This window comes from Streptomyces sp. NPDC051452 (assembly GCF_044454765.1).
Lineage (GTDB): Bacteria > Actinomycetota > Actinomycetes > Streptomycetales > Streptomycetaceae > Streptomyces.
In genome coordinates, this window is the sequence record NZ_JBITEB010000003.1 from 1 (window position 1) to 56,195 (window position 56,195).

49 protein-coding genes and 1 rRNA gene (1 of these 50 running past the window's edge) are annotated in these 56,195 nt (G+C 71.4%); 18 read left to right on the plus strand and 32 right to left on the minus strand.

Features of this window, described 5'->3' with window-relative positions; all coding sequences use genetic code 11:
• Positions 1-161 precede the first annotated feature (161 nt).
• Positions 162-278 (plus strand): 5S ribosomal RNA (gene rrf / locus ACIBA9_RS09390).
• A gap of 106 nt (positions 279-384) precedes the next feature.
• Here rrf and ACIBA9_RS09395 read toward each other — a convergent pair.
• The 5 genes from ACIBA9_RS09395 to ACIBA9_RS09415 are packed head-to-tail and all read right to left on the minus strand — an operon-like array spanning position 385 to position 6,019.
• A complete protein-coding gene (locus ACIBA9_RS09395; RefSeq protein ID WP_399361277.1) occupies positions 385-1,695 on the minus strand; it encodes a DUF58 domain-containing protein in 1,311 nt (436 codons plus the stop codon).
• Entirely contained in the window at positions 1,695-2,684 is a 990-nt protein-coding gene (locus ACIBA9_RS09400; protein ID WP_362154765.1) for a MoxR family ATPase, read from the minus strand. Before ACIBA9_RS09400 ends, ACIBA9_RS09395 begins: the two co-directional genes overlap by 1 nt.
• Positions 2,684-3,880, minus strand: coding sequence for a DUF4350 domain-containing protein (locus ACIBA9_RS09405; protein WP_399361279.1), 1,197 nt, complete (start codon positions 3,878-3,880; stop codon positions 2,684-2,686). Before ACIBA9_RS09405 ends, ACIBA9_RS09400 begins: the two co-directional genes overlap by 1 nt.
• The gene (locus tag ACIBA9_RS09410) at positions 3,877-4,653 is read right to left on the minus strand and encodes a DUF4129 domain-containing protein (protein ID WP_399361281.1); all 777 of its coding nucleotides are present in this window, start codon (positions 4,651-4,653) and stop codon (positions 3,877-3,879) included. The genes ACIBA9_RS09405 and ACIBA9_RS09410 overlap by 4 nt, the downstream gene beginning before the upstream one ends.
• A gap of 4 nt (positions 4,654-4,657) precedes the next feature.
• Entirely contained in the window at positions 4,658-6,019 is a 1,362-nt protein-coding gene (locus ACIBA9_RS09415) for a glycerophosphoryl diester phosphodiesterase membrane domain-containing protein (protein WP_399361283.1), read from the minus strand.
• 140 nt (positions 6,020-6,159) lie between these two features.
• On the opposite strand from ACIBA9_RS09415, the gene mtnA reads away from it, so the two are divergent.
• A complete protein-coding gene (gene mtnA, locus ACIBA9_RS09420; RefSeq protein WP_399361285.1) occupies positions 6,160-7,302 on the plus strand; it encodes an S-methyl-5-thioribose-1-phosphate isomerase in 1,143 nt (380 codons plus the stop codon).
• Positions 7,303-7,550: 248 nt separating this feature from the next.
• Here mtnA and ACIBA9_RS09425 read toward each other — a convergent pair whose 3' ends face one another.
• From ACIBA9_RS09425 to ACIBA9_RS09490, 14 genes are all read right to left on the minus strand, one after another.
• Positions 7,551-8,756, minus strand: coding sequence for a tyrosine-type recombinase/integrase (locus tag ACIBA9_RS09425; RefSeq protein WP_399361286.1), 1,206 nt, complete (start codon positions 8,754-8,756; stop codon positions 7,551-7,553).
• Positions 8,756-8,944 carry a helix-turn-helix domain-containing protein gene (locus ACIBA9_RS09430; protein WP_399361288.1) on the minus strand — a complete coding sequence of 63 codons (189 nt, stop codon included), beginning with the start codon at positions 8,942-8,944 and terminating at the stop codon, positions 8,756-8,758. The genes ACIBA9_RS09425 and ACIBA9_RS09430 overlap by 1 nt, the downstream gene beginning before the upstream one ends.
• Positions 8,941-10,332: a replication initiator protein RepSA gene (repSA, locus tag ACIBA9_RS09435; protein ID WP_399361290.1), complete on the minus strand. Its 1,392-nt coding sequence runs from the start codon at positions 10,330-10,332 to the stop codon at positions 8,941-8,943. The genes ACIBA9_RS09430 and repSA overlap by 4 nt, the downstream gene beginning before the upstream one ends.
• A complete protein-coding gene (locus tag ACIBA9_RS09440) occupies positions 10,329-10,970 on the minus strand; it encodes a DNA methylase (RefSeq protein WP_399362073.1) in 642 nt (213 codons plus the stop codon). The genes repSA and ACIBA9_RS09440 overlap by 4 nt, the downstream gene beginning before the upstream one ends.
• A gap of 50 nt (positions 10,971-11,020) precedes the next feature.
• Positions 11,021-11,191 carry a hypothetical protein gene (locus ACIBA9_RS09445; RefSeq protein ID WP_399361292.1) on the minus strand — a complete coding sequence of 57 codons (171 nt, stop codon included), beginning with the start codon at positions 11,189-11,191 and terminating at the stop codon, positions 11,021-11,023.
• A 5-nt stretch (positions 11,192-11,196) separates the two neighbouring features.
• Positions 11,197-11,379, minus strand: coding sequence for a hypothetical protein (locus ACIBA9_RS09450; protein WP_399362074.1), 183 nt, complete (start codon positions 11,377-11,379; stop codon positions 11,197-11,199).
• 93 nt (positions 11,380-11,472) lie between these two features.
• Positions 11,473-11,712, minus strand: a complete 240-nt coding sequence (locus ACIBA9_RS09455; RefSeq protein WP_399361294.1) for a hypothetical protein — start codon at positions 11,710-11,712, stop codon at positions 11,473-11,475.
• Position 11,713: 1 nt separating this feature from the next.
• A complete protein-coding gene (locus tag ACIBA9_RS09460; RefSeq protein ID WP_399361296.1) occupies positions 11,714-12,013 on the minus strand; it encodes a SpdD protein in 300 nt (99 codons plus the stop codon).
• A gap of 23 nt (positions 12,014-12,036) precedes the next feature.
• Positions 12,037-12,195, minus strand: coding sequence for a hypothetical protein (locus tag ACIBA9_RS09465; RefSeq protein ID WP_399361298.1), 159 nt, complete (start codon positions 12,193-12,195; stop codon positions 12,037-12,039).
• A 16-nt stretch (positions 12,196-12,211) separates the two neighbouring features.
• Positions 12,212-12,400: a mobile element transfer protein gene (locus ACIBA9_RS09470; RefSeq protein ID WP_399361300.1), complete on the minus strand. Its 189-nt coding sequence runs from the start codon at positions 12,398-12,400 to the stop codon at positions 12,212-12,214.
• An 18-nt stretch (positions 12,401-12,418) separates the two neighbouring features.
• The gene (locus ACIBA9_RS09475) at positions 12,419-13,084 is read right to left on the minus strand and encodes a DUF2637 domain-containing protein (protein WP_399361302.1); all 666 of its coding nucleotides are present in this window, start codon (positions 13,082-13,084) and stop codon (positions 12,419-12,421) included.
• Between the two features lie 277 nt (positions 13,085-13,361).
• Positions 13,362-14,702, minus strand: coding sequence for an FtsK/SpoIIIE domain-containing protein (locus ACIBA9_RS09480; protein ID WP_399361303.1), 1,341 nt, complete (start codon positions 14,700-14,702; stop codon positions 13,362-13,364).
• A gap of 2 nt (positions 14,703-14,704) precedes the next feature.
• Complete coding sequence (locus ACIBA9_RS09485) at positions 14,705-15,034, minus strand: hypothetical protein (protein ID WP_360087756.1); 330 nt, start codon at positions 15,032-15,034, stop codon at positions 14,705-14,707.
• A gap of 177 nt (positions 15,035-15,211) precedes the next feature.
• The gene (locus tag ACIBA9_RS09490) at positions 15,212-15,949 is read right to left on the minus strand and encodes a GntR family transcriptional regulator (protein WP_399361305.1); all 738 of its coding nucleotides are present in this window, start codon (positions 15,947-15,949) and stop codon (positions 15,212-15,214) included.
• 589 nt (positions 15,950-16,538) lie between these two features.
• Here ACIBA9_RS09490 and ACIBA9_RS09495 point away from each other — a divergent pair.
• Both ACIBA9_RS09495 and ACIBA9_RS09500 read left to right on the plus strand, forming a co-directional pair.
• A complete protein-coding gene (locus ACIBA9_RS09495) occupies positions 16,539-17,090 on the plus strand; it encodes a hypothetical protein (RefSeq protein ID WP_399361307.1) in 552 nt (183 codons plus the stop codon).
• Positions 17,091-17,691: 601 nt separating this feature from the next.
• Positions 17,692-18,054, plus strand: a complete 363-nt coding sequence (locus ACIBA9_RS09500; RefSeq protein WP_399361309.1) for a cupin domain-containing protein — start codon at positions 17,692-17,694, stop codon at positions 18,052-18,054.
• A gap of 244 nt (positions 18,055-18,298) precedes the next feature.
• On the opposite strand, the gene ACIBA9_RS09505 is transcribed toward ACIBA9_RS09500, so the two are convergent.
• Positions 18,299-18,733, minus strand: a complete 435-nt coding sequence (locus ACIBA9_RS09505; protein WP_399361311.1) for a hypothetical protein — start codon at positions 18,731-18,733, stop codon at positions 18,299-18,301.
• A 157-nt stretch (positions 18,734-18,890) separates the two neighbouring features.
• Here ACIBA9_RS09505 and mtrA point away from each other — a divergent pair, with 157 nt between their 5' ends.
• The 6 genes from mtrA to ACIBA9_RS09535 all read left to right on the plus strand — a co-directional run bounded on the left by mtrA (position 18,891) and on the right by ACIBA9_RS09535 (position 26,678).
• Positions 18,891-19,580 carry a two-component system response regulator MtrA gene (gene mtrA / locus ACIBA9_RS09510; RefSeq protein WP_199210776.1) on the plus strand — a complete coding sequence of 230 codons (690 nt, stop codon included), beginning with the start codon at positions 18,891-18,893 and terminating at the stop codon, positions 19,578-19,580.
• A gap of 1 nt (position 19,581) precedes the next feature.
• Positions 19,582-21,681, plus strand: coding sequence for an MtrAB system histidine kinase MtrB (gene mtrB, locus ACIBA9_RS09515; protein WP_399361313.1), 2,100 nt, complete (start codon positions 19,582-19,584; stop codon positions 21,679-21,681).
• Entirely contained in the window at positions 21,671-23,509 is a 1,839-nt protein-coding gene (locus ACIBA9_RS09520) for an LpqB family beta-propeller domain-containing protein (RefSeq protein ID WP_399361315.1), read from the plus strand. Before mtrB ends, ACIBA9_RS09520 begins: the two co-directional genes overlap by 11 nt.
• Before the next feature lie 343 nt (positions 23,510-23,852).
• Positions 23,853-24,710 (plus strand): ComF family protein, encoded by an 858-nt coding sequence (locus ACIBA9_RS09525; RefSeq protein ID WP_399361317.1) that lies wholly within the window; start codon positions 23,853-23,855, stop codon positions 24,708-24,710.
• Positions 24,711-25,033: 323 nt separating this feature from the next.
• Positions 25,034-25,726: a ribosome hibernation-promoting factor, HPF/YfiA family gene (gene hpf, locus ACIBA9_RS09530; protein ID WP_399361319.1), complete on the plus strand. Its 693-nt coding sequence runs from the start codon at positions 25,034-25,036 to the stop codon at positions 25,724-25,726.
• A 205-nt stretch (positions 25,727-25,931) separates the two neighbouring features.
• Entirely contained in the window at positions 25,932-26,678 is a 747-nt protein-coding gene (locus tag ACIBA9_RS09535; protein ID WP_399361321.1) for a response regulator, read from the plus strand.
• 62 nt (positions 26,679-26,740) lie between these two features.
• Here ACIBA9_RS09535 and ACIBA9_RS09540 read toward each other — a convergent pair whose 3' ends face one another.
• Together ACIBA9_RS09540 and ACIBA9_RS09545 are read right to left on the minus strand one after the other, a co-directional pair.
• On the minus strand, positions 26,741-27,916 hold the full coding sequence (locus ACIBA9_RS09540) for a winged helix-turn-helix domain-containing protein (RefSeq protein ID WP_399361323.1): 1,176 nt from the start codon (positions 27,914-27,916) through the stop codon (positions 26,741-26,743).
• Positions 27,917-27,974: 58 nt separating this feature from the next.
• Entirely contained in the window at positions 27,975-28,562 is a 588-nt protein-coding gene (locus tag ACIBA9_RS09545; RefSeq protein ID WP_399361325.1) for a GNAT family N-acetyltransferase, read from the minus strand.
• Positions 28,563-28,816: 254 nt separating this feature from the next.
• Between ACIBA9_RS09545 and secA the strand changes: the two genes are divergently transcribed.
• Positions 28,817-31,627 carry a preprotein translocase subunit SecA gene (secA, locus tag ACIBA9_RS09550; RefSeq protein ID WP_399361327.1) on the plus strand — a complete coding sequence of 937 codons (2,811 nt, stop codon included), beginning with the start codon at positions 28,817-28,819 and terminating at the stop codon, positions 31,625-31,627.
• Between the two features lie 86 nt (positions 31,628-31,713).
• On the opposite strand, the gene ACIBA9_RS09555 is transcribed toward secA, so the two are convergent.
• A complete protein-coding gene (locus ACIBA9_RS09555; RefSeq protein WP_399361329.1) occupies positions 31,714-32,334 on the minus strand; it encodes an Rv3235 family protein in 621 nt (206 codons plus the stop codon).
• Positions 32,335-32,667: 333 nt separating this feature from the next.
• Between ACIBA9_RS09555 and ACIBA9_RS09560 the strand changes: the two genes are divergently transcribed.
• Together ACIBA9_RS09560 and ACIBA9_RS09565 are read left to right on the plus strand one after the other, a co-directional pair.
• Entirely contained in the window at positions 32,668-33,180 is a 513-nt protein-coding gene (locus ACIBA9_RS09560; RefSeq protein ID WP_399361331.1) for a DUF6912 family protein, read from the plus strand.
• A gap of 49 nt (positions 33,181-33,229) precedes the next feature.
• Positions 33,230-33,898 carry an HAD family hydrolase gene (locus ACIBA9_RS09565; RefSeq protein ID WP_399361333.1) on the plus strand — a complete coding sequence of 223 codons (669 nt, stop codon included), beginning with the start codon at positions 33,230-33,232 and terminating at the stop codon, positions 33,896-33,898.
• Between the two features lie 199 nt (positions 33,899-34,097).
• On the opposite strand, the gene ACIBA9_RS09570 is transcribed toward ACIBA9_RS09565, so the two are convergent.
• Positions 34,098-34,664, minus strand: a complete 567-nt coding sequence (locus ACIBA9_RS09570) for a DJ-1/PfpI family protein (protein WP_362154692.1) — start codon at positions 34,662-34,664, stop codon at positions 34,098-34,100.
• Between the two features lie 624 nt (positions 34,665-35,288).
• Here ACIBA9_RS09570 and ACIBA9_RS09575 point away from each other — a divergent pair.
• Positions 35,289-40,232, plus strand: coding sequence for an NAD-glutamate dehydrogenase (locus ACIBA9_RS09575; protein WP_399361335.1), 4,944 nt, complete (start codon positions 35,289-35,291; stop codon positions 40,230-40,232).
• 151 nt (positions 40,233-40,383) lie between these two features.
• Positions 40,384-41,898 (plus strand): hypothetical protein, encoded by a 1,515-nt coding sequence (locus ACIBA9_RS09580; RefSeq protein ID WP_399361337.1) that lies wholly within the window; start codon positions 40,384-40,386, stop codon positions 41,896-41,898.
• A 65-nt stretch (positions 41,899-41,963) separates the two neighbouring features.
• On the opposite strand, the gene ACIBA9_RS09585 is transcribed toward ACIBA9_RS09580, so the two are convergent.
• The 4 genes from ACIBA9_RS09585 to ACIBA9_RS09600 all read right to left on the minus strand — a co-directional run bounded on the left by ACIBA9_RS09585 (position 41,964) and on the right by ACIBA9_RS09600 (position 47,987).
• The gene (locus ACIBA9_RS09585) at positions 41,964-43,628 is read right to left on the minus strand and encodes a glycosyltransferase family 2 protein (protein ID WP_399361339.1); all 1,665 of its coding nucleotides are present in this window, start codon (positions 43,626-43,628) and stop codon (positions 41,964-41,966) included.
• The gene (locus tag ACIBA9_RS09590) at positions 43,625-46,081 is read right to left on the minus strand and encodes a CDP-glycerol glycerophosphotransferase family protein (RefSeq protein WP_399361341.1); all 2,457 of its coding nucleotides are present in this window, start codon (positions 46,079-46,081) and stop codon (positions 43,625-43,627) included. The genes ACIBA9_RS09585 and ACIBA9_RS09590 overlap by 4 nt, the downstream gene beginning before the upstream one ends.
• Positions 46,082-46,180: 99 nt before the next feature.
• Complete coding sequence (locus ACIBA9_RS09595) at positions 46,181-47,002, minus strand: ABC transporter ATP-binding protein (protein WP_399362076.1); 822 nt, start codon at positions 47,000-47,002, stop codon at positions 46,181-46,183.
• Positions 47,003-47,072: 70 nt separating this feature from the next.
• Positions 47,073-47,987 (minus strand): ABC transporter permease, encoded by a 915-nt coding sequence (locus ACIBA9_RS09600; protein ID WP_399361343.1) that lies wholly within the window; start codon positions 47,985-47,987, stop codon positions 47,073-47,075.
• A gap of 202 nt (positions 47,988-48,189) precedes the next feature.
• Between ACIBA9_RS09600 and ACIBA9_RS09605 the strand changes: the two genes are divergently transcribed.
• Positions 48,190-48,828, plus strand: coding sequence for a TetR/AcrR family transcriptional regulator (locus tag ACIBA9_RS09605; RefSeq protein ID WP_393901783.1), 639 nt, complete (start codon positions 48,190-48,192; stop codon positions 48,826-48,828).
• A 129-nt stretch (positions 48,829-48,957) separates the two neighbouring features.
• Here ACIBA9_RS09605 and ACIBA9_RS09610 read toward each other — a convergent pair whose 3' ends face one another.
• Together ACIBA9_RS09610 and ACIBA9_RS09615 are read right to left on the minus strand one after the other, a co-directional pair.
• Complete coding sequence (locus ACIBA9_RS09610; protein WP_399362078.1) at positions 48,958-50,553, minus strand: glycosyltransferase family 2 protein; 1,596 nt, start codon at positions 50,551-50,553, stop codon at positions 48,958-48,960.
• Between the two features lie 119 nt (positions 50,554-50,672).
• Positions 50,673-51,941, minus strand: coding sequence for a glycosyltransferase 87 family protein (locus ACIBA9_RS09615; protein WP_399361345.1), 1,269 nt, complete (start codon positions 51,939-51,941; stop codon positions 50,673-50,675).
• A gap of 250 nt (positions 51,942-52,191) precedes the next feature.
• Between ACIBA9_RS09615 and ACIBA9_RS09620 the strand changes: the two genes are divergently transcribed.
• Positions 52,192-53,832 (plus strand): glycosyltransferase family 39 protein, encoded by a 1,641-nt coding sequence (locus tag ACIBA9_RS09620; protein ID WP_399361347.1) that lies wholly within the window; start codon positions 52,192-52,194, stop codon positions 53,830-53,832.
• Here the strand turns inward: ACIBA9_RS09620 and ACIBA9_RS09625 are convergent.
• Positions 53,780-54,274, minus strand: coding sequence for a MarR family winged helix-turn-helix transcriptional regulator (locus ACIBA9_RS09625; protein WP_399361349.1), 495 nt, complete (start codon positions 54,272-54,274; stop codon positions 53,780-53,782). The two genes, ACIBA9_RS09620 and ACIBA9_RS09625, sit on opposite strands and share 53 nt — an antisense overlap.
• Before the next feature lie 125 nt (positions 54,275-54,399).
• Here ACIBA9_RS09625 and ACIBA9_RS09630 point away from each other — a divergent pair, with 125 nt between their 5' ends.
• Complete coding sequence (locus ACIBA9_RS09630; protein WP_362154659.1) at positions 54,400-54,813, plus strand: organic hydroperoxide resistance protein; 414 nt, start codon at positions 54,400-54,402, stop codon at positions 54,811-54,813.
• Between the two features lie 52 nt (positions 54,814-54,865).
• Here ACIBA9_RS09630 and ACIBA9_RS09635 read toward each other — a convergent pair whose 3' ends face one another.
• Positions 54,866-56,195 carry the 3' portion of a CDP-glycerol glycerophosphotransferase family protein gene (locus ACIBA9_RS09635; RefSeq protein WP_399361351.1) on the minus strand. The gene runs 875 nt beyond the window's last position, so the window shows 1,330 of its 2,205 coding nt (coding positions 876-2,205); its start codon lies off the right edge, out of view; its stop codon occupies positions 54,866-54,868.

Sequence of the window (56,195 nt, forward strand, 5' to 3'; positions counted from 1 at the left end):
GTTGATAGGCCAGATATGGAAGCCGGGTAACCGGTGGAGTTGACTGGTACTAATAGGCCGAGGGCTTGTCCATTGATGCTCGCGTTCACTGTGTTGGTTCTGAAACCACGACCACGTCACCCACTTCGTGTTGGGTGTTTCGGTTGATTGTTTCATAGTGTTTCGGTGGTCATAGCGTGAGGGAAACGCCCGGTTACATACCGAACCCGGAAGCTAAGCCTCACAGCGCCGATGGTACTGCAGGGGGGACCCTGTGGGAGAGTAGGACGCCGCCGAACAAATATTGGGAAAACCCCCGCATCTGTTGATGCGGGGGTTTTCTGCGTTCAGGGCTTATCCAGGTGAATACCGGTCCGCCCGAGCGAGCCGATAGAGGCAGCCGGTTCAGAGCCGTCCCGCCGCTTTGAGGGACAGATACGCGTCCGCCAACGCCGACGCCAGATCTTCCGGGGCCGCGTCCACCACGGTCACGCCATGACGACGCAGTTGTTCCGCGGTACGCCGGCGTTCGCTCTGTGCCTGGGCGGCGGCCGCGGCCTCGTAGACCGCCTCCGCGTCGCCCCGGGCGTGCGCCATGGCCGCGATCTGCGGGTCCGCCACCGAGGCGACCAGTACGGTGTGCCGCCTGGTGAGCTGAGGAAGAACGGGAAGCAGGCCCTGCTCCACCGGCGCCGCGTCGAGAGCCGTGAGAAGGACGACCAGGGATCTCCGCGACGCCGTACGCGTGGCCGTGGCGACGAGACCGCGGGCGTCGGTCTCGATGAGCTCCGGTTCGAGCGCGGCCATGGCATCGACCATGGAAGGCAGCAGATCACCTGCCGAGCGGCCCTGGACCAGGGCGCGTACCCGACGGTCGTAGGCGAGCAGATCGACGCGGTCGCCGGCGCGGGCCGCGAGCGCGGCCAGAAGCAGCGCGGCGTCCATGGAGGCGTCCAGGCGCGGGGCGTCGCCCACGCGTCCGGCCGAGGTACGGCCGGTGTCCAGGACGAGCAGGATGCGGCGATCGCGCTCCGGGCGCCAGGTCCGGACGGCGACGGCGGACTGCCGGGCGGTGGCTCGCCAGTCGATCGATCGGGTGTCGTCGCCGGGCACGTACTCGCGCAGGCTGTCGAACTCCGTCCCCTCGCCGCGGGTCAGCACGCTGGTGCGGCCGTCGAGTTCACGCAATCGGGCGAGTTTCGACGGGAGGTGCTTTCGGCTGGTGAACGGGGGGAGGACTCGTACTGTCCAGGGCACCCGGTGGGAGCCCTGGCGGGAGAAGAGTCCTAGCGGACCGTAGGAGCGGATCGTCACCCGGTCGGCCTCGCGGTCGCCACGGCGGGTGGGGCGCAGCCTCGTCGTCACCCGTCGGCGTTCGCCCGGGGGGACGGTCAGCCGGTGGCGGGACGACTCGATCTCGGTTCCGGGCTGCCAGCTGCTCGGTGGCCAGGCGTCCCGCAGGTGTGCCCGCAGGGCCCGACGGGAGGGGTTGCCGATGGTGAGGGTGACGTCGGCGCTCTCGCCGAGACGCGCGGAGGTGTCTCCGGAGCGGGTCAGGAGGAGTCGTCGTACGGGTGCGGCGAGCGCGTAGTCGCAGGCGCAGGCCAGGGCCAGCGGGCCGTTGACCGCGAGGAGGCCCGTCCAGCCCGGTTCCAGGATGCCGACGGGGATCGAACCGAGGGCCGCGAGGAGGGCGGCGCGGCCGGTGAGCGCCATCAGCGCGGTACCGGGACGTGGGCCAGGATCGAGTTGATGACCGCGTCGGCGGTCACGCCCTCCATCTCGGCCTCCGGCCGCAGCTGCACACGGTGGCGCAGGGTGGGCAGGGCGAGGGCCTTCACGTCGTCGGGGATGACGTAGTCACGGCCCGTCAGCCATGCCCAGGCGCGCGAGGTGGCGAGGAGGGCGGTGGCGCCGCGCGGGGACACGCCGAGGGTGAGGGAGGGCGACTCGCGGGTGGCGCGGCAGATGTCCACGACATAGGCGGTGATCTCGGGGGACACGGTCGTCTGGGCGACCGCGGTGCGGGCGGCCTCCAGCTCGGCGGGTCCGGCGACGGGGCGTACGCCGGCGGCGTGCAGATCGCGTGGGTCGAAGCCCGAGGCGTGGCGGGTGAGGACGGCGATCTCGTCGTCCCGGGTGGGCAGCGGGATCGTCAGTTTGACGAGGAATCGGTCCAGTTGAGCTTCGGGGAGGGGGTAGGTGCCCTCGTACTCGACGGGGTTCTGGGTCGCGGCGACCAGGAACGGCTCGGGGAGCGGGCGCGGGGTGCCGTCGACCGTGACCTGGCGTTCCTCCATGGCCTCCAGTAGGGAGGACTGGGTCTTGGGAGGGGTGCGGTTGATCTCGTCCGCGAGGAGGAGGTTGGTGAAGACCGGGCCCGGCTGGAAGGAGAACTCGGCGGTGCGGGTGTCGTAGACGAGGGAGCCGGTGATGTCACTCGGCATCAGGTCGGGGGTGAACTGGACCCGCTTGGTGTCGAGTTCGAGAGCGGACGCGAGGGCCCGGACGAGCAGCGTTTTCGCGACCCCGGGGACTCCTTCGAGCAGTACGTGTCCGCGGCACAGGAGGGCGACGACGAGCCCGGTGACGGCGGGGTCCTGGCCGACCACGGCTTTGGCGATCTCGGCGCGCAGGGCTTCCAGGGAGGCACGGGTGTCGCCCGTGTTCCCGGTCCACCCCGCGTTGTCAGTGGTCGGGTCCATCATGAATGGCGTACCTCTCTTTCGAGGGCGTCGAGTTGGTCGGTCAGTGCGACGAGGGCCGCGTCGTCGCCGGGTGGCGGCCCGAAGAGCAGGGAGTGCGGGGACTGTCCGTCGCCGGGGAGGTGGGCGGACAGAGCGGGGAGCAGGGCCTCGGGCGAGTGCGCCTGGGAGGCGGGGACACCGACGAGGGGGGCCAGGCGGATGCGGGTGGCGGAGCGAAGAGCGGCGGCCGCGCGGTCCCGGGCGTTGGCCTTGCGGTAGAGGCGGGCGCGGCCTTCGGCGGACTCGGAGGCGCGGATCGCGACGGGGAGTTTCTCCGGCACGAGGGGGCCGAAGCGGCGTGCCCGCCAGAAGGCGGCGAGGACGACCGCGACGAAGAGCTGAAGGGTGCCCCAGAGCCATCCCCGGGGGAGCAGGTCGAGGAAGTCCTTGCGCTCACCGCCGTCAGTGGCGGAGGAGTCGGACACCGAGGGGAGGTACCAGACGAGATGAGGGCGGGAGCCGAGGAGTTGCAGGGCGAGCGAGGCGTTGCCCTGCTCGTCGAGGCGGTCGTTGTAGAGGATGTCGGGCGCGCCGAGGACGATGGTGTCGCCGTTGCCGGATGCCGCGGGGACGCGCAGCAGGGTGGCGAGGCGTTCGCCGGGGTAGCAGGAGTCGGCGTCGAGGTGGGTGGTGGTGTAGCGGATGCCACCGGTGTCGGCGGTGCCCGCGCGCCGGGCCTCGGGCAGGGCGCAGTGGGGGGCCAGCGTGGAGTGGGCGCTGCTGGCGGGGTCGGCGGTGACGCCGGGAGCGAGTCGCTCGACGGACGAGCCGCCGGGCGCGACGAGGACGGTGCGCCCTGCGGAGTCCGCGGTCGCCCGGTGCAGCGTGGTCTGTTGCGGGCCGGTCAGCAGGTCGGGGACGGCGACCAGGACGGTGGTGTCGGGGCCGGCCGCGGAGCGGGCTTCGTCGAGTGTGGTGACCACGCGCGTGGACACGCCCCGGGCGGCCAGGAGTTGGGCGACCGCTCGGCTGCCGTAGGGGTCGGCGGAGCGCGGGTCCAGGGCGCCGTGCCGGTCGGCGGAGCGGACGGCCGCCATGCCGACGGCCGCGGCCAAAATCAGGACGGCGGCGAGTGCGATGCCGCGCGCGCGGGACCACACCTGGCGGGCGGTGGGCGCGGTGGAGGTGTCCAGCGGGGGCGCCTCGGTGGTCACTCGGCGGCCCCCTCGCGGGTGCCATGGCTCGTGCCGGCGCTGCTGTCGGCGTGGGCAGGCCTGGTGCGCTCCAGGTCGTGGTCGAGTTCGGTGAGGCGGTGGTACGCCTCCCTGGTCGCCGTGCGTCCACCGTATGTGACGTCGTCGAACTCCCGGGCGGACGCGCGCAGTCGGTCCGTGTGCGCGGGCAGGGCGCGGCCCGCCTCCGCGGCGGCCTCGTCGGCGGTGCGGCCGGGGCGCGCGTCGAGCAGGGTGCGTTCCTCCAGCGAGCGGACGACGGCCCGCATGCGTTCCTGGACGGCCTGGTTCCAGTGGCCCTGGGCCGCGTGGGCCTCGGCGGTCGCACGGTGTTCGGCCGCGCTGCGGGGGCGGTCGTCGAACAGTGCGGTGGCGGACGCGGCTTGGCGGCGCGGTGTGCCGAGGCGCCACCACAGGGCGGTCAGTACGAGGATGGCGAACAGGATCACGGCGAACAGGCCGACCGCGCCGCCGGGGGTGGCGGCGGCGGCCGTGCCGAACAGCTTGTCGAGCAGGTCCCAGAAGGCGTTCAGGGCGCGCTGGATCAGACCGGGGTCGTTCTCGTGGTACATCCGCTTGGACAGTTCGCGCCGGGCAGCCTCCCGCGCGGGGTCGCGCGAGATGGTCACGGGCGGTTCGTCTCCAGAACCGCCGGCCGCCCGGACGGCCGTGTCCGTCGCGCGCAGCAGGCACCGTACGACGCTGCTGCCGGCGCCGGACGCGGCCGCCGTCAGAACTCCCCCCGTCGGGCTCACCGCATCAGCTCCCCGGGACGGGTCCGGGGGTGCCGGCGCCGTTGCCCTGGACACCTGCGGCGCGGGCCAGTTCGAGGTCGAGGGCCTCGCGGCGGATGCGCTGGTCGATGTAGAGGAGCACGGTGACGCCGGCGCTGATCGGAAGGGTGAGCGCGGTGCCGACGAGCGAGCCGATTCCGCGGATGATCAGGAACGTCCAGCCGACGTGTCCGCCGGCGGTGCCGAACAGGTTGCCCATGGCGTCGCCGCCCGCCGCGGCCCCGACGAGAGCGAACGGGATGGAGACGAGGGAGGCGACGATGTTGGTGATGAGCCCGGTGAGCAGGACGATACCGAAGACGCGCCACCAGGAGCCGCGCACCAGCTTCGTAGAGCGGCTCATGGACTTCACGATGCCCTGGCGCTCCAGCATCAGGGCGGGCGTGGCCAGGTAGAGCCGGATCATCAGCCATCCCCCGACGACGATCGCCGCGAGGATGCCGAGGGCCAGCAGGGCCGCACCGGCGCCGTCGCCGCCGCCGAGGGTCAGGACGAGGATTCCGGGCAGTGTCCCGGCGACGCCCAGGCCGACGACGATCAGACCGATCAGGAGGAGCAGGCCGAACAGCCTGGGGATCTGCGGACGGGCTTCGCGCCAGGCCTCGCCGATGCCGACCGGCTTGCCGAGGACGGCGCGGCTGGTGATGGTCGTCAGCAGGGCGGTGGAGATCAGTACGGCGATCGTGGAGATCACGGTGATGAGGCCGGTGCCGATCAGGCTGTCCCGCAGTGCCCGGAGGATGTCGTCCGTGGACGCGTCGCGGCTGTCGAACGACGCCTGGGTGATGTCGTTCATGAGGAGGCCCTGCACGAGCACCAGGGTCGTCTCGACGAGCAGGGAGACCGCGAGCGAGATGCCGAGCACCGTGCGCCAGTGGGTGCGCATCGTGGAGACGGCGCCGTCGAGGATCTCCCCGACGCCGAGCGGACGCAGCGGGATGACACCGGGCTTGGCGGCGGGCGGAGGGCCGCCCCAGCCGCCGTAGCCCCAGGCGCCGTAGCCACCGGGGCCGGGGGGAGGGCCGCCGTAGCCGCCGGGGCCCGGGCCGCCGGGCCGGCCGCCGCCCCAGCCGGCGGCCGGTGGCGGGGGCGGTGGTGGCGGTGCCTGGTCCGGACCCTGGGCGCCGGTGGGCGCGGACCACTGGCCGGGTGGCGGCTGCTCGTTGGACCACTTCGCGCCCGGGGTCTGCGCGTCCGTGCCCGGCTGGGACGCGGGCTTCGCGAGGCCGGGGCGGTCGGCGGGTTCGGCAGGGCCGGACGCACCGGGTTCCCGCCCCTCGGGCGACGGGGCGGATCCGGGCGAGGCCCAGCCCGGAGTGTCTGTCATCGAAGCTCCTTCTCGGTGCCCGTCCGCGGTCGCGGCGGCAGGTTGGCAGCCATCGTGCCATGGGGTGGTCACGGGGTGACCGGCCGCGGTAGGCGCTGGACACCTTCAATTGTCCGCCGGATCCGGGGCAGACTGACGGCATGGCTGATCAGCAGGCGCGAAGCGGCGAGGACAGGCGGCCAGGCGAGATACCGGTGATCCGATGGGAGGAACCACCCGAAGGTCCCGTAGTGATCCTTCTCGACCAGACGAGGCTCCCGGTCGAGGAGGTCGAGTTGGTGTGCACCGATGCCTCGGCCCTGGTGGAGGCGATCCGTTCACTGGCCGTGCGTGGGGCGCCGGTGCTGGGGATAGCGGGGGCGTACGGCGTCGCGCTCGCCGCCGCCCGTGGCTTCGACGTGGCCGAGGCGGCGGGGGTGTTGGCGGGAGCCCGGCCCACCGCGGTCAATCTGTCCGTCGGCGTGCGCAGGGCCCGGGCCGCGCACCAGGCGGAGTTGGCCAGAACCGGCGACCCCACCGCGGCCGCCGCCGCGGCGTTGGCCGCGGCGCGGGCGCTGCACCGGGAGGACGCCGAGGCCAGTACGCGCATGGCGGCGCACGGGCTGGCCCTGCTGGACGAGTTGCTGCCCGCCGGCGGGCACCGGGTCCTCACGCACTGCAACACCGGTTCGCTGGTGTCGGGCGGCGAGGGCACGGCCTTCGCGGTGGCTCTCGCGGCGCACCGGCAGGGGCGGCTGCGGCGCCTGTGGGTGGACGAGACGCGGCCGCTGCTGCAGGGGGCCCGCCTGACGGCGTACGAGGCGGCTCGCAGTGGCATGCCGTACACCCTGCTGACCGACAGTGCTGCGGGCTCCCTGTTCGCGGCGGGGGAGGTGGACGCGGTGCTGGTCGGGGCGGACCGGATCGCGGCCGACGGGTCGGTGGCGAACAAGGTGGGCAGTTATCCGCTCGCCGTGCTCGCGCGCTATCACCATGTGCCGTTCATCGTGGTGGCGCCGCTGACGACGGTCGACCCGGGGACCCCCGACGGGGCGTCCATCGAGGTCGAGCAGCGTCCCGGCTTCGAGGTCACCGAGATCTCGGCTCATCAGGGCCCGGTGACGGGACCGGGTACCGGAATGCCGGTGGCCCCGCTGGGGACCCAGGCGTACAACCCGGCGTTCGACGTGACGCCGCCCGAGTTGGTGACGGCCATCGTCACCGAGGCGGGAGCCGTCTCACCGGTGACCACCGAGGCTCTGGCGGAGCTGTGCGCCCGCGCACGGCGGGTGTCTGTCGGCTGACCGGCACGCTGTCCCCGAGCGCCGGCGACCGGCCCGTGAGCGGTACGTGGCTCCGCGGGACGTCGTCTCCGGCGGCCGGGGGCAGACAGTAGCGGCTCGGTACGACTATCGTCACGGGCCAGTGAGGTGCCTCACCTGGGCCTCTGTCGTCGTTACGAGAATGGGATGCTCCCAGCCTCATCAACGGCAACGACCCCTCTACCTGCGGCGATGCGCGGGGAGAGGGGCCGTGACATCAGCGGCCTACATCAAGCGGCGGTTTCCAGGTCCGACGCGGCTTCCAGTTCCCGGAGGCGGGCCGGCTGCCGAAGCAGGCGATCGAGCTGCCCGACAGCCTCAACGACGTCCGGGTCCAGAGCCTCAGCGTAGATGTCCATGGTCGTCGCGATCCGGCTGTGCCGAAGGATCGTCTTGACGATGCGCGGGTGTACCCGGAGGTGGACCAGCAGCGTGCCGCAGGACTTCCGGAGCCCCTTCGGATTCATCTTGCTCAGCCCCTCTGCCTTGGTGATCCGTTGCAGCACCAGGTAGAGGTGATCGGGTGTGAGCGGCCGGCCGGTGCGTGTCACGAACACGTGGCCGTCAGGGTCCTCGAACCAGGGGCGCCCACGACTGATTGCCCGCTCCCGCAGCATGGCCGTCCGCATCCGTGTCCAGCGCAGGGGAGCGATGCACTGGGCAGGCAGCGGTAGGGGCGCCTTGGACGTGTCGGTCTTGAGATCCGTGTCGATCGTGCCGGCGCTCGCTCGCTGCCGCTGCTGTTCCACCCAGATGGTTCGGTTGTCCAGGTCGACGTTCTCCCAGCGAAGCCCACACACCTCGGCCCGGCGCAATCCCAGGAGGCAGAGCAGAAGGAACGTCGGGTAGTACGGGGTGGAGCGCCGCGCAGCGGCCAGGAAGCGCAGCACGGTCACGGCATCCCAGCTCTTGCCGCTGTCCGTGGGCGCTCGCACGTGGACGAGCTTCGTCACGTTCCGGGTCAGTCCGATGTCCTCGACCATCGCGGCCGTGAGAGCCGCCGAGAGGACCCGGAGCGCGCGCCTGGTGGTCTTGGCCCCTTCATCCTCCGAGAGAGCCTGCATGGCCCCGCGCAGCTCCTTGACGCCGAGCTTCACCATGACCTTGGAGCCCAAGCGCGGACGGAGGTGGTGACGTACGGCAGTCTCGTATGCCCGGTAGCTGTTCACGGCGAGGTTCGGCTTCACGACGATCTCTAGCCAGTAGTCGAACCACTGCCCCAGGGTCATATCCCGTGTGGGGGTCGGAATGCCTCCGTGCGACCGGTCGATCAACTCACGGCGCTTAGCGTCGCATTCGTCGAAGGTCTTGCCGTACGCGTACTTCCGCTTCGTGGTGCCATCCGGCTGGGGAACGTACACCGCTGCCTGGTACCGACCGTCAGCGCGCTTCGTGACGGTGCCCGATCCGTTGGGGTTGCGCTTGCGAGGAGGCACTAAAAGTCCCCCTCAAGCTGGGCGCGGATGTAGTCCCGAAGAGCACTCTCGGGGATGCGCCGGCACCGCCCCTCGGTGAAGGACGCGAGCCGCTTCGAGCGGATCAGGTCGTACACCTTCGAGCGGCTGAACCGAAGCCGTGACATGACCTCCGGCACCGTCAGCAGCTCGGGCGTGGCGGTGGTCATGCAGGGGCTCCTTCCAGGTCAAGCATTGCGGGTAGTTCCTCGCGGGCGATCTCGCGGTTGTGTTGGATGTCGCGGCGGATGTTGGCGGCGAGCCACGATTCGCCGGGGGTGTGGCCGTGGCCGGCGTAGGCCCAGTGGGCGAGGGTGAGGGTGGTGGCTTCCTCGTCGTCGGGGTCGGGCAGGCCGAGGGCGGCGCGTTGCTGTGCGGCGCGGTAGTCGGCGCGGACCTGGCGGAGGGCCCCCAGGGTGGTGGAGTAGCGGCGGGACTTGGTGGAGAAGTGGCCCCGGAAGCCGAGCATGTGGGCCCAGTCCCGGAGCTTGCGGTCGGGGTAGAGGGGGTGGAGGTCGAGGCATGCGGCGATGAGCCGGGCCGGATGGTTCGGGACGCCGAGCAGGGCCAGGGCTTCCTTGTTGCCGATGCGGCGGTCGACGGTGCCGGTGGTCTCGGCGGCTTTGGTGGCGTACTTGGCGACGTAGGAGGCGACAGCCTGTTCAGTGATCTCCTCGCCGTGGCCGAAGGCGCCGATGGGCTGTACGTCGAGCTGCGTGCCCCAGCGCAGCGTGCGGGCGGGCTCGTCTCCCGCGGGCGGTACGTCGACAGCGACGCGGGCGGCAGCGGCACGAATGGCGTCGCTGAGAACGTCGAGGGTGGCCCAGGCCGGTGGGGGACTGTCGGGTCCGTCGGGGCCGTCTAAGCGGATCACGGCGTGGAAGTGGACGGACCCGCGCTTTTGGTACTCGGCGACCTTGCCGAAGGAGATCCGGGACTGTTCCCGCGCCTCTTTCTGTGTGAGGCCGGCTCGCTTGGCGATCTCACGGCGCAGGTAGATCGTGAAGTAGCGCCACAGGTCGGAGGCGTGATTGTTCCACAGCACGGCGCCCGCGTAGTCGTACGTGTCCGGGTCGAGCGGGGTACCCAGCTCGGGCGCGTCCTCTTGGTGGTGGATGCCGCAGCGGCAGGGCCGGGTGCCGGGCCGGTTGTGAACCGGGCCGAACGACGGGGCGGTGAGGGTGGCGAAGACGCGCGGGTGGTCGCGGATCGTTTCGGGAGTGCCTTTGGCGGGGTCGCCGACGAGGCCGGCGCGGATGAGGTGGTAGGTGTCGCCGGCGTAGGTCCAAGCGCAGGCCGGACAGCGCGAGGCACGCCGGTTACCGCAGGCGATGCGGAGGACACCGCCGGGTTCGGTGTCGGTGGAGTACGAGTGCAGCACCTGGCCGGTGGCCGCGTCGCGGGTGACGGTGGCGCCGGTGAGCCGGATGGGGTCGGTGCAGCCGCCAGTGCGGCGGATCTGGTCCTGGAGAAGGTCGAAGCCGTATGACCCGGCCAGCCTCAGCACGTCGTTGAGGGTGGCCGGGTCCAGGCCCGCCATGGTGGCGGTGTCGGTCACGCGAACACCTCCTGGCGTGCGGTCAGGAATGCGCGGCCGATGAAGAGGGTGTAGGCGGGCGGGATCGCCTCGGTCAGTTCCTCGCGAACGTCGGTCCAGGTGATGCCCATGGCCCGCTGCATCTCCGGAACAGTGGCCTTGCCGCCACCGTTGCCGTACGCGGCGACGTAGGGGCCTTCGCGATGGACGCCGTGGCGGTGACCACGCACGTAGCCGCGATGGCGGGGGTGAGCCGGTTGTGCGGTCGCCCAACGGCCGAGTTCGAAGTTGCGGTGACGCAATACGGCGAGATGGAACATCTCCCCGCACAGGGACAGGTCTTTGCGGATCTCCGCCCGTCCGTTGGGCTGTTCGATCACGTAGGGCAGGCCCGTCGCGTCAAGGAGTTCGCGGGTGGGTGCCACCAGGTCGGTGTGAATGCCACCCCATCCCCGAGAGGCGTTGGTGCCCACGGTCAACGTGTTCTTCGCCTGACAGGGTGGGGAGGCATGCACGAGGGTGTAACGGCCGATCTCACCCGTGGCGATTAGGCGGGCGAGGTAGTCGAGCGCGTCACCCCGGTGATAGGCGAAGGGGTATCGGGGGCGGTCGGCGATGTCACAGCCGTCGACCTCGAACCCGGCCCGGTGGTAACCCATAGCGGCCCCGCCGGCGCAGGAGAACAGGTCGAGGACCCGAGACACGGCGGTCACCGGTCGCCCTCCTTGACCGGGTGGGCGTCGATCCAGGCCTCGGCACACACCTTGTGGACGGGCTTGCCGTTGTCGGAACGCAGCGGGGTGGGCTTGGTGCAGATCGTGCAGGGCTTGTCGCCGCCGTGGTCGAAGTGCTCGGGCGAGCGCCAGTCGAGGAGCGCCACGGCCCTCACCTCCCCGTGCGAGCGAGGCGGGCGGCGGGCATGGTGAGACCGTTGCCCTTGCAGACCGGGCAGGTGACGGTGAGCACAGTTCGGGTGCCGTCCGGATTGCGGGTGCCGGTGGTGATGGCGGCGGTGGCCTGTCCGTCGCAGTCACGGCAGACGCGCGAGGCATGGGTGTGCTGGGGCATCATGGAGCTTCCCTTTCGGGTCCTTTGGATCAGGAATGGGTCCAGGCGCCCGGGGCGGCGGAAGTTTGGCGACCGAGGCCGCCCCGGGGGCCGTTACTTGCTACGGCGGTTGCGGCCGCGCGGGATGGGCGGGATGGAGTCGTAGGACTCCTGGCCGGCGCGGAAGTCGCTGAGGTCGGTGACGTCCGTGTCGTTGCCGACCTGGCGCAGGATCCGGTTCATGGCCTTGGTGTCGCGGTGGCGGCGGGCGATGGCGTAGTCGCGGCCCAGCTCGACCATCTCGTCGTTGCGGGCGGGCTCCGGGGCGTTGCTCTTGCGGTTCAAGATGCCCATCTCAGTGGCCCTTCTGGTTGTTGACGAGGGAACGCAGGACGACCGCGGTCACGGCGACGGAGACACCGGTGATGGCGACCGCGAGGAGCAGAGAGACCAGGACCGCGCCGACGACCAGGACCACGGCGGTGCCGCCACCGACCAGGGCGAGGGCGGTGCCCGGCGTGAGGTGGATCGTGGGCCGGTTCGAGACCGGAGCCGGAGCAGGGGCGGGGCTGTCAGCCAGGACCGGGGCCGGTTGTGACGGGATTCCGGCCGGGGGTGGTGCGGTGTGCTGGCGCGGGTACTTCGGGGTGAGCACGGTGGGTGTCCCTTCGGGTGGGGTCAGTGGTTGATGAGGGAGCCGACGACGGGGCCGAGGAAGCTGTGCGCGATGAGGTAGCCGCCGAGGAGGAGCAGGGCCACGAGCCACCACGAGGGGCGGGCGAGCTTGATGCCGAGGTAGGCGACGACGGCCACGGCGAGCCAGAGCGGAACGTCCATGACGGGGGTCTCCTTGTCAGGCCTTGCAGCGGTGGGTGCGGGCGGCGAGTTCGGCGCCGGCGCGGGTGGAGTAGTCGGCGTCGAAGCCGCAGCCGGGGGCGGTGCAGGCGGCGGTGTGCGTCTCGCGGCCACGGCCGTCGTAGGACGTGGCGACCTGGACGGGGCCTATCCGGATCATGTTGCGGAAGCGTCGGTGGACGGTCACGGGTGTCCTCCCTTCGTGTCAGGTGAGCTGGAGTTGGGTGGTGATGGCGCGGGTCATGTCGGCGGGCAGACCGAGGCGGGTCGAGAGAGTGTCGGCGGGCATCGGGGATCCGGTGGTGGCCCGGTGCGCTTCGGCGAGCTTGCGGGCGTGATCGAGCAGGGCCGCTGGGACGATCGGGGCAGGAGCCGCGGGCTTGACCGATGCCGGTTCTGGCGCGGGAGCCAGTTCCGGAGCCGACGCGGGCGCGGGTTCGTCGTCACGCTCGACTGCGACGTCCGGCACGGTCGGTTGTTCAACTTCCGGTGCGGCTGGAGCCGGGGTGGTGGGCGAGTGCACGAGGAGGGTGCCGCCGAGGAAGGCGAGGGCGGGCCAGCCGGCCACGAGGATGCGCAGCCAGGCGGGTACCTGGCGCAGGTCGAGGAGTCCGGCGGTGGCGATGTTGGCGCCGAGCGAGGCGCCCAGGGCGATGACGAACCAGGTCCAGGCCGAGCGGTCACGCCGGGCGGTGCGCAGTCGGCGCCAGGCGGCGACCAAGAGCAGGTCGACGGAGACCGGATAGGCCCAGGCCTTCCACCCGGACTGGCCGGCCGCATCGGCAAGATCGTGGAGGTGGGCGAAGGACAGCGCACCGGCGATCACGGCTTGAATGAGCACGGCGTCCGGGTGGGCGAGGGATCGAGGCATCTCTAGTGCCTCCCTTCGAGGTCAGTCGGGGGCGTGGCCGGTGCCGAGGCAGGTCAGGCACAACGCCTGCTGCCGGTCGTCACTCACGCGCTTGTGGCGCCCGCCGACCTGGAATGACTCCGAGGTCTGCCCGCCCTGGCAGTCAGGGCACGGCGTTTTCGCGGGCTTCGGTGCGGTGGCCTTACGTCGTGGGGCCATGGCGTTCCTCCCGGTTTTTGGCATGACGGGGGTAGGGACCTGGCGCGGGGCGGTCGCGCCGACCGTGGAACAGGGTGTGTTACTCGGTGACCGGTCGCGGCTTGACCAGCGACGGGCCGCCCGTCGGCGCCTCAACGGGCACGTAGGGCCGGAAGGTTTCGAGGAACGGCAGGTCCGGGACGAGGTGGGCGAAGGTGCGGCACGCGGCGATCACCTCGTCACGGGAGACGGCCGGGGTGCGAATCTTCGACCAGCCACCGGACGTGTCCGCCGCAACGGCAGTTCCGGGGCGTTCCATCGGGATCAGGCTCGCGGCCGGTACGGCGTCCGGGGCGACGTCGGCGAGGCCCATTTCGGCGGTCTGCTTGTCGTTGACGCGGTGCACGACCCGTCCGGTGAGCTGGGCGCGGAGCATGGTGGCGCCCTTGCCCAGGTCGGAGCCGAAGCGTTGCCCGCAGATCTCCAGGTAGATGCCGGCGGCGCGGGCCATCTGCGCGAGCCGGATCAGCGCGGTCACGATCCGTTCCCGGCGTTCCTCGTCCTTCTTGGAGGAGATCAGGAAGAGTTCAGCGATCTCGTCGACCAGGACGACCACGGGCACCGGCCGCAGGTGGTCTGGCAGTTCCCAGATGTCGGAGACACCGTGATCGCTCAGCAGGTCGAAGCGGTCTTCCATCTCCGCCACCAGCACCCCGAACAGCGAGGCGGCATCATCCGGAGTGGTGACCAGGGCCGACAGCCGAGGCGCATAGCGCGCCTGCTCCACGCCCCGCTTGCAGTCCACGCCCACGAGGGCGACCGGCAGTTGGGCCAAGCCCTTGATCAGGTTCCGTTGATACATGGACTTGCCGGACTGGTTCGCGCCCAGAGTGAGCGCCATCGGAGCCTTGCGGTAGTCCCGCTCGAACGCGGTCCCGTCCTCCCGCAGCGCCACCGGCACGATCATGTCGCGCGGCACCGCCTTACGGGGCATCCGCACCCGACGCAGCACGTCATACCCCGTCATCCGCAGCTCAATGAAGCCCGGCCTGGTTTCCACCACGGTCACCGAGTGCACGCCCCAGGCGTGACGCAGCCGTTCCGAGGCGGCGGCCACGTCCGCAGGCTCCAGGCCGGCCGGAAGCCGCAGCGTCACCCGGAGGCCCGTCGACGTGCCCCGCACCCGGCGGATCTTCGGGGGCACCGGCTGCACCTCACGACGCGCCACGTTACGGGTCACGAACGCCCGCAGACCCGACGGCCGTACCGTCAGCCCGCACACGTCCATCGTGGCCCGGTAGGAGAACCCGAACCGCGTCACCGCCACCGGCAGCCCGACCAGTGCCCAGTACGCACGCGGCGCCCGCACCTTCGCGTAGCCGACACCGCCTACAGCGGATAAGCCGGCCGTGGCCTCCAGCCACATCGTCGCGTCGGCCATGGTCAGGCCATTGCGGTGATCGCGACCGCGCGGAACGAGATGCCGTGGCGCTTCTGACCGTTGAACTCGTTCTCCCAGTCACGGGCCTTGAGGCCGACGACTCGCACCGGCATACCCGGCGCCAGCCCCTCCGGGTAACCCGTCTCCGGGATGGTGACCTGGTAGAGGTTTCCCTCCCCGTCATCGGAGACCAGGAGGCCCACCGTCGACAGAGCCGCGCCGGTCTCCCGGTCCAGGGCCCGCTCACCGGTCTTCGCGTTGGCCAGCTTCGGTGTCGGCGCGGTCGCCACGAACACCACGGCGGTCTGAAGGTCGATCTTGAACGACGGCATGGATGTACTCCTCGCTGAAGTGGCAGGGAGTGGAGTAAACCTCCCTAGGGAGATTGAAGCAAAGCTCCCTAGGGAGGTCAAGCATGTTTGATGAAGCGGTCTGCCCCGTCGGGGCGCCGAGGCAGCAAAAAGGCCCACCGAGGTGGGCCTTTGCGTGTGAACGTTTTTCGCGACTCGTCAGCTACCGAAGCTGTACCGCAGCGCATAAGCGCCGGCATCCAGCAGCATCCTGTTGATCTCAACGGCCTTGCCTTCTGCGGTGTACGCGGTCCGGCAGATCTCCATCACGGGCGTACCGGGAAGGACGGCCAAGGCTGAGGATTCGTCGGAGCTGGGCATCCGGGCTCGCAGGTCCTCAGTGAAGTGCACCGGTTCCGCCCCTAGCTCGGCAAGACGGGCATAGGTCCCACCCGGCCCCGAGTCTGGTTCGGCGATGAGTGAGTCGCGCACCAGCTCGGCCGGCAGGTACGAGACCGCCATTTGCACCGGCTCGCCGTCCACCAGGAACCGACGGCTACGCACAATGATCCGGCCTTCGTCTCCGAGGTCGAGAGCGCGCGCCACCCATCGAGGGGCATCGTCCTCGTAGACCTCCAGGTCGGCGACGGTCATGGGTCGCTCGCCAACATCGGCAGCCCAGATCGACCTACCTGCCGCCCACTGCTTCCGCGAGAGGCGTTTCGTAGCATCCCGCAAGATCGGCTTGAACTCTCGGACGTACGTTCCAGAGCCGGCGCGCGAGACCGCAACACCCTCTGCCACCAGCAGTTTTAGCGCACCGCTCGCTGTCATCTTGGCTACGCCGTAGTCCCTGACGAGCGCGGGTTCCCCAGGCAGTCGAGCACCAGGCCCGAACTCGCCGTCATCGATCCGTGCCCGCAGGTCGTCGGCGATCTGCCGCGCCGTTTCGGGCATCGATCAGCCTCCAGTTCCCTAGGGTGGTTTCACGGTAGCGTGCGCAGCTCCCGTCCGCTAACTCTGTGTCTCCCGCGAGGCGATCATCAGGCCCGGATGTATCGAACTGTTACAGGTTTCTCTACCTCATCAAGCCCCGGCTGCGCTCCGCTCCGCCGGGCGCGCTCCCGGCTCCGCTGCGGGCGCCGCTCCTGCCTCCGGCCCGCTCCGCCCGCGCTGCGCCGACGCGCGCCCACTGGTGGATAGGGCCGGTGGCCATGAGTCGAGCGCCGCGTAGGCGACGGTCAGAACAGTGCCTCCGGCGGGGGATCGGCCGGCACCGGGATGGAGGGGGCGCCGTCGCCGACCGCGGGTCCGTCGTGGCAAATGCTGGGGGCTCTCATCCCGCACACCGTCGACCCAGGCAGAGCCGAGCAGACGCGGCCCCTGGCGTCCAGGTCGTTCGTACAGTGGCGCGCTCCACCTGGACGCCAGGAACCACGCCTGCTCCACGGTGTGTGGGTCGACGGCGTACGGGATGAGAGCTGGGGTGGTGCCGGAGTGATGAAAAGCTGAGCGCGGGCAGTCCACTCAAGCTCAAAATGCGAGGATGACGAGCAACGAGCGGGATCACTACGTCCGCACGATGTACGAGTTGTTGGGCCGAATGGTCTCTGCAGCCGCCGACCTGGAACTACGCCTGCAGGCGCTCGCCAGGTGGCTAGTGGAGACGCCGTACGCAGCCCACTGGATCAACGGCCAAAACAGCAGCACCCTCATCAAACTGATCGGAGACGTCGCCAAGGAGCATCCTGGCGTTTCTCCGGATCGGCTGGAGGACCTTCGCCAGATCCTTGCCGACTGCACCCGTCTTCTCAACCGGAGACACGGTTACGTCCACGGTGCCTGGTCGGTCGATGGCTCCGCCCCTGATGGACCGGAAGCGTGGCAGACCATGCGCTTCACTCGGGGCAAGCACACCCCCACCTTTGCCCCGCTGTCGTGGGACGACCTTGCCGACTTGATCCGTGGTCTGGATGACGTTTCCTCAAGGGCGACCTTGTGGCAGATGGAGCACCTCAACCCTGACTCCGCCATCGTGCGTGAGCTAAAGGAAGCCAAGTCAGGGGACGGCCCCGAGGGAGCTGAGGCCGGGTCGTGAGTAGGCGAGACTTCTCTAGGTCCAAGGCTCTGACACCTCATGATCACATCGCTGATCGTGAGGCCCTGTGCGCCTTCCTAGCGACCCTCCGAGCCGAGTACGAGGAAGAGGGAGCCGAGTGGGAGAACCGGACGCTGGACGCCTTCCTGGAAGCTCTGGAGGCCTGGATCTCGTCAGCTCCGGGCTGGTACGCCAACCATGATCAGGTACTACCGACCGACGGCGATTGGACGTTCTTCGCCCGTGCACTCAGCGCCGCGCGACACTACGAGTGATCACGTGCCTCCTGCATGCCCGATCAGGAGGCAAGCAGCGGGGAACAACGGGGAACGTCGACGAGCACCCCGAAAACACGCAGGTCAATCCCTCGCCAGGTCAGCGCCCATCCGCGTACGCGATCTGCCAAACTGGCTACGCAGGCTCGATTCTCGTCGCCGCTCTGCATGGCTGGGCCCCAGGTCAGCGACGTCATCGCTGGCTCGGGGCCTCGATCGTTTCGTGGTGCTGACTGGCGCGCCGCCTCCGTGCCGGCGGTGCGGCCGTCCGGGAACCGTGTGACGATGAAGTCGGACACAAGATCGTCGCTACGGGAGAGGGTGCCATGGCTGGTCTGACGCGGAAGAGCTTCGACTCTCCCGATGAGGTTCGGCCTTTCGAGGAGGGCAAGGGCAAGCTTCAGCTCGTCACCTCCCCGCACGGGCCGGTGGGACGCGGGATCTTCGAGCCCGGATGGCGGTGGTCGAAGCACGTCAAGCCGATCGCCAAGACCGAGAGCTGCCAGGCCGCTCACGTCGGGTACGTCGTCTCCGGGCGCATAAGGATCGTCATGGACGACGGCGAGGAGATGGAGTTCGGCACCAGTGACCTCATGACGGCCGATCCCGGGCACGACGCCTGGGTTGTGGGGGACGAGCCGTGCGTCGTGATCGACTGGCAGGGCTACGGGGACTACGCCAAGCCCTGAGCCGATCGGGCCGCGCGTCACGTGCCGGTCGTGGGCTCCGCGGCCGGCGAAGCGAAGGTCTGCGGACCAGAGGTGCCCGATCATGATCGCGGCATCCTGCTGTACAGCAGCGAAGTACAGCAACTGCGTCAGCCGTGGGTCACCGTCCTCGGTCGCTAACGCACTCATGACCAGGGCAGCGGACCCCAGCGATGTTCCCGCCCATAGTTCGCATTGAGGGGCGCCCACGTCGAGGGATGGCGGCTCAAGGCGTGATGCGGCGATCATTGCCCCAGTACGCGAGGAGGGTTCGCCGGCGGGCTCGCTTCAGTTGGTCCAGCAGGCGGGCGTACTCCTCGTCAGGCGTCTGCCAGCGGGAGTCATCCCAGTCCAGGTCCAAGTACGGTTCCACCGCTGCTAGCGCTGCCCGCATCTCCTGGGTTGCTTCGTAGTACCGCTCGAAGCCCCTGAGTGGTAGGTCCAGTTGGTAGCGCAGCGCCTCATCGCTGACGCCGATTTCGCTCTGGTGCACTTGCCTTGGGTAGGTCGCCGCCAGCTCGGCTCGGCGCACACATGCGATCGTGCGATCGATGGCCTCCCGACGTGACGTCTGCCAGCCGAAACGCGTGGTCGCCAGCGGAGCGAACACTGCCCCCACCAAGACGCCCGCCAGCGCGAGCACCGGGCCAAGCCAAGTCATCCCTCTGATCCCCCTCTGATCTGTGGTCGACCAGGCTGACATCCACCGCTGACATCAACGTCGGCGGACAGGGGCAGACAGTAGCGGCTCGGTACGACTATCGTCACGGGCCAGTGAGGTGCCTCACCTGGGCCTCTGTCGTCGTTACGAGAATGGGATGATGTCGTTTATGAAGGGACGAGTCCTTGTCGTCGACGACGACACCGCACTGGCCGAGATGCTCGGCATCGTGTTGCGTGGTGAAGGTTTTGAGCCGTCTTTCGTAGCTGACGGCGACAAGGCGCTGGCCGCTTTCCGGGAGAGCAAGCCCGATCTGGTGCTGCTGGACCTCATGCTGCCCGGACGGGACGGCATCGAGGTCTGCCGGCTGATCCGGGCGGAGTCCGGTGTGCCGATCGTGATGCTCACGGCCAAGAGCGACACCGTCGATGTGGTGGTGGGCCTGGAGTCGGGCGCCGACGACTACATCGTCAAGCCGTTCAAGCCGAAGGAGCTGGTGGCCCGGATCCGGGCGCGGCTGCGCAGGTCGGAGGAGCCGGCGCCGGAGCAGCTGACCATAGGTGACCTGGTCATCGACGTGGCCGGACACTCGGTGAAGCGGGAGGGGCAGTCGATCGCGCTGACCCCGCTGGAGTTCGACCTGCTGGTGGCGCTCGCCCGCAAGCCGTGGCAGGTGTTCACTCGTGAGGTGCTGCTCGAGCAGGTGTGGGGCTACCGGCACGCCGCCGACACCCGCCTGGTCAACGTGCACGTCCAGCGGCTGCGTTCCAAGGTCGAGAAGGACCCGGAGCGGCCGGAGATCGTGGTGACCGTCCGTGGTGTCGGTTACAAGGCCGGACCGAGCTGACATGTCCGAGGACAGTGCCGCTTCGGCTCCCGGCGCGTCCGGGGCCCGTCCGGAGCGGCCTGTCGGCCGGACGGCGGGTGCGCGTTTCAGAAGCCTCTTCGACGGCGGGCTGCTGCGCGGCGGCGTACAGGGCAGCCCGGTGCTGCGCCTGTTCCTGCGCTGGCTGCGCCGGCCGCTGCTGCCGGTCATGCGGCTGTGGCGGCGCAACATCCAGCTCCGGGTCGTCGCCACGACCCTGCTGATGTCGCTGGGTGTCGTGCTGCTGCTCGGCTTCGTCGTGATCGGGCAGGTGCGCAACGGCCTGCTGGACGCCAAGGTCAAGGCCTCGCAGAGTCAGGCCACGGGCGGTTTCGCGGTGGCCAAGCAGAAGGCCGACGAGGCGGCCGGCGCGACCGGTACGGGCACGGGTGCCGCGACGGGCAGCCCCGACGGCACCTCGACCGTGGACGGACGGCAGTCGCAGAACGTCATCCAGTGGATGAGCGACCTGGTGGAGTCGCTGTCCAGCGGCGGTGCCGGCGCGTTCGACGTGGCGACGCTTCCCGTCGGCGACGACAGCGGCGGCGGGCGCAGCCCGCGCGGTTCCGGGAACGTCAACCCCACCTCCAGCGTGCCCGCCGACCTGCGCGAGCGGGTCAACAGCGGTACGACGGCCGCCCAGAGCTACACCCGGATCGTCTACTCCACCGGCAAGGAATCCCAGCCGGCGCTGGTCATCGGCAAGCAGGTCAACGACCCCAACGGCCGCCCCTACGAGCTGTACTACCTCTTCCCGCTGACGCAGGAGGAGAAGTCCCTGAGCCTGGTCAAGGGCACCCTCGCCACCGCCGGGCTGTTCGTGGTGGTCCTCCTCGGCGCCATCGCCTGGCTGGTGGTGCGCCAGGTCGTCACACCCGTGCGGATGGCGGCCGGCATCGCGGAGCGGCTGTCCGCGGGGCGGCTGCAGGAGCGGATGAAGGTCACCGGCGAGGACGACATCGCGCGCCTGGGCGAGGCCTTCAACAAGATGGCGCAGAACCTCCAGGTGAAGATCCAGCAGCTGGAGGACCTGTCGCGGATGCAGCGCCGGTTCGTCTCCGACGTCTCGCACGAGCTGCGTACCCCCCTGACGACCGTCCGCATGGCGGCCGACGTGATCCACGAGGCGCGCGAGGACTTCGACCCGGTGACCGCGCGGTCGGCCGAGCTGCTCGCCGACCAGCTGGACCGGTTCGAGTCGCTGCTCGCGGACCTGCTGGAGATCAGCCGCTTCGACGCCGGCGCCGCGGCCCTGGAGGCCGAGCCGATAGACCTCAGGGAGGTCGTCCGGCGCGTGGTCGGCGGCGCCGAGCCGCTCGCCGAGCGCAAGGGCACCCACATACGCGTACTCGGCGACCAGCAGCCCGTCGTCGCCGAGGCGGACGCGCGGCGCGTGGAGCGTGTACTGCGCAACCTGGTCGTCAACGCCGTGGAACACGGCGACGGCAAGGACGTCGTCGTCAAGCTCGCCTCCGCGGGCGGCGCGGTCGCCATCGCGGTGCGCGACTACGGCGTCGGACTCAAGCCGGGCGAGGCGACCCGGGTCTTCAGCCGCTTCTGGCGGGCGGACCCGGCACGCGCGCGTACCACCGGAGGTACGGGCCTCGGTCTGTCGATCGCCCTGGAGGACGCGCGGCTGCACGGGGGCTGGCTGCAGGCCTGGGGCGAGCCGGGCGGCGGCTCACAGTTCCGGCTGACGCTGCCCAGGACCGCCGACGAACCGCTGCGGGGCTCGCCGATACCGCTGGAGCCCAAGGACTCACGCCGCAACCGGGGTCTCGACGAGGCCGGGCTGCCGTGCGGCGACGAGGAGAAGCGGGCGACGGTTCCGGTGCAGCAGGGCGGCGCCCAGGCGCCGGCGCTGCCGCCGCGCACCTCGACCGCCCCTCGGCTGGCCCCGGCCACGCCCGCCACCGATCCGACCGCCCTGCCCGGCAACGGCAACGGCACACGGGTGGTGCCCCGGCCCGCCGGCGGGGAGCGGCGGCCGAGCGGCACATCCACGCGGAAGCCCGGAATCGACACGGGCGCCGCCGCACCGCAGGACTCGACCGAGCCAGGGGAGGCATTTCGTGGGCGCTGACCGCGGGGGAGGCGCCAGGCGGCGTCCGGTTCGCGCGGCGGCGTACGCCGCCTTGGGGGTCGTACTGCTGGCCGGGTGCGCCTCGATGCCCGACAGCGGGGATCTGCGGGACGTGGAGTCGACACCGCGGCAGGACACCGCGGTGCGGGTGTTCGCGGTGCCACCGGCCGACGGAGCCGGTCCCGGCGAGATCATGCAGGGCTTCCTGGAGGCGCTGACCAGCGACGACCCGCAGTACGACACGGCTCGCAAGTACCTCACGGCCGACGCGGCGCGCGCCTGGCGGCCCGAGCGGTCGACGACGGTCCTCGCCAACGGGCCGAGCATCGAGACCGACTGCCAGGCGGGCGGCCGGGAGGAGGCCAACAGCGTCACCTGCGTCCTGGCCGGCAGCCGGGTCGCCACGGTCGACGAGCAGCAGGCGTACCAGCCGGCCGACGGGTCGTACCGCAAGAAGCTGCACCTGACGAAGAACCGCGAGAGCGGGCAGTGGCGCATCGACGGGCTGCCCGACGGGGTCGTCATCGGCAAGTCGGACTTCCAGCGCAACTACACCTCCGTCGACAAGTACTACTTCGCCTCCAACACGGCGGTCGGGGCGAGCGGGCAGCCGGTGGCGGTCGCCGATCCGGTGTTCGTGCGGGGCAAGGTGGATCCGATGACCCAGCTGGTCCGCTCGCTGCTGAGGGGGCCCACCACCTGGCTCAGGCCGGTGGTCAGGTCCAGCTTCCCCACCGGTACGGCCCTGCGGCCGGGCGTGTCGGGGCTGGCGCCCGACGACCAGAACAAGCTGACGGTGCCGTTGAACCTCAAGGCGTCCCAGGTCGCGGCGAGCAAGTGCACCGAGATGGCGACGCAGGTCCTGTTCACCCTGCGCAACCTCACCCCGACGCTGGACTCCGTCGAGTTGCAGGGACGCGGCGGTGAGCGGCTGTGCGATCTGACCGAGGAGCGCGCGGAGTCCGCCGCCTGGCACGCGTCGGCCAAGCGCCCCGAGTACCTGTACTACCTGGACGGCAAGCACCGGGTGGTGCGGATGCCGACGGGGAGCTCCGGTACCGGCGCGGGTGGTGTCGCGGTGCCCGGCCCGCTGGGCGAGGGTGACAAGGAGCTGCGGTCGGTGGCGGTGTCGCGGGACGAGCACACCGCGGCCGGGGTCGGCGACGGCGGCAGGTCGCTGTACGTGACCCCGCTCGCGTCGGGCGGCTCGCTCGGGCCGGCGCTGGTCACCAGCGCCGGGGCGACCCCCGCTGACCGGCTGACCACACCGAGCTGGGACGCCCGCGGCGATCTGTGGGTGGCCGACCGCGACTCCGGCCACCCGCGGCTGAAGGTCCTGGAACAGGGCATGGCGAAGCCGCAGGACGTCGCCGTTCCCGACCTGCCCGGCCGGATCGAGGACGCCCGGGTGGCGGCCGACGGGGTCCGTATCGCGCTGGTGGTGGAGAAGGACGGCAAGCAGTCCCTCCTCATCGGCCGCATCCAGCGCGACGACGCGACCGGTCAGGGCATCTCCGTGGACGGACTGCGGCCCGCCGCTCCCGACTTGGAGCAGGTCAGCGCCATCTCCTGGGCCGGGGACAGCAGTCTGCTCGCCGTCGGTCGCGAGCAGGGCGGTGTGCAGCAGATGCGGTACGTCCAGGTCGACGGCTCCGCGCTGGACGGTCCGGCTCCCGGGGCGCTCCCGGGTGTGAAGGCGATCGCGGCGTCGGAGGACGAGCGGGTGCCGCTGGTGGCGTACTCGGATGACGGGATCGTCCGGCTGCCGTCGGGGACGCAGTGGCAGAAGGTGGACAAGGACGGGACGGCGCCGGTCTATCCCGGGTGAGCGGGGCGGTGTGTACGGAGGCGACGCCCCGGTCGCCGGGCCGCTCGGGCGGGTGGACGGGGCGTGCCCCGAGCCGACGCCCCGGTTGCCGGGCCGCTCGGGCGGGGGCACGTCTGCCCCGGGCCGGTGTCGGCAGGTCCCCTCACCGGCCCTCGCGCCGCGGCGGGGCCTGCCTGCCGTGTCCTCCGGCCGCCGGGTGACCCGTCCGCTGTGACGACCGCCCTCCCTGCCCGTCTCCCCGTCCCCCGTGCGAGTGACGGGCGTCGCGGGGTGTTCGCGGTTGTCCACAGGGTGTTTTCCACAGGGGTGGTGGGCCGTCCGCCGCGTTGGCACAGTGGTGGTCATGCGGGGGTGGTGGCGGGACCTGGCCGACCTGGTGCTGCCGGCCGAGTGCGCGGGTTGCGGCGCGGTGCGTACGGTGCTCTGCCCGCGGTGCCGGTCCGCGCTGGGCGAGGGCGCGGCACGGAGGGTGCGGCCGGTACCGGAGCCGGCCGGGCTGCCGGTGGTGCACGCGGCGGCTCCGTACGCGGACGAGGTGCGGGCGCTGCTCCTCGCCCACAAGGAGCGGGGCGCGCTGTCACTCGCGGGCCCGTTGGGCACGGCTCTGGCGGGGGCGGTGCGGGCGGGTCTCGGCGTCGGCGGTGACGTCGGCAGGCCGTTCGGGACGTGGGCGGGCGGGCCCGTGCTGCTCGTGCCGGTGCCGTCCGCCCGGTGGGCCGTGCGGGCGCGCGGGCATGATCCGGTGCGCCGGATGGCGCTCGCGGCGGCCGGTGAGCTGCGGCGCACCGGCACGTCGGCCCGGGTGGTGGCCGTGCTGCGGCAGCGGCGGGCGGTGGCGGACCAGACCGGGCTGGACGCGCGGCAGCGCCTGGAGAACCTCGCGGGCGCCCTGGAGGTGTCGGCGGGCGCCGGCCGGCTGCTCGGCGCGGGCCGGGTGGTGCTCGTCGACGACCTGATCACGACGGGCGCGAGTCTCGCGGAGGCGGCGCGTGCTCTGCGGGAGGCGGCCGGATGGGGCGACGGGGTGAGAAGAGTCGTGTACGAGGCCGTATGCCGGGAAGGTAGGGAGGAACGACGGATCGGAGCGCGACCGGAGAGGGGAAAGTGGATGCACGGTGCATCGGAAATGCTGGCGGTGAACGCCGCGGAGTACGGGCTCAGTGCGGCCGTGATCGCCGCTCCGCGGGATTCTTTGAAATGAACAGGAACTGACCCCGGACCTGCATCGTTGCAGGTAGTGAGCGGGGAAATTCAACTGAACGGAGGTACGCCGCAGTAGAGGGTGACGACATCCGTCCGGGCGAGATATGTTCGGTTGTGAGGAAAGGCGCAGGCCACACCTCTTCTATCCGAATGCCGTGGCGCGGGCTTTCCGCAATCACTCGCGCCGCTGGGATGGAGATCTCGCCCATGGGGGAGGAGGAGGTGGACGTCACCGAGTCCGAGGTCCGGTGATCACCGGACCGGGTGCGAAAGGGAGATGCTCCGCCGAGACAGCGGAGCAATCCGGGAACGGAGTTCTGCGTGGACATCGTCGTCAAGGGCCGCAAAACAGAGGTGCCCGAGCGGTTCCGCAAGCACGTGGCCGAGAAGCTGAAGCTGGAGAAGATCCAGAAGCTCGACGGCAAGGTGATCAGCCTCGACGTCGAGGTGTCCAAGGAGCCCAACCCCCGACAGGCCGACCGCTGTGACCGAGTGGAGATCACGCTCCGCTCCCGCGGTCCGGTGATCCGGGCGGAGGCAGCGGCCAGCGATCCGTACGCGGCCCTAGACATGGCGGCGGAGAAGCTGGACGCCCGGCTGCGCAAGGAGCACGACAAGCGGTACTCCCGCCGGGGCGCACGCCGGATCTCGGCGGCGGAGGTCGCCGACCACGTGCCGGACGCGGCGACGCTGAACAGCAACGGCGACCCCGTCCACGAGGGCGACACGGACGGAGTGCCGACCAAGAAGATCGGCTCGCTCGAGGTGAAGGGCGACGGGCCCCTCATCGTCCGCGAGAAGACCCACGTCGCCTCCCCGATGAGCCTCGACCAGGCCCTCTACGAGATGGAACTGGTCGGCCACGACTTCTACTTGTTCGTCGACTCCGAGACGAAGGAACCGAGCGTCGTCTACCGGCGCCACGCCTACGACTACGGCGTGATCCACCTCGACACGGACCCGATGGTCACCGAGGCGCAATCCCCCGCGGCCGGCGGCACGCTGGGCGGCTGACCGCTCCCGGGCGGAAGCAGACGCGGTGCCCCTGGAGCGCGTGTGCGCCCCCAGGGGCACCGGTGTGCGACCACTTCGCGCCCCGCACGTCACCTCTGTGACCTCCGGGCATGGAATCATGGCCGGACCGGCCCAACCGGTGGGCCGCTGCCTTGGGTTGGCGATGGCACAGGACCACAGGCCACAGCCTTCAGGGGGAGGAACGATGGCGGACACCTTCGGACCGATGCGGGGCGGGGACGCCGACGACCATGACATCGGCGCGGGGCCGGACGCGGACCCGCCGCGCAAGGAGCCGATCAGGGTCCTGGTCGTGGACGACCACGCCCTCTTCCGGCGCGGCCTGGAGATCGTGCTCGCCGCCGAGGAGGACATCCAGGTCGTCGGCGAGGCGGGCGACGGGGCCGAGGCCGTCGACAAGGCGGCCGACCTGCTGCCCGACATCGTGCTGATGGACGTCCGTATGCCCAAGCGCGGCGGCATCGAGGCGTGCACCTCCATCAAGGAGGTCGCCCCCAGCGCGAAGATCATCATGCTGACGATCAGCGACGAAGAGGCCGATCTCTACGAGGCGATCAAAGCGGGCGCGACCGGATACCTCCTCAAGGAGATCTCCACCGACGAGGTGGCCACCGCCATTCGCGCGGTGGCCGACGGGCAGTCGCAGATCAGTCCCTCGATGGCGTCGAAACTCCTCACCGAGTTCAAGTCGATGATCCAGCGCACCGACGAGCGCCGGCTGGTGCCCGCGCCCCGGCTGACCGACCGGGAGCTGGAAGTCCTCAAGCTCGTCGCCACCGGGATGAACAACCGGGACATCGCCAAGCAGTTGTTCATCTCCGAGAACACCGTCAAGAACCACGTCCGCAACATCCTGGAGAAGCTGCAACTGCACTCCAGGATGGAGGCCGTGGTCTACGCGATGCGGGAGAAGATCCTGGAGATCCGCTGACCCGGTGACCCGCCGGCCCGTGATCCGCTGAACCGGAAGCGTTTTGCCGGGGATCCGCGTGGTCAGCCGATGGCGTGGACGAGTTCTCTCGCCAGAGGCTCACGCAGGTCGGGTGTGTCCACGCGTTCGACGCGGACGTCCGTGCAGTTCACCCAGGATGCCGCCTCGACAAGGGCCTGGGCGACCGCCGGGACCGCCTTCGGGCCGTCCAGGGTGACCTGCCTGGCCACCAGGGTGCGGCCCTCGCGGGCGGGGTCGACGCGGCCGACCAGCCGGCCGCCGGCGAGTACCGGCATGGCGAAGTAGCCGTAGACCCGCTTGGGTTTGGGGACGTAGGCCTCCAGGCGGTGGGTGAAGCCGAAGATCCGTTCCGTGCGCGCCCGCTCCCAGACGAGCGAGTCGAACGGCGACAGCAGCGTCGTGCGGTGACGGCCGCGCGGGGGCGTCGCCAGGGCCCGCGGATCCGCCCAGGCGGGCTTGCCCCAGCCCTCCACCTCGACCGGGACCAGACCCGAGTCGGCGATCACCGCGTCGACCTGCTCGCCCTTGAGGCGGTGGTAGTCGGCGATGTCCGCGCGCGTGCCGACCCCGAGGGCCTCGCCGGCCAGCCGGACCAGACGGCGCACGCACTCGCGGTCGTCCAGCTCGTCATGGAGCAGCGGCTGTGGGATCGCCCGCTCGGCGAGGTCGTACAGCCGCTTCCAGCCGCGCCGCTCGACGCACACCACCTCGCCGTACATCAGCGCCCGCTCCACGGCGACCTTGGTGCCCGACCAGTCCCACCAGTCGTTCGTCTTCTTCGCGCCGCCCAGTTCCGTGGCGGTCAGCGGGCCTTCCACGCGCAGCTGCTTGATGACCTGGTCGTAGGTGCCTTCGGGGAGTTCGTGGCCCCAGTGCGGCCGGTTTCGGTAGGCGCGGCGGCGGAAGGCGAAGTGCGGCCACTCCTCGACGGGGAGGATGCACGCGGCGTGCGACCAGTACTCGAACGCGTGCGAGTCCTTCCAGTAGGCGGACTCGACCGGCTTGCGGCCGACCGCGCCGAGCCGGGCGTACGGCACGAGTTCATGGGACCGGGCCAGCACCGAGATCGTGTCGAGCTGGACCGCGCCGAGCCGGCGCAGCACCCCCCGCACACCGGCCCGCCGGTCTGGCACGCCGAGGAAGCCCTGGGCTCGCAGGACGATACGGCGGGCGTCGTCCGCGGTGAGACTGAGGGCGGGGCGCGGAAGGGTCGTCATGTCGTGGACGATAGAGGGTGCCACTGACAGTCGGCTGTGAGCTGTGGCTTCGCCGGCCCTAGGCGCGCGGGGCGGGCAGGTACGGCGCCGTGGACGGCAGGCCCAGATCGCGGGGGAGCAGGGAGCCGACCCAGCAGTCGCGGCGGACCCCCTTGTTTTCGAGTCCGCAGCGCAGGGTGCCCTCGATGGTGAATCCCGCGCGCTCGGCCACCGCGCGGGAGGGGTGATTGCCCACCTCGGCGCGCCATTCGACCCGGTCGACGCCGACCTCGGTGAAGATCCAGCGGCAGGCGGCGAGCGTGGCCTCGGTGACGTATCCCCGGCCGCGGTGGTCACCGGCCGCCCAGAAACCCACCTCCGCCATGCCCGGCGAGTGCCTCGTCAGGCCCAGCATGCCGGCCAGGTCCCCGCCGCCCGGCCGCCCGTCGGCCAGGAAGACGCCGAAGGTGAACATCGAGCCCCGCGACCACCCGTCGGGGACCAGCTCCTCCGTGAAACGGCGGGCGTCCTCGTGCCGGTAGGGGGAGGGGACCACCGTCCAGCGCTGGATGCCGGGATCCTGTGCGGCCCGGTACACCGCCTCGGTGTCCGCGGGGCCGACGGTGCGCAGCAGAAGGCGGTCGGTGGTGAGGGTCACGGGGTCCATCGACCGATTCTGCTCACGGCCCCGCGCGCGGGCCACCGGTTTTCGCGACGCGCGAGCGCCTGATCACATTTCGTGCAATTCCTCGTTCGGAGGCGGCACCATCCGCTTGCCACGGCCGTTGTCCTGGTTGAAGCAGCCGTCGGGCCGCCAGGCCTCCCGGCGCGGGCGGGTCCTCGCATACGATGGCGGTTGCTCAGTACGTCAGAAGGAAAACCCGACCGTCCCAGGCCCGACCGGCAAGGAGACCAGCCCCCGTGTCCGTCCTCTCGAAGATCATGCGTGCAGGCGAAGGCAAGATCCTGCGCAAGCTGCACCGCATCGCGGACCAGGTCAACTCCATCGAAGAGGACTTCGTCGACCTCTCCGACGCCGAGCTGCGCGCCCTCACCGACGAGTACAAGCAGCGGTATGCCGACGGGGAGACCCTGGACGACCTGCTCCCCGAGGCGTTCGCCACCGTCCGCGAGGCCGCCAAGCGCGTCCTGGGCCAGCGGCACTACGACGTGCAGCTGATGGGCGGCGCCGCCCTCCACCTCGGTTACGTCGCCGAGATGAAGACCGGTGAGGGCAAGACGCTCGTCGGCACCCTGCCCGCGTATCTGAACGCCCTCTCCGGAGACGGCGTCCACCTCATCACGGTCAACGACTACCTGGCCGAGCGCGACTCCGAGATGATGGGCCGCGTCCACAAGTTCCTGGGCCTGGAAGTCGGCTGCATCCTCGCCAACATGACGCCGGCCCAGCGCCGCGAGCAGTACGCGTGCGACATCACCTACGGCACGAACAACGAGTTCGGCTTCGACTACCTGCGCGACAACATGGCGTGGTCGCAGGACGAGCTGGTGCAGCGCGGCCACAACTTCGCCATCGTCGACGAGGTCGACTCGATCCTCGTCGACGAGGCCCGTACGCCGCTGATCATCTCCGGCCCCGCCGATCAGGCCACCAAGTGGTACGGCGACTTCGCCAAGCTGGTCACGCGCCTCAAGCGCGGCGAGGCCGGCAATCCGCTCAAGGGCCTCGAGGAGACCGGCGACTACGACGTCGACGAGAAGAAGCGCACGGTCGCCATCCACGAGTCCGGTGTCAGCAAGGTCGAGGACTGGCTGGGCATCGACAACCTCTACGAGTCGGTGAACACCCCGCTCGTGGGTTACCTGAACAACGCCATCAAGGCGAAGGAACTGTTCAAGAAGGACAAGGACTACGTCGTCATCGACGGCGAAGTCATGATCGTGGACGAGCACACCGGCCGAATCCTCGCCGGCCGTCGCTACAACGAGGGCATGCACCAGGCGATCGAGGCGAAGGAAGGGGTGGACATCAAGGACGAGAACCAGACCCTCGCCACGATCACCCTGCAGAACTTCTTCCGCCTCTACGGCAAGCTCTCCGGCATGACCGGTACGGCGATGACCGAGGCCGCCGAGTTCCACCAGATCTACAAGCTCGGCGTGGTCCCGATCCCCACGAACAAGCCGATGGTCCGCAAGGACCAGTCGGACCTGATCTACCGCACCGAGGTCGCGAAGTTCGAGGCGGTCGTCGACGACATCGCCGAGAAGCACGAGAAGGGTCAGCCGATCCTCGTCGGCACGACGTCCGTCGAGAAGTCGGAGTACCTCTCCCAGCAGCTCAGCAAGCGCGGCATCCAGCACGAGGTGCTGAACGCCAAGCACCACGAGCGTGAGGCGTCGATCGTCGCCCAGGCCGGCCGCAAGGGCGCCGTGACGGTGGCCACCAACATGGCCGGCCGAGGCACGGACATCAAGCTCGGCGGCAACCCCGACGACCTCGCCGAGGCGGAGCTGCGCCAGCGCGGCCTGGACCCCGAGGAGCACATCGAGGAGTGGGCGCACGCCCTGCCCGCCGCCCTCGAGAAGGCCGAGCAGGCGGTCAAGGCCGAGTTCGAGGAGGTCAAGGAACTCGGCGGCCTCTACGTCCTCGGTACCGAGCGGCACGAGTCGCGCCGGATCGACAACCAGCTGCGCGGCCGTTCCGGCCGTCAGGGCGACCCCGGCGAGTCCCGGTTCTACCTCTCGCTCGGTGACGACCTGATGCGCCTGTTCAAGGCCCAGATGGTCGAGCGCGTGATGTCCATGGCGAACGTGCCCGACGACGTGCCGATCGAGAACAAGATGGTCACCCGCGCGATCGCGTCCGCGCAGTCGCAGGTCGAGCAGCAGAACTTCGAGACCCGTAAGAACGTCCTGAAGTACGACGAGGTGCTCAACCGGCAGCGCGAGGTCATCTACGGCGAGCGCCGTCGCGTCCTGGAGGGCGAGGATCTGCACGAGCAGGTCCAGCACTTCATGGACGACACGATCGACGCGTACGTCGCGGCGGAGACCGCCGACGGCTTCCCCGAGGACTGGGACCTGGACCGGCTGTGGGGCGCCTTCCGGCAGCTGTACCCGGTGAAGGTCGTCATCGACGAGCTGGAGGAGGCCGCCGGCGACCGGGCCGGTCTGACCGCCGAGTTCATCTCCGAGTCCATCAAGGAAGACATCCACGAGCAGTACGCGGCCCGTGAGGCGCAGCTCGGCTCCGAGATCATGCGTGAGCTGGAGCGCCGGGTCGTGCTGTCGGTCCTCGACCGCAAGTGGCGCGAGCACCTCTACGAGATGGACTACCTCCAGGAGGGCATCGGCCTGCGCGCGATGGCGCAGAAGGACCCGCTGGTCGAGTACCAGCGCGAGGGCTTCGACATGTTCACCGCGATGATGGAGGGCATCAAGGAGGAGTCCGTCGGCTACCTGTTCAACCTGGAGGTCCAGGTCGAGCAGCAGGTCGAGGAGGTCCCGGTCGAGGATGCCCAGCCGGTCGGCGAGGGTGTGCAGGACACGGTGCCGGCGCAGGCCGGGGCGCGCCCCGAGATCCGGGCGAAGGGCCTGGACGTGCCGCAGCGGCGTGAGCTGCACTTCTCCGCACCCACGGTGGACGGTGAGGGCGGCATCGTCGAGCGCGACCTGGACGACGACGAGCCGGTTCGGTCCGAGTCCGACGGCCTGACGCGGGCGGAGCGGCGCAAGCAGGCCAAGGGCGGTCGCCGCCGCAGGAAGTGACACCGGCGTCTTGAGCTCTGGTGGGGCCGGGTCTCCCTTCGGGGGGCCCGGCCCTTCCGCGTCCGCGGGGTGGGAACGCGGCTGGGTCAGTGTGCGGCGGCGGCGGTCGGACGGGACGGGTTCGTGGGGCCCGCCTCCACCGCCGTGCAGCGCCAGCGAAGGTCGGGGCCCTGCTCCAGGCGGAAGGCCAGGGCCCGGAGTTGGCCGCCGGCGGCGATGCGGGCGAAGGCCTCGATGGCGCCGTCCCGCGGGACGAAGTAACCGATGTCGTGGACGACGGGACGGGTGCCCCGGGTGCGCAGCGGGCCGAGGGCGGCGAGACGGGCCAGATCGTCGTAGGCGCGCCCGGCGGTGTGGCGGAGCATCCAGTGGACGGGGCGCTGGCCGCTCAGGACGGCCACCAGACGGTCCGCGAACAGGTCGGTGGGACGCGGCTGCCATGCGGCGGGGTCGGGCAGCGTCCGGGCCGACTGTGGGCCGGTAGGGGGGCTGGGCGTCCGGGGGGCGTGGGCCGCTTCCGGGTGGGTGGGCGTACTCGGTGCGGTGGTGCCGGACGCACGGCCGGCGGGAGCCGGGGCGGTGGTGCGGCGGGCGGTGTTCCTGCTCGGCGCGCGCGGCGGTGCGCCGGCCGGTCGGCGGGTGTCGTGGCGGGTCGGCGGGCGGTGCCGCGGGCGGGGCTGGGCGGCGCGGTTCATGACCTTGTTCATGACGATCCCCGTTCGGCGGGCCCGGGAGATACCGGGCGGTAACCAGCTGTCGAGGATCTTGTACGGGGACCGGGGAGGGGCTGGCAAGGAAGGCGGGGGCGGTGTGCGGGGGGCGGAGGAGTTCACTCATCAGAGGGGCGGGCGCCTGCGCGGACCGTGCGGTGAGGCGGCGACACCGGGTGAGTTTCCGGCGCGGGCTTGACGCTCGCGGGGGTGCGGGCGGGCGCCCGAAAGGGGACGGACGCACGTATCCTGAAGGCCCTCCCGGATGCGGGCCGGCCGGGCTCTCCCCGGGGCCCGGCGGGGCCTTCGACCAGGAAAGAGCGGCCAGCCATGCGCGTCTACGTCCCCCTGTCCCTCCCCGCTCTCGCCGAGGCGCACAAGACGGGTGAGCTGGGGAGCGGCCCCTTCGTCGCGTATGCCGTCACGCCCGCGCTGCGCGAGTGGTACCTCTCCGACGACATCGAGGAGCTGGAGTACGCGGCGCTGAGCCGGGCCGCCCAAGCCTCGCTGCGGCTGCTCGCCGCCGACCCGGGTGCGCAGCGGCGCCGGGTCGTGGTCGCCGTCGACGTGCCCGACGGCGCCGCCACCGCCGACACCGGCCGCGGGTCCGACCCGGCGGCGCTGGGCGAGGTGACCGTGGCGTCGGCGGTGCCGCTCGCGAAGGCGGCCGCGGTGCACGTCGACGCCGACGACGCGGAGGCGGAGGTCGCCGCGGCGGCGGACGCCCTGGCGGCGGCGGACGGCGGGGACGACGACGCGCAGTACGTCGTCGACGAGGCGGACGACCACGAGCTGCTCTGGTACGCCACGCAGGAGATCCCCAGCCTGGTCGGGCAGGCCTGAGCCGGGCGGGCCGCGGGAATTGTCGGTGGGCGCGGGTACGGTCATGGACATGGGGAAGCAGGCAAGCGCGCACATCGTCTGGGACTGGAACGGCACCCTGTTCCACGACAACGACGCGATCATCGGGGCGACCAACGCGGCCTTCGCCGAACTGGGGCTCGCGCCGATCACGCTGGAGCGTTACCGAGCGCTGTACTGCGTGCCGGTGCCGAAGTTCTACGAGCGGCTGCTGGGCCGGCTGCCGACCGATGCCGAGTGGGAGCTGATGGACGCGGTGTTCCACCGGCACTACAGCGAGCACCGGGTGCGGTGCGGGCTCACCGCGGGCGCGGCCGAACTGCTCGCCGGGTGGCGGTCGGCGGGGCACAGCCAGTCGTTGCTGAGCATGTACGGGCACGAGGACCTGGTGCCGCTCGTGCGGGGGTTCGGGATCGAGGCGCACTTCCTGCGGGTCGACGGTCGTACGGGGCCGTCCGGCGGGAGCAAGGCCGAGCACATGGTGCGGCATCTGCGGGCGCTGGCCGGGGTGGTGGAGCCGGCGCGCACGGTGGTGATCGGGGACGCGGCGGACGACGCGATCGCCGCGGGGCTGGTGGGAGCGCGGGCCGTCCTGTACACCGGGGGTTCGCACGGCCGGGCCAGTCTGGAAGAGGTCGGCGTGCCGGTGGTGGACACGCTCCAGGAGGCCGTGGCGGAGGCGCAGCGCCTCGCGGCGTAGGCGGAGTCCGCCCGCGTCTGCCGGATGCGGGGCACGTTCGCGGGTGCGGGCAGTTCGCGGGTGCCGGGCGCGTCCGCCGGTGCGCAGTGCTCGGCGGACATGGGCTCGCCGGGCACCGGCGCCCGTGCCGGGCGGGGCCGGGCCGCTTGTCCGCGTCGCCGGGGCACCACGCGCGCGCCCGGTCGCCGTGTGGGTGGTGTCAGGGGGTCGGGGTCTTGGTGCGGAGGACTTCCAGGAACTCTCGCATCCAGGCCGGGTGGTCCGGCCAGGCGCGGGAGGAGACCAGGGTGCCGTCGACGACCGCCTCGGTGTCCTGGAAGTCCGCGCCGGCCGCCTGCATGTCGAGTTCCAGGGCCGGATAGGCCGTGACCCGGCGGCCGCGCAGGCTGTCGATCGCCGCGGTGAGCAGCGGGCCGTGACAGATCTGGGCGACCGGCTTGTCGGAGTCGAAGAACGCCTTGAGGATCTTGCGCAGTTCGAGGTCGTTGCGCAGATACTCGGGCGCCCGGCCGCCGGGGATGACGAGGGCCGCGTACTCACCCGGCTCCACCTCGGAGAAGGCGAGGTCGGCGGGCCAGGTGTAGCCGGGTTTCTCGGTGTAGGTGTCGTAGCCGGGCTCGAAGTCGTGCACGACGAAGCGGAGGGTCTTGCGGGTGGGGGCCGCGATGTGCACCTCGTAGCCCTCTTCGCGCAGGCGCTGGTAGGGGTAGAGGACTTCCAGCGACTCCGCCGCGTCTCCGGTGACGATGAGGATCTTCGCGGGCATGTCGGCTCCTCAGCAGGCTCCGGGAGGGGCGCACCGTCCGCGCCGCGCTCTCCTGGGTAACGTGCCGCCGCCGGGCTTGCTTGCCAAGGGGGCCCGTCGCTTTCAGGGTGCGTCCGCGCGCGGGGGAGCGCTACCGGATACGCGGTGCGGCGCGTGGCCGGATTCGGCACGGATACGTCACCCGCGGCCGCCATGGCGCTGTGCAGAACGTCAAAGTTACCCCCTTGGTTTTGTACACATACGGCTCATGACGGCTCCGGGGTGAGGAGCGATAGCCTGGTGGCGTGATCAGCGCGATATCTCGCGGGGGCGCTGCTGCCCCTGCCCTGCGCCCGGGTTGCACGGAGCATCTCCGTGACCGGGCGGCGGTCGCTGATCTTCGCGGGCGGTTCGGGGGCGCCGACGCCTCCAGGACGCCGAGGAATCCCCGGGGCACGGCGGCGCCGAGAGCAGCGTCACACCCCGCGGGCATGCCGAAAATGGCCGAATTCCCCCCGCTCATCTCGCCTCGCGGCATAGCGTCTGAATGGACCGGACACCCCGGGCCGTGGCGTCACGCCGGAGGAGGAGAGACCGTACTTCCTTCTACGTCACGCAATGGCGCGCGACAGGAGCCAGAGGACAATGCAGACCAAGCTGGACGAAGCAAAGGCCGAGCTGCTCGAGAGGGCCGCCCGGGTAGCTGAGAACAGCCCGGTCGGGGGGCACCTACCGACCGGGACGACGAGCGAGGGCACTCCCGGCACCCCGGACAGCGAGACGGTGCTCACGTTCCTCCAGCGCTACTACCTGCACACCGCCCCGGAAGACCTCGCCGACCGCGACCCGGTCGACGTCTTCGGCGCCGCGGTCTCGCACTACCGTCTCGCCGAGACCCGCCCCCAGGGCACCGCGAACGTCCGGGTCTACACCCCGACCGTGGAAGAGAACGGGTGGACCTGCAGCCACACCGTCGTGGAGGTCGTCACCGACGACATGCCCTTCCTCGTCGACTCGGTCACCAACGAGCTGACCCGGCAGGGGCGCGGCATCCACGCCGTCGTCCACCCGCAGTTCGTGGTGCGGCGCGACGTCACCGGCAAGCTGCTGGAGGTCGTGCGGACCCCGCCCACCGGTGACCTGCCGCACGACGCGCACGTCGAGTCCTGGATCCACGTCGAGATCGACCGTGAGACCGACCGCGCCGACCTCAAGCAGATCACCCTCGACCTGCTGCGCGTCCTGTCCGACGTCCGCGAGGCCGTCGAGGACTGGGAGAAGATGCGGACCACGGCGACCCGGATCGCCGACGACCTGGAGGGCGAGCCCGCCCCCGCCGACATGCCCAGGCCCGAGGTCGAGGAGGCCCGCGAGCTGCTGCGCTGGCTGTCCTCCGACCACTTCACCTTCCTCGGCTACCGCGAATACCAGCTGCGCGACGACGACACGCTCGCCGCCGTGCCCGGCACCGGCCTCGGCATACTGCGCTCCGACCCGCGGCACGCCGAGGACGACCAGCATCCGGTCAGCCCGTCCTTCGAGCGCCTGCCGGCCGACGTCCGCGCCAAGGCCCGCGAGCACAAGCTGCTGGTGTTGACCAAGGCCAACAGCCGGGCCACCGTGCACCGGCCGTCGTACCTGGACTACATCGGCGTCAAGAAGTTCGACGCGGACGGCAACGTCGTCGGCGAGCGCCGCTTCCTCGGCCTGTTCTCCTCCGCGGCCTACACCGAGTCCGTGCGCCGTGTCCCCGTCATCCGCCGCAAGGTCGACGAGGTCCTGCGGCGCGCCGGGTTCTCGCCCAACAGCCACGACGGCCGCGACCTGCTCCAGATCCTGGAGACCTACCCGCGCGACGAGCTGTTCCAGACCCCGGTCGCCGAACTGCAGTCCATCGTCACGAGCGTCCTCTATCTGCAGGAGCGCCGCCGGCTGCGGCTGTACCTGCGCCAGGACGAGTACGGCCGCTACTACTCGGCCCTCGTCTACCTTCCGCGCGACCGCTACACCACCGGTGTCCGGCTGCGCATCATCGACATCCTGAAGGAAGAGCTCGGCGGGATCAGCGTCGACTTCACCGCCTGGAACACCGAGTCGATCCTCTCCCGGCTGCACTTCGTCGTCCGGGTCCCGCAGGGCACCGAGCTGTCCGAGCTGTCGGACAGCGACAAGGAGCGCATCGAGGCACGGCTGGTGGAGGCGGCCCGCTCCTGGGCGGACGCGTTCGCGGAGTCGCTGACCGCCGAGTGCGGCGAGGAGTACGCGGCCGAGGTGCTCAGCCGCTACAACAACGCCTTCCCCGAGGGCTACAAGGCCGACCACTCCCCGCGCGCCGCGGTCGCCGACCTCGTCCACCTGGAGCAGCTGGGCGAGGACACGTCCTTCTCGCTGAGCCTGTACGAGCCGGTGGGCGCCGCCCCCGACGAGCGCCGCTTCAAGATCTACCAGAAGGGGGGCACGGTCTCCCTCTCGCAGGTGCTGCCCGTGCTCAGCCGGCTGGGCGTGGAGGTCACCGACGAGCGGCCCTACGAGCTGCGCTGCGCCGACCGCACGACCGCGTGGATCTACGACTTCGGTCTGCGCATGCCGAAGTCGCTGGGCGGCGGCAACGGCGACTACCTCGGCGAGGACGGCCGTGAGCGGTTCCAGGAGGCGTTCGCCGCGACCTGGACCGGCCAGGCGGAGAACGACGGCTTCAACGCCCTGGTGCTGAGCGCCGGGCTGACCTGGCGGCAGGCGATGGTGCTGCGCGCCTACGCCAAGTACCTGCGGCAGGCCGGCTCGACCTTCTCGCAGGACTACATGGAGGACACCCTCCGCAACAACGTCCACACCACCCGTCTGCTCGTCTCCCTGTTCGAGGCGCGGATGTCCCCGGACCGGCAGCGGGCCGGACTGGAGATCACCGACGCCCTGCTGGAGGAGCTGGACGCGGCCCTGGACCAGGTGGCGAGCCTGGACGAGGACCGCATCCTGCGTTCCTTCCTGACCGTGATCAAGGCGACGCTGCGCACGAACTTCTTCCAGGAGACGACCGGCGGCGGCCCGCACGCGTACGTGTCCATGAAGTTCGACCCGCAGGCCATCCCGGACCTGCCCGCGCCGCGCCCGGCGTACGAGATCTGGGTGTACTCGCCGCGCGTCGAGGGCGTGCACCTGCGCTTCGGCAAGGTCGCCCGCGGCGGTCTGCGCTGGTCCGACCGGCGTGAGGACTTCCGCACGGAGATCCTCGGCCTGGTCAAGGCGCAGATGGTGAAGAACACGGTCATCGTGCCGGTCGGCGCCAAGGGCGGCTTCGTCGCCAAGCAGCTGCCGGACCCGAGCGTGGACCGGGACGCCTGGCTGGCCGAGGGCATCGCCAGCTACAAGACCTTCATCTCGGCGCTGCTCGACATCACCGACAACATGATCGGCGGCGAGGTCGTACCGCCCCGTGACGTGGTCCGGCACGACGGCGACGACACCTATCTGGTCGTCGCGGCCGACAAGGGCACGGCGACGTTCTCCGACATCGCCAACGGGGTCGCCGAGCAGTACGACTTCTGGCTCGGTGACGCCTTCGCCTCCGGCGGCTCGGCCGGTTACGACCACAAGGGCATGGGCATCACCGCGCGTGGCGCCTGGGAGTCCGTGAAGCGGCACTTCCGCGAGCTGGGCGTGGACACGCAGAGCGAGGACTTCACGGTCGTCGGCATCGGTGACATGTCCGGTGACGTGTTCGGCAACGGCATGTTGCTGTCCGAGCACATCCGCCTGGTCGCCGCCTTCGACCACCGGCACATCTTCATCGACCCCACCCCGGACGCGGCCACCTCCTACGCCGAGCGCCGCCGCCTGTTCGAGCTGCCCCGCTCCAGCTGGGCCGACTACGACACCGGGCTGCTCTCCGCGGGCGGCGGGATCTTCCCGCGCAGCGCCAAGGCGATCACGCTCAACAGCCACATCCGGGAGGCCCTCGGTATCGAGGGCAAGGTCTCCAAGATGACCCCGGCCGACCTGATGAAGGCCATCCTCCAGGCGCCGGTGGACCTGCTGTGGAACGGCGGCATCGGCACCTATGTGAAGTCGTCGGCGGAGTCGAACGCGGACGTCGGCGACAAGGCCAACGACGCCATCCGGGTCGACGGCGCCGACCTGCGCGTCAAGGTGGTCGGCGAGGGCGGCAACCTGGGCCTGACCCAGCTGGGCCGTATCGAGTTCGCGTTGCAGGGCGGCCGGATCAACACCGACGCGATCGACAACAGCGCCGGTGTGGACACCTCCGACCACGAGGTGAACATCAAGATCCTGCTGAACGGTCTGGTCACCGAGGGCGACATGACCGTCAAGCAGCGCAACAAGTTGCTCGCCGAGATGACCGACGAGGTCGGCGACCTGGTGCTGCGCAACAACTACGCGCAGAACGCGGCTCTCGCCAACGCCCTGTTCCAGGCCAAGGACATGCTCCACGCCCAGCAGCGGTTCATCCGCCACCTGGTGCGCGAGGGCCACCTGGACCGGGCGCTGGAGTTCCTGCCGACCGACCGCCAGATCCGCGAGCGTCTCGCCCAGGGCCAGGGCCTGACCAGCCCGGAGACGGCCGTGGTGCTGGCGTACACGAAGATCACGGTCGCCGAGGAGCTGCTGCACACCTCGCTGCCGGACGACCCCTATCTGCGCGGCCTGCTGTACGCCTACTTCCCCTCCGCCCTGCGCGAGCGGTTCGCCGAGGCCATCGAGGGCCACCCGCTGCGCCGCGAGATCACCACGACCGTGCTGGTCAACGACACGGTCAACACAGGCGGTACAACGTATCTGCACCGCCTGCGCGAGGAGACCGGAGCGTCGCTGGAGGAGATCGTCCGGGCCCAGACCGCGGCCCGCGCGATCTTCCGCTCGGCGCCGGTGTGGGACGCGGTGGAGACCCTGGACAACCGGGTCGACGCCGCCGTCCAGACCCGGATCCGGCTGCACTCGCGCCGTCTGATCGAGCGCGGCACGCGCTGGCTGCTCAACAACCGGCCGCAGCCGCTGCAGCTCGCCGAGACGGTCGAGTTCTTCGCCGAGCGGGTCGAGCAGGTCTGGCAGCAGCTGCCGAAGCTGCTGCGCGGCGCGGACGCGGAGTGGTACCAGCACGTGTACGACGAGCTGGTGGCCGCCGGAGTCCCGGACGAGCTCGCCACCCGGGTGGCCGGCTTCTCCTCCGCCTTCCCGGCGCTGGACATCGTCTGGGTGGCCGACCGCATGGGCAAGGAGCCGCTGGACGTCGCCGAGATCTACTTTGACCTCGCCGACCGGCTCGACATCACCCAGCTGATGGACCGCATCAGCGAGCTGCCCCGCAACGACCGCTGGCAGTCCATGGCCCGCGCCTCCATCCGTGAGGACCTGTACGCGGCGCACGCGGCGCTGACCGCGGACGTCTTCGCGGCCGGCAACGGCACCTCGACGCCCGAGCAGCGCTTCACGGCGTGGGAGCAGAAGAACTCCGCGATCCTCGGCCGGGCGCGCAGCACCCTGGACGAGATCCGCGGTTCGGACTCCTTCGACCTCGCCAACCTCTCGGTGGCGATGCGCACGATGCGGACGCTGCTGCGCTCGCACTCGTAGCGGTACGGCACGAAAGGCGCCCCGGGTCCGCGGACAGCGACCCGGGGCGCCTTCGTTCCCGAGGTGAATGTTCCGTCTGCCGCTCTTCGGAGGGGTTCGTATAGGGTCTGGGGTGTGACAGTGATCAACCGCACCCGGGGATCGTGGACGGATGCGCACCAAGCCCGCTGAGCTGGAGCCGGTGAGCCGCACGGCGCCGGAGCACGGCGGTGCGCGGCTGGGCCGCTCGCTGCCGGGGGCCGTCGCCGCGCTGGTCCTGGTGCTGCTGCTCCTGGTGGTCGTCCGGCTGCCGTGGGCGGGCGACCTCGGCATGCACGCGGCCACCGTGCAGCGCCTGAGCCGAAGCCTGGCGCATCCCGGCAATCCGCTGGTCGACGCCGATACGCCGAGCCCGTACTACTCGCCGTGGATGCTGGTGCTCGGCTGCGCGGCCAAGCTGACCGGGCTGTCGGTGTTCGTGGTGCTGCGCATGGCCGCGCTCGTCTCGCTGGGACTGCTGGTCAGCGGGGTGTGGCGGTATGTCCGTACGCTGAGCGTGCACCGTGCGGCGCCCGCGACTGCCTTTCTGAGCCTGGTCTTCCTCTGGGGGCCGGTGCTGTTCGAGTGGAGCGGCTTCCTGTCGCTGAACTCCCTCGCGCTGACGGTGGCGTACCCGAGCGTGTTCGCGCTCGGCCTCTCCTTCCACTTCTGGACGTGGCTGACGAGGGCCGTGCGCGCGGAGGCCGGGTGGGGAGTGTGGCTGGGGCTCGGCGCGCTGTGGGCGCTGATCCTGCTGTGCCATCAGTTCACCGGGGTCGTGGCGTCCCTGGGCGCGCTGGCCACGGTGATCGCGGCCCGCCCCGGCCGCCCGGTGCTGCCGCGGCTCGGCGCCTCGCTCGCCCTGGGACTGGCGGTGCTGTGGCTGTGGCCGTACTACGACTTCTTCGCGCTGTTCTCCGCGGGCGCGGACCTGGAGGCCGTGCACCGGCCGCTGTACGAGCACCTGGCCGCCCGGTTCGGGCTGGTGCTGCTCGGGGTCGTCGCCCTGGTGGCTCGCGGGCGGCGGGACCACCGGGACCCGCTGGCGCTGTTCTTCGCGCTGGGCGCGCTGGTGTTCGCCGCGGGCGGCCTGACCGGCCACTACTCGTGGGGCCGGGCGCTGCCCGCGGCGCTGATCCCGGCTCAGCTGGCGGCGGCGCTGGAGGCGGTGACGGCCGGGCGGCGTGCGGTGCGTACGGCCTGGGCGTGGGTGCTCGGCGCCGCGCTGGTGGCGGGGGCGTGGACGCAGGCGGGGACGCTCGGGTATGTGACCGGGCGGGACGCGCTGCCCGGGGTGGTCGCCGCGAAGTACCGCACGCCGTGGACGGGTTACCAGTGGATCATGCGGGCGGGGGTGTCGTACGGGGACGTGGTGATGGCGCGCAGGATGCCGGCCCGGCAGATCCCGGCGTACGGGCCGTACACCGTGGCACCGGGGTATCCGGACGTGTTCCTGCGGGACGCCGGGCGACGGGAGGCCGCGGTGAGCCGGTACTTCGACGCGCGCACCTCCCCGGCGGAGCGGCGCCGGATCCTGCGGGAGTATGGGGTGCGCTGGGTCGTGGGACCGGGTGACCTGGCCGGGCCCCAGGTACGCAGGGTGGCCGCCGGTCCGGGGGGACAGGTGCTGTACCGAGTGCTGCCCTGAGCCCTCGGGCGCGGCGTCGGCGCCCGGTCACCCTGACCCGCGCACCGACGCCGGCGCCCCGTTCCTCACCGCAGCAGGCTGGCCACCAGCTTCGCCGCCCTGCGTACCCGCGGTCTGGCGACCCGGCGCACCACGGGCCGGATCACCCGGGCCGTCACGCCCACCGGGCGCCAGCGGATCTGGAGCCGCCCGGGGTCGCGGCCCTCGGGCTCGACGGTGACATCGTGCGGGGCCGTGCCGGAGTGGTAGTCGACGCGGGTCGTGGCGGCCGGGAAGTCCAGCGGGGCCAGCAGCAGGCCGGTGTGGGACAGGCCCTGCTGCTGAAGGCGGACCATCGGGTGGCGTACGCCCTCGAAACCGTGGAAGGGCAGCGGGGCGGCGGCGAGGTCCAGGTGGACGGTGCCTTCGAAGACGCCGGGCCGGACCGGGTCCAGACGGAAGGGAACCGTCATCCGGCGCCCGCCGGGGGCCAGTTGCAGACCGGCCCGCTGGGGACCGACGGGCAGCCGGAGCCCGGGGTCGTAGGTGCGGACGCTCAGGGTGAGCGTGGCACCGGCGCCCCGGTCCAGGCCGGTGATCTCGTGGCGGAACCGGGCGGTGGGGAAGGGCCGTGTGTCCAGCTCCAGGTCGGACAGGTCCAGTTCGCGCCGGGCCGGTTCGGCGTCGGGGACGCGATCGCCCCAGTAGGGGACGCCGGAGGCGTCGGTGGTGATCTGCCGTGGCGCCACCGGATGCCCGAGGCCGCGCGCGGCCAGCCGGGTGTCCGCCAGGCGTCCCTCCCGTAGCAGGGCCAGTACCACCCGCTCCGGCCGGGGCAGCCGCGCGTACGCGCCGGGGGCCAGGGTGTCCAGGTAGGGGTTCACGACCTCGGCGAAGGAGCGCAGCCACTCCTCGCCCCGGTAGGGCAGGTCGCCCGCGTACATCCGGAAGTCGTGCTTGAGGAACTTGTAGTCCTTGTCCTCCCGCAGTCCGGCGTGGCCGCTGCTGTCGAGGAAGTCGTCGATCAGCCGCTGGACGTGGACGCGGTCGCGGACGTTGGAGATCTTGTGCCGCTGGTTGGAGATGGAGGCGGCGCCCTCGGCCGCGAACGGCTCGATGTACCAGACGTACACCGGGTCGGGGATAATCGTGAACGCCCGTGCCAGGCAGTACGCCTGCGTCGAGAACAGCTGGTCCTCGTAGTGGATGCCCTCCGGGAAGCGGAGGTGGTGCCGGTCCAGGAAGGCGCGGGCGTACATCTTGCTGGTGGACAGGTGCTCGAACAGCAGGCGCGGTTCGGCCTCGATGCCCTCCAGCGTGCGGCGCTCGGTCACCAGGTGCGGCATCCAGGTGGACCGGCGCCCGTTGTCCACCCGCACCCGCCGGACCGCGCCCATGGTGAAGTCCACCTCCCGTTCGCGGTGGGCGGCCAGCAGCGACTCCACGGCACGCGGCGGGAGTTCGTCGTCGCTGTCGAGGAACATCAGGTAGGGCGCCCGGGCGATCTCGATGGCCCGGTTGCGCGGGGCGCTGCAGCCGCCGCTGTTCTCCGGGAGCCGCACGTACCGGATGCGGTGGTCCCGCGCCGCCAGTTCCCGGGCCACGGCGGGGGTGTCGTCCGTGGAGTGGTCGTCGCTGATGACGATCTCGATGTTGGTGTGGGTCTGCGCGCGCAGCGAGGCGACCGCGCGCGGGAGACGGGCCGCGTCGTTGTAGACGATGACCGTCACGGTGACGTCGGGCGTGGTCATGCGGTCGCCTCCTCGGGGGTCGGGGCGGGGGTGCGTTCCTCCAGGGGAAGCACCGGGGGAAGCGCCTCCTCGGGTTCACCGAGGAAGACCCGTCGTACGACCCGTTCGGCGGCCCGGCCGTCGTCGTACTCGCAGAACCGGCGCCGGAAAGCGGCGCGTTTCTTCGCCGCGCTCTCGTCGCGCCAGGCACCGGAGACGAAGATCTCCGCCAGCTCCTCCTGGGTGCGGGCCACCTGGCCGGGGTGTTCCGCCACCAGGTCGAAGTAGACGCCCCGGGTGATGCGGTAGGTCTCCCAGTCGTCGGCGTAGACGACGATCGGGCGGTCCAGGTTGGCGTAGTCGAACATGATCGACGAGTAGTCCGTGACCAGCGCGTCGGCGGCCAGGCAGAGTTCCTCGACGGGGTCGTAGGAGGAGACGTCGATGATCCGGCCGGAGCGGCGCAGGCCGGTCAGCGGGGAGGCGGCGCCGCCGTAGAAGTAGTGGGCGCGGACGAGGAGGACCGTGTCCTCGCCGAGGCGGTCGGCGAGGGCGGCGAGGTCGAGGCGGGGGGTGAAGCCGGCCTCGTAGTCGCGGTGCGTGGGGGCGTAGAGGACGGCCCGGCGGCCCGGCGCGATACCGAGGCGTTCGCGGGCCGCGCGGACGTCGGCGGCCGTGGCCGTGTAGTAGACGTCGTTGCGCGGATAGCCGTGGTCCAGGGGGGTGTAGCGGGCGGGGTAGGCACGCTCCCACATCCGGGTGCTGTGGCTGTTGGCGCTGAGGCTGTAGTCCCACTTGTCGACGCGGGCGAGCAGGGCGTTGAAGTCCATGCCCTTGGCGGCGGCCGGGTGCTCCATCTGGTCCAGGCCCATGCGTTTGAGCGGGGTGCCGTGGTGGGTCTGGAGGTGGATCGCGTCGGGCCGTTTGACCACCGGGCCCGGGAAGTTGACGTTGTTCGTCAGGAACCTGGCGGTGGCCAGGGTCTCCCAGTAGCGGCGGGTGCCGGGGACCACGTGGTCGGTGCCGGGCGGCAGCAGGGCCGCGTTCTCCTTGTTCACCACCCACACCCGGTGGATGTGCGGGGCGAGTTCGGCGAGCTTGGCGGCGATCGCGGCCGGGTTGCACGCCACTCCGCGGTCCCAGTAGGCGCTGAACACGGCCAGGCCGGGATCCACCGGGCGGCTCAGGGCGCGGCGGTACTGCTGGTCGCGGACCTTCGCGCCCACCTGGCGCTTGCGGGAGCGTACGGCCTTGCGTACGGCGCGGCGGGTGCGGTTGCCGGTCTGGAACGCGCGGTACCTGCCGTAGGCGCCCTCCTCCAGCAGGGCGTGCCGTACGCCTTCGAGGCCCGCCGGCCGCTGGTGTCCCTCGGGCCGCCAGCGGACCGCCGCGAGGGAGGCGCGGCGGAAGAACTCGCGGGCGACCGGATCGGGCAGGTCCTCCCGGGCGAAGGTGCGCAGGAGGTCGCGCACCATCAGGTCGTACAGCACCGTGCGGGCGGCGCCACGGTCCCGGGTGAGCGGGAGCAGGTCCTCGTAGCGGTCGATGAGCGCGAGCCGGTACGCCGGGGCGAGCGGCGGCAGGCTCTCGGGGCGCAGCACCCGGCTGTCGTACGCCGCCTGGTTCAGACAGGCGACCCGGCCGGCGCGCAGCAGGGTGGCGTAGGCGGCGCGTGGCTCGTCGTCGGTGCGCAGGTGCTCCTCGTGCGCCCGCCAGAAGTCGGCGCGCAGGGCGCGGTTGCCGAGCAACGGGGCGATCCGCAGCAGGCCGGCCGCCTCGTCCAGCCGAAGCCCCTCCCGGCCGACCGCGGCGAGATACCGTCCGTCCCGGGAGGGGGTGGCGGCGGTCTGCCAGGTGGTGGAGACGTGGTCGAAGAGGAGGACGTCCACCGGCGGGAGGGCAGTGGTGACGGGGACGGGGGTGGCGCGGGTGTCCGGGGCGAGCGGGGCCACGGGGGTGGTGGCCTGGTCGACCGGAGCGTCCGGGGTGCCCTGGCCTGCCCCGACGGTCGCGGCGACTGGGGCCGAACGGGTGTCCCGGGCGGCCGGGGCCACCCGGGCCGCGGCAGTGCCGACGGGCTGGGCGGCCACCGGTGTCGTCGCCGGCAGTGGGATGGGGACGGGCGTGGCCGACGTGGTGGCCGCTTCGTTCATGCGGTCCAGTTCGGCGGTTCGTTCCGCGATCAGACGGGGGGCACCCGCCGGCAGACCGTCCTTGGCGTGCACGAAGTGCAGCCAGCGGCCGGAGGCGCGGGCGGCGCCCGCCGACCGCGCCTCCGCGTCACCGGTACCCTCGGGCAGCGGCACCACGATCGTCTCCGGGGCGTGGCCCTCGGCGGTCTCCCGCGCCCAGTCGCCGACGGCCGCGACGATCACCTCGGCGTCGGAAGGCGGGTGGGCGTCCAGGGACTCGAGGAGTTCCGCGAGATGCCCCTGTGTGTTCGACCCGTAGACGATCACGCTGAGCTGGGGCATCACAAGGGGCTCCTTCGGCTCTGTAGGCTCCGAATACCCTTCCTAACATATCTTTATTAATCAGATAAAAGGGATTACGTAACCTGAGTAAGAACCGCGTCAGGAGGGAACGGGTGCGTTCGGCGCACTCGCCTTGACGTCCGCCTTGGCGGCCGGCTTCTTGTCGCCGGTGAAGGCCTCGTACTCCTTCATGACCTCCTCCGTCGGCCCGTCCATGCGCAGTTCGCCGCGCTCCAGCCACAGGACCCGCTCACAGGTGTCGCGGATCGACTTGTTGTTGTGGCTGACCAGGAAGACGGTTCCCGCGTGCTGACGCAGTTCGCGGATCCGCTGCTCGGAGCGCATCTGGAAGGAGCGGTCGCCGGTGGCCAGGGCCTCGTCGATGAGCAGGACGTCGTGGTCCTTGGCGGCCGCGATGGAGAACCGCAGGCGCGCCGCCATGCCGGAGGAGTAGGTGCGCATCGGCAGGGTGATGAAGTCGCCCTTCTCGTTGATGCCGGAGAACTCGACGATGTCCTGGTAGCGCTCCTTGATCTGCTCCCGGGACATCCCCATGGCGAGTCCGCCGAGGAAGACGTTGCGCTCGCCCGTCAGGTCGTTCATCAGGGCCGCGTTGACGCCGAGCAGGGAGGGCTGGCCGTCGGTGTAGATGTGCCCGTTCTCCACCGGGAGCAGACCCGCGACCGCCTTGAGCAGGGTCGACTTGCCGGAGCCGTTGGTGCCGATGAGGCCGATGGCCTCACCCTTGTAGGCGACGAACGACACCTTCTTCACCGCGTGCACCCGCCGCACACCGGAGGCCTTCTCGGCCTTCTCGCGGCGCAGGATGCGGTTCAGGGCGGCGGTGGCGGAGCCGCGGCCCGCGCCGGTGCCGTTGACCCGGTAGACGATGTCGACCCGGTCGGCGACGACGGTGGGGATCCTCTCGGCCGCCGTCCCGGCGGTGCCGGTGCGCGCGGTGCCGCTCTGCGCGGTGTTCTCAGTGGTGTACTCAGCCACGGCCGTACCTCTCCTCAGCCTTCCAGAAGTAGACAAAGCCGCCGACGCCGGCGAGCAGGGCCCAGCCGATGGCCGCCGCCCACACGTGCGGGGGCAGGGCCTTCGCGTGGAAGCTGTCGATCAGCGCGAACCGCATGAGGTCGATGTAGACCGCGGCCGGGTTGATCTGCAGCAGGACGGTGACGATGTGCGGCAGGTCGTCCTTCTTGGTGATCTTGTCGATGCTCCACATCACGCCGGACACGTACATCCAGGTGCGCAGCACGAAGGGCATCAGCTGGGCGATGTCGGGGGTCTTGGCGCCCATCCGCGCCATGATCATCGACACGCCGGCGTTGAACGTGAACTGCAGGAGCAGTGCCGGGATCGCCAGCAGCCAGGAGGCGGCGACGGGCACGCCGAAGCAGAGCAGGATGACGACCAGCGCGCCCATCGAGAACAGCAGCTGCTGCAGTTGCTGGAGCGCGAAGGAGATCGGCAGGGCGGCGCGCGGGAAGTGCAGCGCGCGGACCAGGCCGAGGTTGCTGGAGATCGCCCGGGTGCCCGCCATGATCGAGCTCTGCGTGAACGTCCAGATGAAGACGCCGGTGACCAGGAAGGGCACGTAGTCGGGGACGTTGTGCTTGGTGCCGAGCAGGACGCCGAAGATGAAGTAGTAGACCGCCGCGTTCAGCAGCGGGGTCATGACCTGCCAGACCTGGCCGAGCTTCGCCTGGCTGTACTGGGCTGTCAGCTTGGCGGTGGAGAACGCGGTGATGAAGTGGCGCCGGGCCCACAGCTGGCGGACGTACTCCGGCAGGGTCGGGCGGGCGCCGCTCACTGTCAGGCCGTGCCGGACGGCCAGCGCCGTGAGCTCGTCGTCGGCCTGGGCCTGGATCGGGGGCGGTGTGTCGAGGACCTGGCTCACATCCGCTGCTTTCGCTCGGGGGCGGGGGTGCTGCGTCCGGCTCTCGCCGGGCCGACGCGACCGGCCCCGTCGCCCGGCGTTTCCTTACGCTTCTCTTCACGTTCTCTTACGTCGGGACGGGACCGTATCGTCGCAACGTGAGAGTAGGCCCAATCGACGTCGGAACGCAACCGTTTCGTCGCTACGCCCTATGCTGTTCGACATGACGACGAACGCCGACGAGTACGCCGCCGAGCCGCCGGCGCGTCCGCGCCGCCGGGCCCCCGCCGGTGCCGCCGTACTCCGGGAGGACGTGACCGAGGCCATCCGCGCGGCCGTCTTCGACGAGCTCGCGGCCGTCGGCTACGCCCGGATGTCCATCGAGGGCATCGCCCGCCGCGCCGGCGTCGGGAAGACGGCGGTGTACCGGCGCTGGCGCTCGAAGCTGCACCTGGTGCTGGACGTCGTCTCGGCGATGGCCGTGCTGGGCTTCCCGGTCCCCGACACGGGCTCCCTGGAGGGGGACCTTCGCCTGCTCTACGAGGTGACCTCCCGCGCCCTGCGCCACCCGATCGCCTCGCAGATCATTCCCGACCTCCAGGCCGAGGCGGCCCGCAATCCCGACCTGGCCGAGGCCTTCCAGAAGGCCCTGCGGGACGGCCAGGAAGGCGTGGCCAGCAAGATCGTGGCGGCGGCCGAGCAGCGGGGCGAGGTACGCGCGGGCGTCGACCCCGACCTGGCCCTGGACCTCATCTCGGGCCCCCTCTACTGGCGCTCGGTGGTCATCCGCTCCCCGAAACTCCCCAAGGGCTACCTCCAGAACCTGGCCCGCGCGACGGCGGGGGCCCTGCAGGCGCTGTGAGGTGCCGGAGCCGGTGGTGATCAGGTCAGGGATGCTTCCGGGTGGTGCTGGGTCCAGCCGGACCACGACGAGGTGACCATGTCGTGGAGGGGTCCCGGGTGCCCCGGCAGGGCAGCCGGTTCCGGTCGGTCAGTGCAGCAGCCGGGCGAGCCGGCCACGGGCCACCCCGGCGATCCCGCGCGCGCCGGTCGCCACGCGCAGCGCCAGCGCGCCGGAGTGCGTCGCGTACGGCTGCACCAGCAGGACGCCGTACCGGGCGCTCGGGACGGCGTGCCGGCGCAGCCGGCCGGCGCCCGCCAGAGCGTGCGCCGTGACGTCCCGGTGCGCGCCGTCGGCGAACCGCAGGGTCAGCCGCAGGTCCCAGGTGCCCTCGCCCAGCCCGGCCAGGTCGACGGGCACCTCGGCCGTCCAGAGGTCCGCGCCGGAGGCGGTGGGCGCGGTCGTGGTGCGCACGGCCACCCGGTCGTCCTCCCGGCGATGCCAGCGCGCCTCCAGCTCGCGCGGACCCGCCCCGGCGACCCTCCCGTACAGCTCGTGCAGCCGCAGGCGCAGCACGGACACACGCGCGCGTGGGCGCAGTCGAGCGTCCACCGCGAGCGGGAGCACCCCGGTGGGACGGGTCAGCAGCGGGCCCAGGGTGACCTGGGGCAGGTCGGCCGACCAGACGGGAACGCCGTCGGAAGCACGGGCGTAGGGCGGCAGCAGGCGTGCCGGACGGGCGGCGAGTTCCCGTAGCCGCCGCAGGTCGCGCGGCTCGGCGGAGGCCAGCACGACGCGCCCGAGCAGCCGGCCGGGAGACGTGGGGTCCACCGTCCAGTCGGCGGCTTCGTAGCGCGCGAGGTACTCCCGGGTGTGCGTCCACCACGCACGCCGGTAGCGCGCGTCCCGCGACTCCAGCTCGCGCGCGTACATCCGCACCTCGTGGTCGAGGAACTTCGCCCGCGCCTCCCGCGCCAGCTCCCGCTGCCCCGCGCCCAGCAGGATGCCGTGGGACAGGGCGCACGCCTCGAGCCGCGCCTTCCAGTTCTCGACGCGCTCGCGGTCCAGGGAGAGCGACAGCCGCTCGGCCGACCGGCGCACGTGCCACACGTACACCCGGTCCGGTACGAGCACCACGCGGGGGTCCGCGGCGAGCACGCGCGCGGTGAAGACGAAGTCCTCGTAGAGGAAGCGGCCCTCGGGAAAGCGGACGCCGTGCTCGCGCAGGAAGTCCGTGCGGTACAGCTTGTTGACGCACAGCGTGTCGTGGACCAGCCGAGGGCGCTGCGAGGGGCGTGCGAGGACGGTGTGCGCCGCGTAGAGGGGGGCCTGCCACGGCCGCTCGCGCCCCGAGGGCAGCTCCCGGCGTACGCACAGTCCGCTCGCGACCTCGGCGTGCGCCCCGGTGGCCGCCGTCAGCAGCGCGTCCACCGCACCCGGCGGCAGGAGGTCGTCACTGTCCAGGAACATCACCCAGGGTGCGGTGACCGCGTCGATCCCGTCGTTGCGCGGGCTGCCGCAGCCGCCGCTGTTCTCCCGCCGCCGCACCACCCGCAGCCGTGACTCGCCGGCGGCCAGCCGGTCGAGCAGCTCGGCACTGCCGTCGGTGGAGCAGTCGTCCACGGCGATCACCTCGGCGACCGCGGACCCCTGCGCCAGCGCCGAACGCACCGCGTCGCCCACATGCGCGCGATCGTCGTAACCGATGACGACGACCGCGACCCGCGACACCGGACGACCGCCCATGGCGGCGCGCAGCGGTGTGGTGGGCCGTGGGGAGAGGGGAGCCGGCTGGTCGCGTGGGTCTGGGTGCATGGGGTCCACTGGGCGGTGGTGGGGAGGGGGCGGCGGGTGCTGGTGGCGCGTCAGGAGACGCCCACCGCCCGGTCGGGGACGCGGCCGGCGTCGGGACGGACGGCCGGTGGCTCGTCTTCTCCGGCCGGCGGGCGCGTGGCCCGCCACAACCGGACCAGGGACAGCACCGCCGCGGCCGCCAGCAGCGTGTTGCGCGCCAGCATCAGCAGACAGCCGGTCCAACTGCCTGCGATCACCTCGCGGTAGCACATGGGGTACGCCACCGTGCTCAGCGCGCACGCCGCCAGGATCAGCACCGCCACCGGCCGCTGCGCCGTGCACCGCGAGGTCAGGCACACGGCGGCGAGCCCCACCAGCCAGACCATGTACTGCGGGCTGATGACCCGGCTGGTGACCGTGAACAGCAGCACCGCGCTCAGCGCCGCGTCGTACGGCGTGGCCTCGTTCCACCGGCGCGCCCGCACCCGCCACAGCACCAGCGTCCCGAAGGCGGCCGCCGTCAGCGCCAGGGAGACGGTCGCGACGGTGTGCACATACGGCCCCACCAGTTCGATCGCGCCGTACTGGTAGTGGGGCCGGCCGCTCCAGCCGGCATGCCGCGCGAGGTTGAGCACCGTACCGCCGAGCGACTCGATCTGGACCCCGCGCCCGCCCTGCTCGCGCAGGAAGGCCAGCGGGCCGGTGAAGAAGACGGCGAACACGCCGAGGGAGAAGGTCCCTGCGGCCGTCGCCCAAGCCCACGCCGTACGGGTCGGCCGGGCCGGCGGGGTGCCCAGCAGCACCAGGGCCGGCCACATCTTCACCAGCGCGCCCAGCGCCCCGAACACCCCGCCCGCGCGCGGGGACCGCGACAGGGTCAGCAGGGAGAGGACCGCCAGTCCGGTGACCTCCACGTCGTAGCGGGCGAGCGGGAGGTGCAGCAGCAGTGGCAGACCGCCCGTCCACAGGGCCGCGCCGAGCAGACTGCGGCCGGACCGGGTGCCGGTGCGGATCAGCGCCGCCGCGATCGCCGCGTCCGTGGCCAGCGTCAGCGTCACGAAGGCCTGAAAGTACGTCAGTCCCGGCAGCAGGCCCGGCGCGAGCAGCACCGCGCCCGCGCCCGGCGGGTACTGCCACAAGGTGTCGTGCGCCGGGAAGGCGCCGTGCGCGAGGACGCCGTACCAGCGGAAGTACAGCCGCGACACCTCGTGGGCCACCGACCCGCCGCCCAGCAGCGGGGCGCTGTCGTGCAGGAGCAGCCACAGCATCACGGCGCGGGTGGTGAACCAGAGGACGGTGAGGGCGAGGACCGGGCCGGGGGTGACACGGAGGCGGTTCATCACATGGGAGCGTAAGCCGTGCGGATGGTGTATCCATGCCGATACGCCGTCAAAGTGCGGCAAAGGTTGGCTAATCGCAAAAGATCGGGCCGTGGTGAACGTCGGGCTTCCTGTGAAACCGCACTCGCGCCGGACGGCTGGAGCGGCAGCCGTCGCCTCTGCCGATACCGATACCGATACACGTACAACGACGCAGACGCCGAAGGGTGCGCCCAAAGGCCTTGCCACGCGGGCCCGCCGTCCCGCCGCCGTGGGGGTACCCGCCCTGGTGATGCTGGTGATCGGGCTGTGGGGGCTCGACCGGGGCGGGATATGGCGCGACGAGGCCGTCACCTTCCAGGTCGGGCGCCGCACGGTGCCCCAGATCTGGCGGCTGCTGCACGGTGTGGACGCGGTGCACGGCCTGTACTACCTCCTCATGCACGCCGTCCTCGCCGTCCACCCCGGCGAGGTCGTCCTGCGGCTTCCGTCGGTGGCCGCGGCGGCGGTGACGGCCGGCCTGGTGGCCGCCCTGGGTACCCGTCTCGTCAGGCCGCGCGTCGGTCTGTGGGCCGGGCTGCTCTACGCCGTCACGCCGATGGCCGGCCACTACGCCCAGGAGGGACGCTCCTACGCACTGGTTGCGGCCGGGGCCACCGGCGCGACGGTACTTCTCGTGCGAGCCGTACGTCATACGCGGCAGGCGCGGGGCCCGCGGGACGCGAGGGAGGTACGGGGCGCGCGCGGCGGCTCCTGGTGCGCCTACGGCGTCGTACTCGCCCTCACCTGCTGGCTGCACGAGTTCGCGGTCCTGCTGCTGCTCGCCCACGCGGTGTCGCTGTTGCTCGCCCGCGCCGGGACGCGGGTGTGGCGGCAGTGGGGGCGGGTGTCCGGCGCCGTCGTCCTCTCCCTGCTGCCGATGATCGTGCTGTCACGGGCGCAGGCGGCCCAGGTCGCCTGGCTGCGCCGGCCCACGGCGGACACGGCGGACGGGGTCTCGCGAGCGTTCCTGGGGTCGGTGCCGGGGGTGTACTGGGTCTGTCTCGGGTTCGCTCTGGTGGCACTGGCGGGGCTGGTGGGACGGCGGGGGGAACTCACCTGCGCGGGGGTGGCGCTGCCGCTGACCGTGGTGCCGCCGGGGGTGCTGATGCTGGTGTCCCAGGTGTCGCCGCTGTACGTCGACCGATACGTGCTGTACGCGCTGAGCGGGGCCCCGCTGCTGGTGGCCTGCGGCGCCGAGCGGGTGGCCGGGGCCCTGCGGCGGCTGCGGCCCGGCGGCGCCGGCACGCCCGGCCCGCTCCGCTCCGGCGGCGACGGTGCCCCCGCCTTCCTGTGGTCCGTGCCGGGCGGCCCTTCCCGGCCGCCCCGCCTCGGCGGGCGGTTCCGGCTGGTCACGTGGGCCGGGGTGCTGGGCGTCGTGCTGGTGCTGCATCAGCAGTTCGCCCTCCTGCGGGCCGACCGTGACCCCGGGCGCCGGCCCGACGACCTGGCCGCCGTCTCGCGGATCGCCGCGCGGCGGCTCGCGCCCGGGGACCCGATGCTGTTCCTGCCGGCCCAGACGCGGAACGTGGCGATCGCCTACCCGAGGGCGTTCCGGGGGGCGCGTGACGTGGCTCTGGTGGAGGGGGCCGCCGCGTCCGGGACGCTGTACGGGCGCGAGGCCGGGCCCGGTGAACTGCGCCGGAGGCTGGCCCGGCTGGACCGGGTCTGGGTCGTCGCCGACCCGCGGCTGCTCGCCGGTCGCTGGACCCCGTCCCAGCCCGCCGAGCGCATCAAACTCGCCGTGCTGGAAGGGGAGTTCACAAGGCGCGAGGAGGCCGCGCGGGGCGGGCTGACCGTACGGCTGTACGTCCGCAGGCTCAGCGCGCCGACCGTGCTTCGGACGCCGCCGCCGCGTCCAGCGCGGTGGTGAGCTGATCGAGCCGCTCCCGCAGGTCGCCGATCTCCGCCGGGTCGAAGCCGGTGGCCGCCGCGATCCGGCGTGGCACCTCGCGGGCCCGCTCGCGCAGCCCGGCGCCCTCCTCGGTGAGCCGCACCCACACCGACCGCTCGTCGCGCGCGCTGCGCTCGCGCCGGACGAGACCGGCTCCTTCCAGCCGCTTCACCAGCGGTGACAGCGTGCCGGAGTCGAGCCGTAGCCGTTCGCCGAGCTTCTTCACGGGCAGGTCGCCCTGTTCCCACAGCACCAGCATCACCAGGTACTGCGGATAGGTGAGCCCCAGGTCCTTGAGGATCACGCGGTAGACGCCGTTGAAGGCGCGGGAGGCGGCGTGCAGCGAGAAGCAGACCTGGCTGTCCAGGCGGAGCCAGTCGGCGCCGGCGGCGGCGGTCTGCGGGGTCGGCGAGGGGGTCATGACCCCAGGATAGCTCCCATCGCACCATTCAGTTGTGCACAACTTAATTGTGTGCTCTACTCGTAGTCGCGACGGACCGCGAACCGAGTCCGCGACGCACCGCATACCGAGAGGGATGGTCTTCCATGGACGCGCTCTACACCGCTGTCGCCACCGCAACCCACGGCCGTGACGGCCGTGCCGTCTCCTCCGACGGCAGGATCGACCTCAAGCTGGCCCCGCCGGCGGAGCTGGGCGGCAACGGCGAGGGCACCAACCCCGAGCAGCTCTTCGCCGCCGGTTACGCGGCCTGCTTCGGCAGCGCCCTCGGACTGGTCGGACGCCAGGCGAAGGTCGACGTCAGCGACGCGGCGGTGACCGCCGAGGTCGGCATAGGCAAGCAGGGCGAGGGCTTCGGGCTCAAGGTCACCCTGCGCGTCGAGCTGCCCGACACCGTGGACGAGGCGACCGGCCGCAAGCTGGTCGAGACCGCCCACCAGGTCTGCCCGTACTCCAACGCCACCCGCGGCAACATCGAGGTCGACCTCGTCATCGAGTAACACCGGGGCGACGCGACGGACCGGCCGGCGCCCAGCGCCGGCCGGTCGTCCCTCACGCCGAGGTCAGTACGTCCCGGCCCGCGCTCTGCCCCGGCAGCCGGATGTCGGCGCCGGGCATGTCCTCGCCCAGCAGCAGGGTCCGTACGACCCGCTCGGCGGCCCGACCGTCCTCGAACTCGCAGAACCGGCTGCGGAACTTCGCCCGCAGCCGCGCCGACTCCTCGTCCCGCCACGAGCCCGACGCGAACAGCCACGCCAGTTCCCGGTAGGAACCGGCGACATGGCCCGGCGGCTCGGCCGTGATGTCCACGTAGGTGCCCCGGCTCGCGGTGTACGCGGGCCAGTCGTCGGCGTGCACCACGATCGGCCGGTCCAGGTTGGCGTAGTCGAACATCACGGACGAGTAGTCGGTGACCAGCACGTCCGCCGCGAGCAGCACGTCCTCCAGGTGCGGCTCGTCGGTCGCGTCGACGACGATCCCGCGCCGGGCCAGCTCGGACAGGCCCATGCCCCGCGCGGGGCCGGTGGCCAGGGAGGGATGCAGCCGCACCACCAGGGTGTGCCCCTCGCCGAGGTCGGCCGCGAACCGGGCCGGATCCAGCCGTTCCACGTATCCGCCGCGGCGATAGTCCCGCCGGGTCGGCGCGTACAGCACGACCGTGTGGTCCCGCGGAATGCCGTGCCGCCGCCGGAAGTCGCCGGCGCCGCCGTTCACCAGCACGTCGTTGCGCGGGCTGCCGCTGCGCACCGAGGTGAAGTGGCACGGATAGGCCCGCTCCCAGACCAGCTCCGCATGGCGGCTGGCGACCAGGCTGTAGTCCCAGCGGTCGGCCCGGCGCAGCATCTGCGGTACGTCGAAGCCGAGCCGGGCGCCGGGCTTGTCCAGCAGATCGGCGCCCAGGTACTTCAACGGCGTGCCCTGGTGGGTGTGGATGTGCACGCTGCCGGGCCGCTTGGCGAGGGAACCGGGCCAGTTAACGTCGTTGACGAAGAACTTCGCCCGTGCGGTGACCTCCAGATAGCGCCGGGAGCCCATGATCACGTGCTCCACGTCGGGCGGCAGCTGCCCGGCGGCCTCCGCGTCCCGCACCACCCACACCCCACGCAGATGCGGGGCGATCTCCCGCGCCGCCCGGTAGACGGCCGCCGGGTCGCCGAGCATGCCCCGGTGCGAGGACGCCGAGTACACCACGAGGTTCTCGTCCAGCGGACGGCACCGGTGCAGCGCCGCCCAGCCGCCGCGCAGCCGCGCGGCCACCGCCCGGCCGCCCAGGCCGGCCCGCCGGGCCGCCTCCCGACCGGCCCGCGCCGCCTGCCGCTTGACCTGGTAGGCCGCCCAGGTGCCGCCCAGCACGGCCACCTCGCCGTCCACCAGGGCCGCC

Excerpts from the sequence above, each read along its gene's own strand:
- ACIBA9_RS09630 (WP_362154659.1), top strand. The coding sequence starts at position 54,400 with ATGGACGCGCTCTACACCGCTGTCGCCACCGCAACCCACGGCCGTGAC.
- ACIBA9_RS09415 (WP_399361283.1), bottom strand. The coding sequence starts at position 6,019 with ATGACAGACACTCCGGGCTGGGCCTCGCCCGGATCCGCCCCGTCGCCC.
- ACIBA9_RS09395 (WP_399361277.1), bottom strand. The coding sequence starts at position 1,695 with ATGGCGCTCACCGGCCGCGCCGCCCTCCTCGCGGCCCTCGGTTCGATC.
- ACIBA9_RS09535 (WP_399361321.1), top strand. The coding sequence starts at position 25,932 with ATGGCGGACACCTTCGGACCGATGCGGGGCGGGGACGCCGACGACCAT.
- ACIBA9_RS09525 (WP_399361317.1), top strand. The coding sequence starts at position 23,853 with ATGCGGGGGTGGTGGCGGGACCTGGCCGACCTGGTGCTGCCGGCCGAG.
- ACIBA9_RS09480 (WP_399361303.1), bottom strand. The coding sequence starts at position 14,702 with ATGGCCGACGCGACGATGTGGCTGGAGGCCACGGCCGGCTTATCCGCT.
- ACIBA9_RS09430 (WP_399361288.1), bottom strand. The coding sequence starts at position 8,944 with ATGACCACCGCCACGCCCGAGCTGCTGACGGTGCCGGAGGTCATGTCA.
- ACIBA9_RS09580 (WP_399361337.1), top strand. The coding sequence starts at position 40,384 with ATGCGCACCAAGCCCGCTGAGCTGGAGCCGGTGAGCCGCACGGCGCCG.
- ACIBA9_RS09505 (WP_399361311.1), bottom strand. The coding sequence starts at position 18,733 with ATGACTTGGCTTGGCCCGGTGCTCGCGCTGGCGGGCGTCTTGGTGGGG.
- ACIBA9_RS09500 (WP_399361309.1), top strand. The coding sequence starts at position 17,692 with ATGGCTGGTCTGACGCGGAAGAGCTTCGACTCTCCCGATGAGGTTCGG.
- ACIBA9_RS09490 (WP_399361305.1), bottom strand. The coding sequence starts at position 15,949 with ATGCCCGAAACGGCGCGGCAGATCGCCGACGACCTGCGGGCACGGATC.
- ACIBA9_RS09625 (WP_399361349.1), bottom strand. The coding sequence starts at position 54,274 with ATGACCCCCTCGCCGACCCCGCAGACCGCCGCCGCCGGCGCCGACTGG.
- ACIBA9_RS09565 (WP_399361333.1), top strand. The coding sequence starts at position 33,230 with ATGGGGAAGCAGGCAAGCGCGCACATCGTCTGGGACTGGAACGGCACC.
- ACIBA9_RS09495 (WP_399361307.1), top strand. The coding sequence starts at position 16,539 with ATGACGAGCAACGAGCGGGATCACTACGTCCGCACGATGTACGAGTTG.
- ACIBA9_RS09555 (WP_399361329.1), bottom strand. The coding sequence starts at position 32,334 with ATGAACAAGGTCATGAACCGCGCCGCCCAGCCCCGCCCGCGGCACCGC.
- ACIBA9_RS09440 (WP_399362073.1), bottom strand. The coding sequence starts at position 10,970 with ATGGGTTACCACCGGGCCGGGTTCGAGGTCGACGGCTGTGACATCGCC.
- ACIBA9_RS09605 (WP_393901783.1), top strand. The coding sequence starts at position 48,190 with ATGACGACGAACGCCGACGAGTACGCCGCCGAGCCGCCGGCGCGTCCG.
- ACIBA9_RS09475 (WP_399361302.1), bottom strand. The coding sequence starts at position 13,084 with ATGCCTCGATCCCTCGCCCACCCGGACGCCGTGCTCATTCAAGCCGTG.
- ACIBA9_RS09570 (WP_362154692.1), bottom strand. The coding sequence starts at position 34,664 with ATGCCCGCGAAGATCCTCATCGTCACCGGAGACGCGGCGGAGTCGCTG.
- mtnA (WP_399361285.1), top strand. The coding sequence starts at position 6,160 with ATGGCTGATCAGCAGGCGCGAAGCGGCGAGGACAGGCGGCCAGGCGAG.
- mtrB (WP_399361313.1), top strand. The coding sequence starts at position 19,582 with ATGTCCGAGGACAGTGCCGCTTCGGCTCCCGGCGCGTCCGGGGCCCGT.
- ACIBA9_RS09590 (WP_399361341.1), bottom strand. The coding sequence starts at position 46,081 with ATGCCCCAGCTCAGCGTGATCGTCTACGGGTCGAACACACAGGGGCAT.
- ACIBA9_RS09545 (WP_399361325.1), bottom strand. The coding sequence starts at position 28,562 with ATGGACCCCGTGACCCTCACCACCGACCGCCTTCTGCTGCGCACCGTC.
- ACIBA9_RS09465 (WP_399361298.1), bottom strand. The coding sequence starts at position 12,195 with ATGGACGTTCCGCTCTGGCTCGCCGTGGCCGTCGTCGCCTACCTCGGC.
- ACIBA9_RS09615 (WP_399361345.1), bottom strand. The coding sequence starts at position 51,941 with ATGAACCGCCTCCGTGTCACCCCCGGCCCGGTCCTCGCCCTCACCGTC.
- ACIBA9_RS09455 (WP_399361294.1), bottom strand. The coding sequence starts at position 11,712 with ATGGGCATCTTGAACCGCAAGAGCAACGCCCCGGAGCCCGCCCGCAAC.
- ACIBA9_RS09585 (WP_399361339.1), bottom strand. The coding sequence starts at position 43,628 with ATGACCACGCCCGACGTCACCGTGACGGTCATCGTCTACAACGACGCG.
- ACIBA9_RS09540 (WP_399361323.1), bottom strand. The coding sequence starts at position 27,916 with ATGACGACCCTTCCGCGCCCCGCCCTCAGTCTCACCGCGGACGACGCC.
- ACIBA9_RS09450 (WP_399362074.1), bottom strand. The coding sequence starts at position 11,379 with ATGCCCCAGCACACCCATGCCTCGCGCGTCTGCCGTGACTGCGACGGA.
- ACIBA9_RS09400 (WP_362154765.1), bottom strand. The coding sequence starts at position 2,684 with ATGGACCCGACCACTGACAACGCGGGGTGGACCGGGAACACGGGCGAC.
- ACIBA9_RS09575 (WP_399361335.1), top strand. The coding sequence starts at position 35,289 with ATGCAGACCAAGCTGGACGAAGCAAAGGCCGAGCTGCTCGAGAGGGCC.
- ACIBA9_RS09610 (WP_399362078.1), bottom strand. The coding sequence starts at position 50,553 with ATGGGCGGTCGTCCGGTGTCGCGGGTCGCGGTCGTCGTCATCGGTTAC.
- ACIBA9_RS09560 (WP_399361331.1), top strand. The coding sequence starts at position 32,668 with ATGCGCGTCTACGTCCCCCTGTCCCTCCCCGCTCTCGCCGAGGCGCAC.
- mtrA (WP_199210776.1), top strand. The coding sequence starts at position 18,891 with ATGATGTCGTTTATGAAGGGACGAGTCCTTGTCGTCGACGACGACACC.
- ACIBA9_RS09485 (WP_360087756.1), bottom strand. The coding sequence starts at position 15,034 with ATGCCGTCGTTCAAGATCGACCTTCAGACCGCCGTGGTGTTCGTGGCG.